This is a genomic window from Clostridium muellerianum (assembly GCF_012926525.1).
Classification (GTDB): domain Bacteria; phylum Bacillota; class Clostridia; order Clostridiales; family Clostridiaceae; genus Clostridium_AM; species Clostridium_AM muellerianum.
In genome coordinates, this window is record NZ_JABBNI010000001.1 from 115,343 (window position 1) to 173,013 (window position 57,671).

At 29.4% G+C, this 57,671-nt stretch carries 49 protein-coding genes and 2 pseudogenes (2 of these 51 running past the window's edge); 49 read left to right on the forward strand and 2 right to left on the reverse strand.

The annotated features are described in order from the left end of the window. The 13 genes from HBE96_RS00525 to aspS form a co-directional block, all read left to right on the forward strand. On the forward strand, nucleotides 1-355 hold the 3' portion of the coding sequence (locus HBE96_RS00525) for a TIGR04086 family membrane protein (RefSeq protein WP_169295820.1). Its footprint begins 20 nt before the window's first position; 355 of the gene's 375 nt are visible here — the last part of the coding sequence; its start codon lies off the left edge, out of view; it ends in the stop codon at nucleotides 353-355. Between the two features lie 74 nt (nucleotides 356-429). Then, nucleotides 430-567, forward strand: a complete 138-nt coding sequence (scfA, locus tag HBE96_RS00530; protein WP_007062455.1) for a six-cysteine ranthipeptide SCIFF — start codon at nucleotides 430-432, stop codon at nucleotides 565-567. A gap of 234 nt (nucleotides 568-801) precedes the next feature. Then, entirely contained in the window at nucleotides 802-2,166 is a 1,365-nt protein-coding gene (gene scfB / locus HBE96_RS00535) for a thioether cross-link-forming SCIFF peptide maturase (protein WP_169295821.1), read from the forward strand. Between the two features lie 114 nt (nucleotides 2,167-2,280). Beyond that, nucleotides 2,281-3,558 carry a protein translocase subunit SecD gene (secD, locus tag HBE96_RS00540; RefSeq protein ID WP_169295822.1) on the forward strand — a complete coding sequence of 426 codons (1,278 nt, stop codon included), beginning with the start codon at nucleotides 2,281-2,283 and terminating at the stop codon, nucleotides 3,556-3,558. After that, nucleotides 3,551-4,426, forward strand: a complete 876-nt coding sequence (secF, locus tag HBE96_RS00545) for a protein translocase subunit SecF (RefSeq protein ID WP_169295823.1) — start codon at nucleotides 3,551-3,553, stop codon at nucleotides 4,424-4,426. The genes secD and secF overlap by 8 nt, the downstream gene beginning before the upstream one ends. A 164-nt stretch (nucleotides 4,427-4,590) precedes the next feature. Further along, nucleotides 4,591-5,463 carry a DHH family phosphoesterase gene (locus tag HBE96_RS00550; protein WP_169295824.1) on the forward strand — a complete coding sequence of 291 codons (873 nt, stop codon included), beginning with the start codon at nucleotides 4,591-4,593 and terminating at the stop codon, nucleotides 5,461-5,463. 113 nt (nucleotides 5,464-5,576) lie between these two features. Beyond that, nucleotides 5,577-6,095 (forward strand): adenine phosphoribosyltransferase, encoded by a 519-nt coding sequence (locus HBE96_RS00555; RefSeq protein ID WP_169295825.1) that lies wholly within the window; start codon nucleotides 5,577-5,579, stop codon nucleotides 6,093-6,095. Between the two features lie 92 nt (nucleotides 6,096-6,187). Next, a complete protein-coding gene (locus HBE96_RS00560; RefSeq protein ID WP_169295826.1) occupies nucleotides 6,188-8,362 on the forward strand; it encodes a RelA/SpoT family protein in 2,175 nt (724 codons plus the stop codon). Between the two features lie 28 nt (nucleotides 8,363-8,390). After that, a complete protein-coding gene (gene dtd / locus HBE96_RS00565) occupies nucleotides 8,391-8,840 on the forward strand; it encodes a D-aminoacyl-tRNA deacylase (protein ID WP_169295827.1) in 450 nt (149 codons plus the stop codon). Nucleotides 8,841-8,885: 45 nt separating this feature from the next. Next, a complete protein-coding gene (locus HBE96_RS00570) occupies nucleotides 8,886-9,485 on the forward strand; it encodes an MBL fold metallo-hydrolase (protein ID WP_206154776.1) in 600 nt (199 codons plus the stop codon). Nucleotides 9,486-9,543: 58 nt separating this feature from the next. Continuing rightward, nucleotides 9,544-10,971, forward strand: coding sequence for a coproporphyrinogen III oxidase (locus tag HBE96_RS00575; RefSeq protein ID WP_169295829.1), 1,428 nt, complete (start codon nucleotides 9,544-9,546; stop codon nucleotides 10,969-10,971). Between the two features lie 117 nt (nucleotides 10,972-11,088). Continuing rightward, the gene (gene hisS, locus HBE96_RS00580) at nucleotides 11,089-12,336 is read left to right on the forward strand and encodes a histidine--tRNA ligase (protein ID WP_169295830.1); all 1,248 of its coding nucleotides are present in this window, start codon (nucleotides 11,089-11,091) and stop codon (nucleotides 12,334-12,336) included. Nucleotides 12,337-12,412: 76 nt separating this feature from the next. After that, nucleotides 12,413-14,185: an aspartate--tRNA ligase gene (gene aspS, locus HBE96_RS00585; protein WP_169295831.1), complete on the forward strand. Its 1,773-nt coding sequence runs from the start codon at nucleotides 12,413-12,415 to the stop codon at nucleotides 14,183-14,185. A gap of 204 nt (nucleotides 14,186-14,389) precedes the next feature. On the opposite strand, the gene HBE96_RS00590 is transcribed toward aspS, so the two are convergent. Continuing rightward, the gene (locus HBE96_RS00590) at nucleotides 14,390-15,049 is read right to left on the reverse strand and encodes a DUF6483 family protein (protein WP_169295832.1); all 660 of its coding nucleotides are present in this window, start codon (nucleotides 15,047-15,049) and stop codon (nucleotides 14,390-14,392) included. Between the two features lie 279 nt (nucleotides 15,050-15,328). On the opposite strand from HBE96_RS00590, the gene HBE96_RS26575 reads away from it, so the two are divergent. The 31 genes from HBE96_RS26575 to HBE96_RS00730 all read left to right on the forward strand — a co-directional run bounded on the left by HBE96_RS26575 (nucleotide 15,329) and on the right by HBE96_RS00730 (nucleotide 49,405). Then, the gene (locus HBE96_RS26575) at nucleotides 15,329-15,457 is read left to right on the forward strand and encodes a CPC_1213 family protein (protein WP_281064316.1); all 129 of its coding nucleotides are present in this window, start codon (nucleotides 15,329-15,331) and stop codon (nucleotides 15,455-15,457) included. A gap of 26 nt (nucleotides 15,458-15,483) precedes the next feature. Continuing rightward, the gene (locus HBE96_RS26580) at nucleotides 15,484-15,618 is read left to right on the forward strand and encodes a hypothetical protein (protein ID WP_281064317.1); all 135 of its coding nucleotides are present in this window, start codon (nucleotides 15,484-15,486) and stop codon (nucleotides 15,616-15,618) included. 15 nt (nucleotides 15,619-15,633) lie between these two features. Further along, complete coding sequence (locus HBE96_RS00595) at nucleotides 15,634-15,828, forward strand: hypothetical protein (RefSeq protein WP_169295833.1); 195 nt, start codon at nucleotides 15,634-15,636, stop codon at nucleotides 15,826-15,828. Between the two features lie 119 nt (nucleotides 15,829-15,947). Then, nucleotides 15,948-16,157 (forward strand): hypothetical protein, encoded by a 210-nt coding sequence (locus HBE96_RS00600; protein ID WP_169295834.1) that lies wholly within the window; start codon nucleotides 15,948-15,950, stop codon nucleotides 16,155-16,157. 121 nt (nucleotides 16,158-16,278) lie between these two features. Further along, the gene (locus tag HBE96_RS00605) at nucleotides 16,279-16,479 is read left to right on the forward strand and encodes a small, acid-soluble spore protein, H family (RefSeq protein WP_169295835.1); all 201 of its coding nucleotides are present in this window, start codon (nucleotides 16,279-16,281) and stop codon (nucleotides 16,477-16,479) included. Nucleotides 16,480-16,491: 12 nt separating this feature from the next. Next, on the forward strand, nucleotides 16,492-16,650 hold the full coding sequence (locus HBE96_RS00610; RefSeq protein ID WP_169295836.1) for a hypothetical protein: 159 nt from the start codon (nucleotides 16,492-16,494) through the stop codon (nucleotides 16,648-16,650). Between the two features lie 15 nt (nucleotides 16,651-16,665). Beyond that, nucleotides 16,666-16,809: a hypothetical protein gene (locus tag HBE96_RS00615; protein ID WP_169295837.1), complete on the forward strand. Its 144-nt coding sequence runs from the start codon at nucleotides 16,666-16,668 to the stop codon at nucleotides 16,807-16,809. Nucleotides 16,810-16,852: 43 nt separating this feature from the next. Next, nucleotides 16,853-16,987, forward strand: a complete 135-nt coding sequence (locus HBE96_RS26585) for a hypothetical protein (protein WP_281064318.1) — start codon at nucleotides 16,853-16,855, stop codon at nucleotides 16,985-16,987. 168 nt (nucleotides 16,988-17,155) lie between these two features. Continuing rightward, the gene (locus HBE96_RS00620) at nucleotides 17,156-17,815 is read left to right on the forward strand and encodes a PilZ domain-containing protein (RefSeq protein WP_169295838.1); all 660 of its coding nucleotides are present in this window, start codon (nucleotides 17,156-17,158) and stop codon (nucleotides 17,813-17,815) included. 625 nt (nucleotides 17,816-18,440) lie between these two features. Further along, a complete protein-coding gene (locus tag HBE96_RS00625) occupies nucleotides 18,441-18,824 on the forward strand; it encodes a response regulator (protein ID WP_169295839.1) in 384 nt (127 codons plus the stop codon). 572 nt (nucleotides 18,825-19,396) lie between these two features. After that, complete coding sequence (locus HBE96_RS00630; protein ID WP_169295840.1) at nucleotides 19,397-22,126, forward strand: molybdopterin-dependent aldehyde oxidoreductase; 2,730 nt, start codon at nucleotides 19,397-19,399, stop codon at nucleotides 22,124-22,126. A gap of 283 nt (nucleotides 22,127-22,409) precedes the next feature. Next, nucleotides 22,410-24,683: a pyridine nucleotide-disulfide oxidoreductase/dicluster-binding protein gene (locus tag HBE96_RS00635; RefSeq protein ID WP_169295841.1), complete on the forward strand. Its 2,274-nt coding sequence runs from the start codon at nucleotides 22,410-22,412 to the stop codon at nucleotides 24,681-24,683. A gap of 2 nt (nucleotides 24,684-24,685) precedes the next feature. Then, nucleotides 24,686-24,892 carry a DVU_1557 family redox protein gene (locus tag HBE96_RS00640; RefSeq protein WP_007062578.1) on the forward strand — a complete coding sequence of 69 codons (207 nt, stop codon included), beginning with the start codon at nucleotides 24,686-24,688 and terminating at the stop codon, nucleotides 24,890-24,892. Next, on the forward strand, nucleotides 24,889-25,626 hold the full coding sequence (gene trsM / locus HBE96_RS00645; protein WP_169295842.1) for a DVU_1556 family methyltransferase: 738 nt from the start codon (nucleotides 24,889-24,891) through the stop codon (nucleotides 25,624-25,626). The genes HBE96_RS00640 and trsM overlap by 4 nt, the downstream gene beginning before the upstream one ends. After that, the gene (locus HBE96_RS00650) at nucleotides 25,619-26,077 is read left to right on the forward strand and encodes a DVU_1555 family C-GCAxxG-C-C protein (protein WP_169295843.1); all 459 of its coding nucleotides are present in this window, start codon (nucleotides 25,619-25,621) and stop codon (nucleotides 26,075-26,077) included. Before trsM ends, HBE96_RS00650 begins: the two co-directional genes overlap by 8 nt. Then, nucleotides 26,074-27,441: a radical SAM (seleno)protein TrsS gene (gene trsS / locus HBE96_RS00655; RefSeq protein WP_169295844.1), complete on the forward strand. Its 1,368-nt coding sequence runs from the start codon at nucleotides 26,074-26,076 to the stop codon at nucleotides 27,439-27,441. Before HBE96_RS00650 ends, trsS begins: the two co-directional genes overlap by 4 nt. Nucleotides 27,442-27,443: 2 nt before the next feature. Further along, nucleotides 27,444-28,787, forward strand: a complete 1,344-nt coding sequence (locus tag HBE96_RS00660; protein ID WP_169295845.1) for a DVU_1553 family AMP-dependent CoA ligase — start codon at nucleotides 27,444-27,446, stop codon at nucleotides 28,785-28,787. After that, nucleotides 28,759-29,805, forward strand: coding sequence for an XdhC family aldehyde oxidoreductase maturation factor (locus tag HBE96_RS00665; protein WP_169295846.1), 1,047 nt, complete (start codon nucleotides 28,759-28,761; stop codon nucleotides 29,803-29,805). The genes HBE96_RS00660 and HBE96_RS00665 overlap by 29 nt, the downstream gene beginning before the upstream one ends. Beyond that, complete coding sequence (locus HBE96_RS00670) at nucleotides 29,792-30,913, forward strand: DVU_1551 family NTP transferase (protein ID WP_169295847.1); 1,122 nt, start codon at nucleotides 29,792-29,794, stop codon at nucleotides 30,911-30,913. The genes HBE96_RS00665 and HBE96_RS00670 overlap by 14 nt, the downstream gene beginning before the upstream one ends. Before the next feature lies 1 nt (nucleotide 30,914). Continuing rightward, nucleotides 30,915-31,508 (forward strand): alpha-ribazole phosphatase, encoded by a 594-nt coding sequence (cobC, locus tag HBE96_RS00675; protein ID WP_169295848.1) that lies wholly within the window; start codon nucleotides 30,915-30,917, stop codon nucleotides 31,506-31,508. A 7-nt stretch (nucleotides 31,509-31,515) separates the two neighbouring features. Beyond that, nucleotides 31,516-33,396 carry a sigma-54-dependent Fis family transcriptional regulator gene (locus HBE96_RS00680; RefSeq protein ID WP_425350695.1) on the forward strand — a complete coding sequence of 627 codons (1,881 nt, stop codon included), beginning with the start codon at nucleotides 31,516-31,518 and terminating at the stop codon, nucleotides 33,394-33,396. Nucleotides 33,397-33,668: 272 nt separating this feature from the next. Continuing rightward, nucleotides 33,669-35,630 carry a DNA gyrase/topoisomerase IV subunit B gene (locus tag HBE96_RS00685; RefSeq protein ID WP_169295850.1) on the forward strand — a complete coding sequence of 654 codons (1,962 nt, stop codon included), beginning with the start codon at nucleotides 33,669-33,671 and terminating at the stop codon, nucleotides 35,628-35,630. Between the two features lie 33 nt (nucleotides 35,631-35,663). After that, complete coding sequence (locus HBE96_RS00690) at nucleotides 35,664-38,558, forward strand: DNA topoisomerase IV subunit A (RefSeq protein WP_169295851.1); 2,895 nt, start codon at nucleotides 35,664-35,666, stop codon at nucleotides 38,556-38,558. 353 nt (nucleotides 38,559-38,911) lie between these two features. Next, on the forward strand, nucleotides 38,912-39,616 hold the full coding sequence (locus HBE96_RS00695; RefSeq protein WP_169295852.1) for an MIP/aquaporin family protein: 705 nt from the start codon (nucleotides 38,912-38,914) through the stop codon (nucleotides 39,614-39,616). A gap of 109 nt (nucleotides 39,617-39,725) precedes the next feature. Next, complete coding sequence (locus tag HBE96_RS00700) at nucleotides 39,726-40,286, forward strand: glycerol-3-phosphate responsive antiterminator (protein WP_169295853.1); 561 nt, start codon at nucleotides 39,726-39,728, stop codon at nucleotides 40,284-40,286. Between the two features lie 82 nt (nucleotides 40,287-40,368). Further along, nucleotides 40,369-42,087, forward strand: coding sequence for an FGGY family carbohydrate kinase (locus tag HBE96_RS00705; protein WP_206154777.1), 1,719 nt, complete (start codon nucleotides 40,369-40,371; stop codon nucleotides 42,085-42,087). A gap of 85 nt (nucleotides 42,088-42,172) precedes the next feature. Then, on the forward strand, nucleotides 42,173-44,065 hold the full coding sequence (gene phnD, locus HBE96_RS00710) for a phosphate/phosphite/phosphonate ABC transporter substrate-binding protein (protein WP_243186788.1): 1,893 nt from the start codon (nucleotides 42,173-42,175) through the stop codon (nucleotides 44,063-44,065). Nucleotides 44,066-44,151: 86 nt separating this feature from the next. Then, complete coding sequence (locus tag HBE96_RS00715) at nucleotides 44,152-44,730, forward strand: DJ-1 family glyoxalase III (protein WP_169295904.1); 579 nt, start codon at nucleotides 44,152-44,154, stop codon at nucleotides 44,728-44,730. Between the two features lie 604 nt (nucleotides 44,731-45,334). Beyond that, nucleotides 45,335-47,176, forward strand: coding sequence for an APC family permease (locus HBE96_RS00720; RefSeq protein WP_169295854.1), 1,842 nt, complete (start codon nucleotides 45,335-45,337; stop codon nucleotides 47,174-47,176). Between the two features lie 148 nt (nucleotides 47,177-47,324). Beyond that, entirely contained in the window at nucleotides 47,325-48,548 is a 1,224-nt protein-coding gene (locus HBE96_RS00725; RefSeq protein ID WP_169295855.1) for a M16 family metallopeptidase, read from the forward strand. 107 nt (nucleotides 48,549-48,655) lie between these two features. Continuing rightward, the gene (locus HBE96_RS00730) at nucleotides 48,656-49,405 is read left to right on the forward strand and encodes a SagB/ThcOx family dehydrogenase (RefSeq protein WP_169295856.1); all 750 of its coding nucleotides are present in this window, start codon (nucleotides 48,656-48,658) and stop codon (nucleotides 49,403-49,405) included. A 77-nt stretch (nucleotides 49,406-49,482) separates the two neighbouring features. Here HBE96_RS00730 and HBE96_RS00735 read toward each other — a convergent pair whose 3' ends face one another. Next, complete coding sequence (locus tag HBE96_RS00735; protein WP_169295857.1) at nucleotides 49,483-49,704, reverse strand: heavy-metal-associated domain-containing protein; 222 nt, start codon at nucleotides 49,702-49,704, stop codon at nucleotides 49,483-49,485. A 168-nt stretch (nucleotides 49,705-49,872) separates the two neighbouring features. On the opposite strand from HBE96_RS00735, the pseudogene recJ reads away from it, so the two are divergent. From recJ to nifJ, 5 genes and pseudogenes are all read left to right on the forward strand, one after another. Further along, nucleotides 49,873-51,652, forward strand: a pseudogene (recJ, locus tag HBE96_RS00740) (single-stranded-DNA-specific exonuclease RecJ). Between the two features lie 75 nt (nucleotides 51,653-51,727). Continuing rightward, nucleotides 51,728-52,927: a PAS domain-containing protein gene (locus HBE96_RS26080; RefSeq protein WP_243186789.1), complete on the forward strand. Its 1,200-nt coding sequence runs from the start codon at nucleotides 51,728-51,730 to the stop codon at nucleotides 52,925-52,927. Between the two features lie 158 nt (nucleotides 52,928-53,085). Then, nucleotides 53,086-53,853: a sensor histidine kinase gene (locus HBE96_RS26085; protein WP_243186790.1), complete on the forward strand. Its 768-nt coding sequence runs from the start codon at nucleotides 53,086-53,088 to the stop codon at nucleotides 53,851-53,853. Between the two features lie 944 nt (nucleotides 53,854-54,797). Next, entirely contained in the window at nucleotides 54,798-55,862 is a 1,065-nt protein-coding gene (locus HBE96_RS00750; RefSeq protein WP_169295858.1) for an undecaprenyldiphospho-muramoylpentapeptide beta-N-acetylglucosaminyltransferase, read from the forward strand. Between the two features lie 440 nt (nucleotides 55,863-56,302). Continuing rightward, nucleotides 56,303-57,671: pseudogene (gene nifJ / locus HBE96_RS00755) on the forward strand (pyruvate:ferredoxin (flavodoxin) oxidoreductase) (it continues 2,135 nt past the right edge of the window).

The window sequence follows — 57,671 nt, forward strand, 5'->3', positions numbered from 1 at the left end:
AAGCTATGTTGTAGCGGCAGAAGGAGTATTAAGGGGATTCATTATAACAGTAGTATTACTTCTTATATTTGCAGTTATAATGACCTTTACAGAGATAAGCGAAACGACAAGTTCTATATTTTATTTAGTTACTACGCTTTTAAGTATAATGTATGGTACCATTTACGCAGTAAAAAAAGTACAAAGAAGAGGATTTTTAATTGGAATTATGGTGACTGTTTTGTACTTAATGGTGATTTATGTAGTTTCTGTTATATCAGGGAATTCTGCTGTTATAGGTTATAATCGGGCAGCTAGATTTTCATTAGCTTTGTTAGTAGGTGCATTATCTGGTATAATTGCAAGAAATCTTTAATCCATTATTAACTTTATTTTATTTATAGTTTATGTTATAATCAAACGGAAAAGTGTATGAATGGAGGAGTTCAAATGAAACATATAAGAACAGTAAACAAATCAAATATAAAAGACAGCTTAAAGAAGCCAGGATGTAAAGAATGTGCTAATTCATGTCAATCAGCATGTAAAACTTCTTGCACAGTTGCTAATTTAGCTTGTGAAAATTAACATAAATTTGGGCAGTAACATTATGTTACTGCTTTAAATTTACACACGTATTTTATTAAACATTTAATCAAGTGAAAACTGATTTAGTTAGTTAATAATAACTATACTGAATTTTAGTTGAACTTATCCATTATGTAGCATTTGTGTAATTAATTTATATAAGATTAATACCTCAAGTGATATTTATTGGGTAAAGTTTAATTTTTTTGAGATTATTTTTAGGAGGAATAGAAGTTGGCGAATATTCACAAGTTTATTCAGGATGGAGAGCATTATGTAATAGATGTAAATTCTGGATCAGTACATATAGTAGATAAATTAGTTTATGACATTTTAAATGATGAAAAATTAGAAGAAAAACAAATTGTTGTAGATAGATTAAAAAATGATTATAAAAAAGAACAAATAGAAGAAGCTTATGATGAGATAAAAGCACTTATAGATGAAGAAATATTATATTCTAAAGATTTATATGAAGATATAGCATTAAAATCTGATAAGGCACCATCTTATATAAAAGCTTTATGTTTAAATGTAGCTCATGATTGTAATTTAAGATGCAAATATTGTTTCGCAGATGAAGGAGATTATAAAGGCTGCAGAGAATTAATGCCTACTGAAATTGCTAAAAAAGCTATTGATTTTGTTATTAAGAAATCAGGACCAAGAAAAAATATAGAAGTAGACTGGTTTGGTGGAGAACCACTAATGGCATTTAATACTATAAAAGAAGTTATGGAATATACAAAAGAGCAAGAGAAAATTCATAATAAAAATATAAGATTTACCATGACAACTAATGCTACATTACTAAATGATGAAATAATGGATTATTTAGATAAGAACATGGGAAATATAATCTTAAGTATAGATGGAAGAAAAGAAGTAAATGATAAAGTTAGAGTAAGAGTGGATGGAACTGGTTCTTATGACAGCATATTACCTAAGATAAAAAAGATGGTCGAAATAAGAGATAAGTCAAAACAGTATTATGCAAGAGGAACTTTTACAAGATGGAATACAGACTTTTTTGAAGATATAAAATTTATGGCAGATCAGGGATTTGATGAAATATCAATAGAACCTGTAGTACTTCCAGAGAATCACCCGCTTTCTCTTAGAGAAGAAGATCTACCTACTATATTTGAACAGTATGATAAATTATATTCTGAAATGCTTAAGCGTCATAAAGAAGGCAAGCCATTCAGATTTTATCATTTTAATATAGATTTGCAGGGAGGACCTTGTGTATACAAGAGAATATCAGGTTGCGGAGCAGGACATGAATATGTGGCTATAACTCCAGAAGGTGATATATATCCTTGTCATCAATTTATTGGAAATGAAGACTTTAAATTAGGAAATTTATCAGATGCTGAAGAATTAAATACAGATATAATAGACAAGTTTAAAGATGCTCATATATATACTAAACCTGAATGTAAACAGTGTTGGGCTAGATTTTATTGCAGTGGAGGATGTCAAGCTAATAATTATAATTTTAATGGTGACATGCATATTCCATATTCATTAGGATGTAAGATGCAGAAAAAGAGAATTGAATGTGCTATTGCATTAAAAACAAAGATGATGGAATAGTTTTTTAAAAGTTTACATTTATAAATATTGACGGTATATTTTTTAAGTAATATAATTGCTATTGTAAATAGATGTAAATTTGAAAAAGTTAATTATTAACAAAGGAGGATAAAAATGAAAAATAAAGCAAAAAGCACTGTGCTGTTTGTTATATGCGTACTTCTTATAGGTTTTTTTGCTTATTCCGGTGCCTATGGGGTTACAATTGGCGACTATAGACTTAAGTCATTTAATGAAGTTATAAATAGAGGTCTTGACCTCCAAGGTGGAGTTTCAGTACTAGAAGAAATTCAAGCTAGTAAAGTTGATCAAGCAACCTTTGATAAAACTGTAGAACTTTTATCTATGAGAGTTAACAAAATGGGTGTTAGCGAAACAGTCGTAACCAGAGAAGGACAAAAAAGAATAAGAATAGAGGTGCCAGGAAAGTATGATGCGAAATCTGTAATAGATGGTATAGCTAAAACTGGTGAACTTAAGTTTGTAGGACCAGATAAACAAACTATACTTACAGGTAAAGATGTTAAGAATGCTTCACCTGGTATAGGTTCAGAAAGTCAAAAACCAGTAATTAACCTTGAACTTAATGATGCAGGAACTAAAAAATTTGCAGATGCTACTCAAAAGTTTTTAGGACAAAAAATATCAATTTATTTGGATGATCAGTTGCTTACAGATCCAACAGTTAGTGTTGTGATAAATAATGGTAGAGCAGAAGTTTCAGGAAGTAGAAGCATGGATGAAGCTAAAAGAAAGGCTAATTTAATTAATTCTGGTGCATTACCTGTTACTGTTAAAGCTGTTGAATCTAAAGTTGTAGGAGCATCTCTTGGAGCAAATGCTCTTCCTTTGAGTATATTAGCGGGTGAAGTTGGTATAGGTATAGTAATATTATTCATGATTTTATACTATAGAGTACCAGGAGTTATTGCAGGATTGGCATTAATAGTATATGTATATTTATTACTTCTTGCTTTCGCTACTGTAAATGTAACGCTGACATTATCAGGTATAGCAGGTTTCTTGCTTACGGTAGGTATGGCAGTAGATGCCAATGTGCTTATATTTGAAAGAATGAAGGAAGAACTAAAAGGTGGAAGATCAATAAAGGCATCTATAGATGCAGGTTTCCATAGAGCAATGACTTCAGTAATAGATTCTCATGTAACTACTATTGTTGCAGGAATAGTTCTTTATGGATTAGGATCTGGTACAGTAAAAGGATTTGCTTTAACTTTAGTTATAGGTGTTGCATTAAGCTTATTTACAGCAACAACTGTAACAAGAACTTTAATAAAACTTGCAGCGGGTATGGGATGGTTTTACCATAAGTGGACTATAGGAACCTTTGGAGTGCATGACTTCAGAAGGGGGGCAAAACAACATGCTTAAAATTATAGAAAAGACTAAAATATGGTTTGGAATATCCCTTATTATAATATGTATAGGAATTTTTACAGCTGCTACTAAAGGTTTGGACTTCGGATTGGATTTTAAAGGTGGTACTGTTCTTGAAATAAATATAGGAAAAACTTTTGATAAAGCGGACATAGATAGTATAGTAAAAAAGTATGATTCAGAGTTTCAATCTAATAAGGTTAATAATACTTCTATTGAAATAAAAAGTGCCAAATTAACCAATGATAATATAAATGATATTGTTAAGGCAGTTAAAGCTAAATATAAAAACAGCAGTGTTACAAATCAAGAAAATATAGGTGCTTCAATAGGTGCTGAAACTAGGATGAAGGCTTACCAGGCTATTGCTTTATCAGTAGTAGCAATGCTTGCGTATGTAGCATTTAGATTTGAATTTAAGTTTGGATTGGCTGCAATTCTTTCACTTATTCATGACGTTTTAATTATGTTTTCATTTTATGCAGTATTTAGAATACCAATAGATTCAATGTTTGTAGCTGCTATGTTAACAGTTATAGGTTACTCAATAAATGATACCATAGTTGTTTTTGATAGAATAAGAGAAAATCATAAATATATGAGAGGATCAGATGTAGTAGAACTTAGTAACGCTAGTATAACACAAACTTTAGCGAGATCTATAAATACAGTTTTAACAGTTTTAATAACTTTAGTAGCTATTTATGTGTTTGTTCCTAGTATAAGAAACTTCTCAAAACCACTTTTAGTAGGTATTACATCAGGATGTTATTCATCAATATTTATAGCAACTCCTTTCTGGGTATTATTAAAAAAACATCTAGGTAAAAAGAGTAATAGAAGGTTGAATACAGCAAAATAAAGAAATTTGTTTAAAATATTACTTTGTTATGATAAAATAAAAAATCTAGAGTATATGAAGCTCTAGATTTTTTTATTGTTAATAATCTCTTTATAAAGTATTTGTAAAAAGCGACAATATCAATTATAATATATATGCTTTCGATAAATTTGGAGGATTTTATTATGGAGATACAAGAAAGAAAGATGCAGTATTCTAGATTTTCAGGTGCACAGAATCCTTTTGCATTAAAGGGTATGAAAGAAGCATTAGAAAGAATTATAAAGGCAGTGAATGAAAGAGAAAAAATAGTGATTTATGGCTACTATGACTTAGATGGCATAACAGCTGTTTCTTTGTTGTTGCTAGTTTTAAAATATTTAAATGCAGACGTAGAATATGTTGTTCCTGAAGACATGGATGAGGATTTTGCTATAAATGCTAATATCATAAAAAACCATGTAAAATTTCTAGGGGCAAAACTTATTATTACAGTGGGATGTGGAGTGAATTCTGTTTCTCAGGTTGAACTATGCAAGGAGTTAGGTATAGATGTAATAATAACAGATTATCATAAGTGCGCTGAAGTATTACCTGAAACTGTTATTGTAAATCCAAATCAAGTGGATTGCGAATATACTTTTAAAGATTTAACAGCAGTAGGTATAGCATTTAAAATAGCACAAGCTATATCTATGTATTATCAAATGAAGTGTATAAGCAAGTATTTAGATTTAGTTATGATAGGTACACTTTCCAGGAATATAAATTTAACTGGTGAAAATAAAGTTATGATAAGTCAAGGAATGTACCATTTAAATTATACTAATAATTATGGTCTTAAAGCTTTAATTAAAATCCATAAAATTGTAAATATAAATAAAGAAAGCATATATAAATTAGCATATAATATTATACCATCATCAAAAAGTAAAAGAACTGTAGATAATGCAAGAATAGCTGTAGAATTGTTTACTACTTCTAATATGGATAGAGCTGAACAAATAGCTAAATATTTAAAAAATGAAATTAAAGGAAATGAATTGTGCATTTCTTAAAATGTACTTTTAAAAATTTAATATATGTTAATAATTAATGACAATATATAAGTTTAGAAAATTTTAATTTTATTAAAATAGATTATTGCAATTATAAATGAGGGGGAATATATATGAACTTAAAGGAAAAAGTAAGAATAATAGATGGTTTTCCAAAAGAAGGAATAAGCTTTAAAGATGTAACCACTTTACTACAAGACAAGGATGCATTTAAATACACTGTAGATAAAATAGTAGAATATCTAAAGGATAAGGAAATTGATGTTGTAATAGGACCTGAGGCTAGAGGATTCTTATTTGGAGCACCAGTAGCATATGCTTTAGGAGCAGGATTTGTGCCTGTGAGAAAGAAAGGAAAATTGCCTTATGAGACTATAAGTGTAAATTACGATTTAGAATATGGCAGTGATGAGTTAGAAATACATAAAGATAGCATAAAGAAAGGTCAAAGAATTGCTATAGTAGACGACTTGTTAGCTACAGGAGGAACTATAGACTCTGTTGCTAAATTAGTAGAACAGCTAGGTGGAGAAGTTGTAACTGTAGATTTCGTTATGGAATTAACTGATTTAAAGGGAAGAGAAAAATTAGAAAAATATGATGTAATGTCTTTAATTAAATACAATGTGTAAATAAATTGCAAGTTTCTACAGTATATAATATAATATTAGTAAAAAATAATGGCTGGTTTTTGACCAGCCATTGGTTTTAGAGGAGTAGTAGCATGCTGAAAAAATTAATAGAGAAAATAGATAAAAATTGTAGTAATGTAGATAAAGATATGGTGACAAAAGCATATAATTTAGCATATGAGGCGCATAAAGAACAAAAAAGAGAATCTGGAGAGCCCTATATAATACATCCTGTAGAAGTAGCATGCATATTAGCTGAAATGGGTATGGACACTAGTACTATAACAGCAGGACTACTCCATGATGTAATAGAAGATACGGAATATACTTATGATGATATATCTAGAGAATTTAGTGTTGAAGTTGCAAATTTAGTAGAGGGTGTAACTAAACTTGGCAAAATACAGTATAAAACTAAAGAGGAACAGCAGGCAGATAATGTTAGAAAAATGCTGCTTGCTATGGCAAAAGATATAAGAGTTATATTGATAAAATTAGCAGATAGAATTCATAATATGAGAACTTTAAGGTATATGTCTGTAGAAAAGCAAAAAGAAAAAGCTAAAGAAACTTTCGATATATATGCACCTCTTGCCCATAGATTAGGTATGTCAAAAATAAAGTGGGAGCTTGAGGATTTAGCATTTAGATATATAAATCCCAATGAATATTATTTTATAGTTAGAAAAATTTCAGAAAAGAGAGAAGAAAGAGAACAGTATATAGGTGAAGTAATAAAGCAACTTCAAGAAAATTTGGATAGGGCTGGAATACCATCGGATATGGATGGAAGGCCGAAACATTTTTACAGTATATATAGAAAAATGGTTAATAAAAATAAAACTATAGATCAAATTTTTGATTTAACAGCAGTTAGAATACTTGTAGAGACTGTAAAGGATTGTTATGCAGTGCTAGGAATAGTTCATACTATATATAAACCCATACCAGGTAGGTTCAAAGATTATATTGCTATGCCTAAACCTAATATGTATCAATCTCTTCATTCCACAGTTATAGGACCTCAGGGAAAACCCTTTGAAATACAAATTAGAACTTTTGCAATGCACAAAACTGCTGAATATGGTATAGCTGCTCATTGGAAATATAAAGAGGGAGTAGAAACAGCAGATGATATAGATAAAAAACTTACATGGCTTAGAGAAATATTAGAATGGCAAAGAGAAACTTCAGATGCAGAAGAGTTTATGGAAGGCTTTAAAATAGATTTATTTTCTGATGAAGTTTTTGTATTTACACCCAAAGGTGCTGTAATTAATTTGCCATATGAGGCGACACCAATAGATTTTGCTTATAAAATTCACACAGATATAGGGAATAGATGTACAGGTGCAAAGGTAAATGGAAAAATGGTTCCTCTTGATTATCATTTGAAAACAGGAGAAATTATTGAGGTATTAGCATCAACTATACCAAAAGGGCCCAGTATAGATTGGCTTAGTATGGTTAAAAGTAACCAAGCGAAAAGTAAAATAAGAGCTTGGTTTAAAAAAGCAAAAAGAGAAGAAAATATAATAAAAGGTAAAGATTTGCTTGAAAAGGAGACCAAGAAACAAGGATACAATTTTGGAGAATTTGCTAAGGGAGAAATATTAGAAAACACACTTAAAAGATATAATATGAATTCTGTAGATGATTTATATGCTGCAGTAGGAGTTGGAGCTATTATCTCATCTAATGTGGTTTCAAGGCTAAAAGAACTTTATTTAAAAAATGCAAAACATGATGTGGATGATTGGAAAGCAGTAGAAGAACAATTAAATAAGAGTAATAAACAAAATAAGCCAAAACAAAATCAACCAGGTATAATAGTAAAAGGTGAAAGTAATTTACTTGTAAGGTTTGCAAAGTGCTGTAATCCTGTCCCGGGGGATGAAATAGTAGGGTATATAACAAAAGGTAGAGGTGTTTCAATTCATAGAAAAGATTGTAAAAATGTAGACTTTTTATTGAAAAACGAGGATAATAAGTTAGTAGAAGTAAGCTGGGGAAAACCTAAAGGAGCTGAGTATATAGCTGAAATTCAAATTAGTGCGGAAGACAGGGAAGGAATATTAGCAGAAGCAATGGCAATTATAAGTGAGAGTAACACATATTTATATGCTATAAATGCTCAGCCTGCTAAAAATGGAATTGCTACTATAAATATAAAATTAAAAATATCCAGTATAGATGATTTAAAGGTTGTTATGAAAAAAATAAAAAGAATTAATAATGTTATTGATGTTTATAGAACTAAAAATTAGTTATTAAAAATTTAAGGGGTGATTTTTAATGCGTGCGGTAGTGCAAAGAGTTAAGTACTCAAAAGTAGAAATAGGTGGGGAAGTAGTTGGTGAAATAAATAAAGGACTAAATGTTTTACTTGGAATATCTAAAGATGATACAGCTGAACACATAACTTATTTAAAAGATAAAATTTTAAATTTAAGAATATTTGAAGATGAAAACGGAAAATTAAATAAGTCACTTATAGATGTTGGAGGAGACTTACTAATAGTATCACAGTTTACTTTATATGGAGACTGTAGAAAAGGAAGAAGACCTAGCTTTATAGAAGCTCTAGGAGGAGAGGATGCAGAAAAAATGTATGAGGAATTTGTGAGACAGTGTAGAGCGGCTATACCAAAGGTTGAAACAGGAAGATTTGGTGCTGATATGCTAGTAACAATAGAAAATGATGGTCCTGTTACTTTAATGATAGATAGCAACAAAACTTTTTAATTAGTTAATAGGTAAATACTTTTAATTGTTAAGGAGGGTATGTTTATGAAAATGAAGAGAATTCCAGCAGGGGTTTATGCTGCTAACTGCTATATAATAATAGATGAGCAAACAAAAGATTGTGTTGTAATGGATCCAGGTGGGGATGCAGAAATTTTAATAAAAGCCGTAAAGGAAGAAGATGTTGAAGTTAAATATATATTACTTACTCACGGGCATGCAGATCATACTGGAGCTGCATTAAGTTTAAAAAAAGAGTTTAATGCTCCTTTATGTATTAGTGCCGAGGATTACGAAATGATAGAAAAGGGTAAGTTTATGTATGGAGACATTGCCGGAAACGTAGATAAATATATAAAAGAAGGTGATGTTTTCAAAGTAGGAAATATGGATATAAAATGTACTCGTACTCCTGGACATACACCAGGAGGTGTTTGTTTTTTAATTGAAGATGCAGTATTTACAGGAGATACATTATTTGCAGGTTCCATAGGAAGAACAGATTTTGAGGGTGGAAATTTTGATGAAATAATAAAGAGTATTAAAGAAAAACTTATGATATTAAGTGATGAAGTTAAAGTTTTCCCAGGACACGGACCAGAAAGTACTATAGGAAAAGAAAGAGTACACAATCCATTTTTATAGGTGTTACATGGTGGAGAATTTTTTAATTCTCCATTTTTAAAGAGGAGAATATGTAATAATGAAAATCAAAATAAAATTAAATAACATGAAATATAGATATGATGTATATCATATGATAAGCATGTTTTATAAATTTTCAGATATAGATTTTGTAGAAGATAATTGGGATATTTCCATAGAAATTTGTGAAGATAGAATTAATATTTCACAAAAGGATGAAATAGAAACATTTCAATTTTCAAATGAAGAATTAGAAAAACAAGAAATTAAAAAGGCAATTTTTAAGTATTTACATAAAAAGACTGGAAAAGAAATGCCCTGGGGTACATTAATAGGTATAAGACCTAGTAAAATAGCTTTAGAGTTAATAAACGAAGGAAAAGATGAGGAGTATATAATTAACTACTTTAGTGAACACTCCCTTGTAAAGCGAAATAAGGCGGAACTTTGCATAAATGTAGCTAAAGTAGAAAAAAGCTTAGTTAATACAGATAAGAATACAATTAGTGTGTATATAGGTATGCCATTTTGTCCAACAAGATGTTTATATTGCTCATTTACGTCTAATCCTATTGACGGATGTAAAAATATAGTGGAACCTTATTTAAAGAGTTTATATTATGAAATAAAAAAAACAGCAGAGTATATAAGAGAAAAGGGACTTAAAATTCAGTGTGTATATTTTGGAGGGGGTACTCCTACTTCAATTAATGATAACCAATTTGAAAAAATTATGGAACATATATATAATAGTTTTATATGTGAAAATAATATAGAGGAATTTACAGTAGAATGTGGAAGACCAGATAGTATAACTTTAAGTAAGTTAAGTACTATGAAAAAGTATAATGTGCATAGAATTAGCATAAATCCTCAAACAATGAATGATGATACATTGAAACTTATAGGCAGACATCATACTGTGAAGGATGTAATAGAAAAATTTAAAATGGCAAGGGAATTTGGGTTTAAACACGTAAATATGGATATCATAGTAGGACTTCCAGGTGAAGAATTAAATCATGTAAAGAAGACTTGTGAAGAAATACTAAAGCTATATCCAGATAGTGTAACAGTACATGGAATGTCTGTAAAAAGAGCATCTAAGCTTCATGAAAGCATAATTAATAATATAAAGTTTTCTATACCAGAACAAAGGGAATTGAACTTAATGTATGAAGAAACAGTAAAATTAGCTAAAGATCTTAATTTTAAACCGTATTATATGTATAGGCAGAAAAATATGGTTGGTAATATGGAGAACGTTGGATATTGTAAAACTTCAAAAGAAGGTAAATATAACATTCAGATTATTGAAGAGGTTCAAACTATTATAGCCTGTGGAGCGGATGCAGCTACTAAAGTAGTATTTTTAGATGAAAATAGAATAGAAAGACATGCGAATGTTAAGGATGTAAGAGAGTATATAAAAAGAACAGATGAAATGGTAAATAAGAAAATTAAACTTTTAAATACAAGATATTAATAAGTTGACAATTGGCAATAGACAGTTGACAGTTAATGATGTTTTAAACATAAAAAACATCGTTAACTGTCCATTGTCAACTGTGGACTGTTCACTGAAATAGAGGGAGGTATTAGCATGAATATACAAGCGCCAAAGGGTACTAAGGATATGTTACCAAAGGATTCTTATAAGTGGCATTACGTTGAAAATAAGTTTAGAGAGATTTCAGAGCAGTATGGTATAAAAGAAATAAGAACTCCTATGTTTGAGAATACAGATTTATTTACAAGAGGAGTAGGTGAAACTACTGATGTTGTCCAAAAAGAAATGTATACATTTGAAGATAAGGGTGGAAGAAGTATTACTTTAAAACCAGAAGGAACAGCACCATCAGTAAGAGCATTTATTGAAAGCAGTCTTTATAATGAAGCACAGCCAACAAAGCTTTACTATTTTATTCCTGCTTTCAGATATGAAAATGTTCAAAAAGGCAGATTAAGACAATTTCATCAATTTGGAGTAGAAATATTTGGTTCACAAGAAGCCTCAATAGATGCTGAAGGTATAAGTATAGCAATGAGAGCATTAGATGAATTAGGACTTAAAAATTTAAGTTTAAATATAAATAGTTTAGGATGCCCAGATTGCAGAAAGAAATTTAATGAGGCACTAAAAAACTTTTTAAAAGAAAATTATGATGGACTTTGTAACACTTGCAAATCAAGATTTGAAAGAAATCCAATGAGAATACTTGATTGTAAAGAGGAAAAGTGCAAAAAGATAACTAAAAATGCACCAACTATATTGGATTATATATGTGATGATTGTAAAGATCACTTTGAAGAATTAAAGAAATATCTAGATGCTATTGGAATTAAGTATACTATCGATCCTTATATAGTAAGAGGATTAGATTATTATACAAAGACTGTTTTTGAAATAATATATAAAGATTTAACAGTTTGTGGTGGCGGAAGATATGATAAACTTATTGAAGAATTAGGTGGACCTGATATGCCTGCCTTTGGATTTGCTGCAGGACTTGAAAGACTTATTATGACATTAGAATCAGAAGGCATAGAAATACCTAGATCTGACTATATAGATTTATATTTAGGTGCTATGGGTGATGATGCTAAAATAGAAGCTTTTAAAATAGTAAATAATTTAAGGGCAAAAGGATTGAAGTGTGATTGTGATCATATGAACAGAAGTGTTAAAGCTTCCATGAAGTATGCAAATAAAATGGGAGTTAGATTTACAGCCATACTTGGAGAAAATGAACTTCAATCGGGTAAGGTAAAGCTTAAGAGAATGGAAGATGGAGAACAATTTGAAATTAATCTAAATAATTTACAAAGCATTGTTGATTTAGTGAAATAGGTTAATTTTTTAATTTAATAAAAAAATATTCATTGATATTTGCAAAAATATGAAGAAGTTTGCTGGAGGAGAAAAAATGGGAGAAGCATTAAACGGACTTAAAAGAACCATTATGTGTGGAGAATTAAGAGAAACTCATGTAGGTAATAAGTATACTGTTATGGGATGGGTTCAAAGAAGAAGAAACTTAGGAGGCCTTGAATTTGTTGATTTAAGGGATAGAACAGGAATACTCCAAGTAGTTTTTGGAGAAGAAATAAATAAAGATGCTTTTGAAAAAGCAAATACTGTTAGATCAGAGTATTGTATAGCTGTAACAGGAACTTTAGTTAAAAGAGAAGCTGCAAATAAAGACATTCCTACAGGCATGGTTGAATTAAAAGGAGAAAGTATTAAGATTCTATCAGAATCAGAAACACCACCTATATACATAAAGGAAAACTTAGATGCAGCTGAAAATATAAGATTAAAATATAGATATCTTGATCTTAGAAGACCTGATATGCAAAAAATATTCATGATAAGACACAAAACAGCTAAAGTAGTTAGAGACTTCTTAGATCAAAATGGATTTCTTGAAATGGAAACACCAATATTAGGAAAAAGTACACCAGAAGGAGCTAGAGATTATCTTGTTCCAAGTAGAAATTATGAAGGTAAATTTTATGCATTGCCTCAATCACCACAACTTTTTAAACAACTTTTAATGATTTCAGGTTATGATAGATACTTCCAAATAGCAAAATGTTTTAGAGATGAAGATTTAAGAGCAAATAGACAGCCAGAATTTACTCAGATAGATATGGAACTATCTTTTGTAGAAGAAGACGATGTTATGGAACTAAATGAAAGATTAGTCCAAAAGGTATTTAAGGAAGTTGCAGGAGTTGATGTTAAGCTTCCAATAGAAAGAATGCCTTATAAAGTAGCTATGGAGAAATACGGAAGTGACAAACCAGATTTAAGATTTGGTATGGAAATAAATGATATAAGCGAAATTGTAAAGGATGTGGACTTTAAAGTATTCCAGGATGCACTAGCAAATGGTGGATCAGTAAGAGCTATAAAAGCTGGAAATTGTGCTACTATGGGAAGAAAACAAATTGATAAGTTAGTTGAATTTGTAAAAACTTATGGTGCTAAAGGATTAGTTTGGATAGCATATAAAGAAGATGGAATAAAATCTTCTGTAGCTAAATTTATGAATGAAGAACAGACTAAAGCTGTACTTGATAAAATTAATGCTGAAGTTGGGGATTTAGTACTTATAGCAGCTGATAAGAACAGTGTTGTGTTCCAAAGCTTAGGAGCTTTAAGACTTCATATGGCAAAGGAAACAGGAATACTAGAAAATAATAATGAGTATAGATTTGTTTGGGTAACTGAGTTCCCATTATTCTCATACAATGAAGAAGAACAAAGATTCCAAGCAGAGCATCATCCATTTACATCACCTATGGATGAAGATATTCAATATTTAGAAAGCGATCCAGGCAGAGTTAGAGCTAAGGCTTATGACATTGTATTAAACGGAGAAGAATTAGGTGGAGGAAGTATAAGAATACATGATATAAAACTACAAGAAAGAATGCTCAAAATTTTAGGATTTACTGAAGAGCGTGCCTGGGATAGTTTTGGATTCCTACTTGAAGCATTTAAATTTGGAGCACCACCACACGGAGGACTTGCATACGGATTTGATAGAATGATTATGTTCCTTGCAGGTACAGAAAATATAAAGGATGTAATTACATTCCCTAAAAATCAAAATGCATTCTGTCCTTTGACAGAGGCTCCAAATGTAGTTGATGAAACACAGTTGAATGAACTTGGTATAAGTATAAAATAATAAATCTTAATAAACGTAATTTAATTTAAAATGAATGCATACTAAATTGCTATAAGTGTAATTTAGAATAGTAAAAAGTGGGGATGTTACACTAAGAAAACATTACAATATATTGCATTTGTCATTTATTTGCAAAGCAATATATAAAATTCTTAATGTAGTATCCCCATTTTTTATATAAAAGTGCAACATTACAATTGTAGTTTATAATTTGCTTTTTAAAAAGCATAAAGATTCTTTTATTTCTTCACGGGGAAGATTACTTTCAATTAAGTCTTTATCATCTTTAACAAGAAGAGCCTCATAAAAGTTGATGCCTTTTTCTATGATATTTTTGTCTGAATTATCATGTTCTAGCATATCGTATAATATATCTTCAGCTTTATCATATCTATTTGTTTTAACATAATAATCCATAACTTTATTTTGTAAGGAAAGAGATATTTTATATTCCTGTACTTTTTCTATGATAGGTTGTATATCAGAAAAGTAATTTTGTAAGTCACAATTATTATCTTTATTTACATAAGCTTCTAGAAATAAGTTCAAAGATTTTAAATTCATATAAAAAGCGTCATCTAAATTATTTTCATCTTCAAAAATAAGAGCTTCTTCTTCTAAAAGTTTTGCCATCATGATACATTTATCTGCATTTATGGTACCATCTGTTTTTATCATATCTAATAAGTTTTCATCAGAGAAAGAATTGAAAAATTTCAAACTAAGTCTAAATATTTCTTTAAAAGCATCATCAATTGCATTTAGGGCCTCTTTATTTTTACCTTCTTTTTTGTACTCTAATATTTTATCCATAAATTCCTTGAATTTTGCTACTAATTCTGATGTTAAGTTTCTTTTTAACATTTTAATTTCTCCTTTATATATTGTAATTATACCGAAACAATTAAAGAATACTTTAATTATTTTATCCACAGTATGATATGTTAATTGTAGTTCCTTAAAGGAAGCATTTTTTAAACGGTAGAGGTTATGAATAGATATATTATATCAAAAATATAAATTTAATGCTAACACTGTAAATGAAGTACATATGTTATTTTCTTTCAGATGTCTTATAAAGATTTTACTTAGCATAAAAACTATGTGCAAGGAAAAACTATTTTATAGAAAGGAGAGATTTTAATGGACAATAAGATGAAAACTACTAACAATAATAAAAAAGAAGATAATAAGTTTAAGAAAAAAAATATAAAGCACAGTCCTAAAGATGAAAGTTCAAGAGCTAAATTTGGATTAGATGAAAACTTATAAAAAAATAGAAAGGAAGGAGAATACATATGGAAAATAAAAATAATCCGCCTAAAAAGTGGTCTAAGGATCCTAATAGTGCAAAATATCATTCAAGAAGTGCTGAATTTAAAGCAAACGAAAAATCTAATAAAAATGGTAAGGAGAGATTTAGCAAAGATTAAGGAGGTAAGTTTAATATGAATTTGGATGTTAGAGATATTATAAAGAAAAGACTTTTAGATGCACAGGAAAGTGTAAGAGATTATCAAATGTTTTCACACAGAGTAGATGATCCTGAAGTTACATCAACTTTTAAAGAATTTGCAGAAGAGTCAGCTATGCAGGCTAGAAAGCTTCAACAACTTTTATCAAAATATGAAGATATAAAATAAGTAGGATTATAACTCATTTTTTATCCTAAATCTTCGCAATTAAACAATTGATATTTTATTACTTATATCATATTATATATTATGAGAATTCAATATAATTTTGAGGTAGGTATACAATCATGAAAGTTACTATTATTTGTTTTGTAGGAGATTATGCTATATGTAAAAATCAGGATGGATATATTTTTAATGTTTTAAAAGAAAAGGTTGATGATTTTAACATCGGGGACATAATAGATATGACTGAAGATGGAGAAATAGTGGAAAAAGAAGAGGAAGAAGAAAAGTACTATGTATGTGATGACGTAGTTATATTTTATAATGATTAATTTAAATAATTCAATGTAAGCAGCTGACATATAGGCTGCTTATTTTTTTAGTATAAATTTTTATGAGCTACTTAAAATATATATGTAAATACGTACAATTATATAAAAAGTGGAGGTAGTTATGGAAATTGAAAAGTTAAAAGAATTAATAGATTCACCAGCAAATGTAGAAGTATTATATAGAAGTCATCCTGTGTGGATAGATGCAATAGATACAGGAGCACAACTGGCTAAAATAAAAATACTAGAGACAAAGGAAAAAAAATATGTCCCTATAGAAGATTTGATAGATACAGGGAAAGTTATTAATATAAAAAGATAAGGGGGACTCATTATGACAAGATCTAGAAATAAAGGAATACATGAGAAGTCTATGGAACAAGCAAAGGATTTATTAGATAAAGGCATAGGAATGACAGAAATAAAAAATAGAACACAACTTAGTGAAGAAGATGTTATGAAGGCAAAGGATAAAATGCAAGGAAAAAGATAGGAAGGAGATAAATCTATGAGAGGTGAACTTCAACATGCTAAGGAAAGAGCAAAACAGATGATGATAAAAGGAATAGATTGGGACGAAATAAGACTTGAAACTAGACTTAGACAAAAGGATTTAAAAAGAATACAGAAGGATATAACCAATAAATTTTAAATAATATCTACTATATAAAAATAAAAGGATAAGGTGAATTTAAATGAGCATAAAAGAAAAGTTAACAAATAAACAAACATCAGCCTTAGGTATTAAGAGAGAAGATAATGGTGAAAATTTATATGAGGAAAAGAGAAGAAAAAGTCAAAAAAAAAATGATAATGTAAAACCACATTAAATATTTAGGTAAAGGCGGGGTACCGCCTTTATTTTTTTATTGATAATAGGATTAACTTCTATTATTATATTAAATAGGAAATCAAATTTCTATAATATTATTTAAAGTAAATTATGTAAAAATAGTTAAGGATTTAATTAGTCAAATAGAAAAAAGTGAGGGAATTAAATGGACAGGCTAGCATTAAAAAATTTGAGTTTATTCGAACAAATGCAGTTTATTATTAATAATGAATTATATGACGGAAAAATATTAAAAAAATATGATGAATGTTTAGCAATAAAAGTTCACATTTTGCAAAATAATTATACTCCGTTTCAAGTAAATGATAACGCAAAATACATTTTAGTTAGCGAAAGTGAAGCATTAAGATGTAATTCAAGAGTACTTGGAAGTAAAATAGAGGGTAATTATAATATAGTGTTATTAGAAACACCAGAAATAATAAATAAGATAGAAAGAAGACAAAGTCCAAGAATTAAAATAGTTAAGGATATAGAATATTATTTTTTACCTAGTAAAGCAGAAATTAAAAGTATTAGTGAAATTTCAAGTACATATTACTCAAAGTTAAAAAAATCCTTTACTATTGATTTAAGTATAGGGGGAGTTTCATTAGTTACTTATGAAAGTAACTTAGATTCAAGAAATGCCATTATAACACTACATTTAGATGAAGATATAAATGCTTTATGCAATGTTATTAGGGTTGAACAAAATACAAATAACTGCAATTATAAAACAGCTCTTCAATTTAAGGAAATTGATAATAGTAAACTAAGGTTAATTAATGACTTTGTTAATAGAAAACTTAGGTTGAAAAAGTAAATTTTGTAAACACTTTAAAATAAAAAAGTAAAACCTATAAAAAATACAATAGTAAGATAGAGATATTTACATGTATTTTCTATAGATTTTATTATAATTTGATAAATATGAAATAAATGTAAAAATACGAATTTGTAATATGAACACAATAATTGTCATATATTAGTGGAAAGATTTTTTAAAAACTAATTTTTAATACATAATATAGACATAAAGATTTAATATATGATTTTTATATTTACCTATTATATATATTGCGGTAATACTTTGGATGAATATGTATAAAAATATTGAAATTTACAGTTATTAGTGTTATAGTGATATTATAAAAAAAAATCCGTACTAGTATATTAAGTGCGGATAAATTTATTTGTAATAAAAATTAATTTAGATAATTAAGATTAAATTGAATCAAGTTTCGATGTAGTATAATTTTTTAATTAATATTTACTTTAAGAATCATAAATTTTAAATACTATTTTAAATGCTTGATATAATATCCTTAGATGAACTGAATAGTATTAAAAACATAGAGTGATTATTATGTTTTTCTCTAGTGAATGATGTTTCATTAGAATTATATTTATGTTTATATTATAAGTTTAAAGAGGGAGGTTAAAAAATAATGGATGATGATAAAAAGAATATACTAGTAGTTGATGATTCTGCAACTATTAGAAATTTTATAAGGCTTATTTTAGAAGAAGCAAATTATAAAGTGTATGAAGCGTGTGATGGGGAAGAAGGAATTGAGGTATATAAAAAGTTAGGTAATATTGATTTAATAGTTACAGATATATACATGCCTAAAAAAAGTGGACTAGAACTTGTTATAGAATTAAATAAAATATATGAAGGTATGAAAATAATTGTTCTTTCAGATGGTGGTAAGGATAATTTTTCTAATGAGTTAGGTGTTTGTGAAGCTCTTGGTGCTACTTATTTTATAAAAAAGGATTTAATTAAAGATGAATTGATTAAATTAGTAGAAAAAGTGTTTTCAGAATAACTTATACATAAAAATCTTACATTTATCAGTGTTATTTATTATTGGAGATTTTAATAATATTTAATAAAAGGTTAGAAGTAATATTCTAGCCTTTTTATTAAATTAGTATATATAATTAAATAATATACTTTTCAATAGAGGTTTACGATTTTTAAATGTTTAAATATAAGTTTGCAGTAATTAAGGATATTCAATATGAAAAATTGAATATCCTTTTCTATAAGAAAAGTTTTTAGGGTACATTAAAATAGGGATGATTTCACTAAAAGTTATTTTTAATATGTTATAGACTCAATAGTTTAATTTTATGAAAATTCGAATGGATAAATGAACTCTATTGATCTAATTTAGCAATAAATATTACTATGCAGAATATGATCAAAAAATGAACAGTGTTCAAAAAACGAACAAGGTTTTTCTCGTGTTTTGTGTAAAAAACGAACAAAAAAATAATAAATTGAGTGAAAAGTCAGTAAATTGCCTGGGCTTAATTTATGGCATGGATATTGCTAATATAATTAACAAGTAAGTAAAAATTTTTTATTGTTAAATAAAAATTGGGGAGGTACAGTATGTTAAAAAAGACTTTATTTGTTAATGGAGTTAAGAGAACTATTATAGCAAATCCAGAGGCATCTTTATCAGATGTTATAAGAAAACAAGTACTTCTTACTGGAACTAAGGTTGGATGTGGAAAAGGTGAATGCGGAGCCTGTTCTGTAATCTTAGATGGCAAGGTTGTAAGATCGTGTATAACTAGAATAAAAAGAGTTCGTGATGAAGCAGAAATTATAACTATAGAAGGAGTTGGAGATCATAACCATCTTCATCCATTACAGTTAGCATGGATGATACATGGTGCAGCACAATGTGGATTCTGTACTCCAGGATTTATAGTTTCAGCTAAAGTTTTACTTGAACATAATAGTAATCCAACAAGAGAAGATGTAAGAGCTTGGTTCCAAAAAAATAGGAATGTATGTAGATGTACAGGATATAAACCATTAGTTGATGCAGTTATGGAAGCAGCAAGATTAATGCGTGGTGAAGTAACAAAAGAAGAATTATGGTACAAACTTCCAAAGGGGGAAAGTCTTTTAGGTTCAAACGCTATACGTCCTTCTGCACTCGCAAAAGTAACAGGAACTTGGGACTTTGGAGCAGATTTAGGATTAAAGCTTCCAGAGGATACACTACACATTAAACTAGTACAGGCTACAGTATCTCATGCGAATATATTATCTATAGATACTTCGGAAGCAGAAAAAATGCCTGGAGTTTTTAAGGTTATAACATATAAAGATGTACCTGGTACAAATAGAATAAATGGATTGGCCTTCCCTACAAATAAGGGTGATGGATTGGAAAGACCTATATTATGTGATAAAAAGATTTTCCAATTTGGTGATGCAATAGCTATGGTACTTGCAGATACACCATGTCAAGCAGAAGAAGCAGCAGCAAAAGTAAAAGTTGAAATAGAAGAACTTCCAGCGTACATGAGTGCACCAGCAGCTATGGCTGAAGATGCAATGGAAATTCATCCTGGAACACCAAATATTTATTTTGAATGTGGTACTATAAAAGGAGAAGATACAGTATCTTTAATGGAATCACTAGAATATGTAGTTGAAGATGATTCATATGTAGGAAGACAACCTCACCTTCCATTAGAACCAGACGTTGGATTTGCATACATTAATGAAAATGGAAAATTAATTGTGCATTCAAAAAGTATAGGTTTACACCTCCATGCTGCAATGGTAGCAGATGGTATTGGTGTTAAGCTTGATGACTTAAAGATAGTTCAAAATCCTACTGGAGGTACTTTTGGATATAAATTCAGTCCGACTATGGAAGGACTTCTAGGAGTAGCTGCATTGTTAACAAAGAGAGTTGTATACTTAGAATTTAACATGTATCAACAAATTACTTATACTGGAAAGAGATCGCCTTTCTTTATGCATCTTAAATTAGGTGCTGATAAGGATGGTAAATTTAAAGCATTAGAAACTGATTGGTCTGTTGATCATGGTCCATATTGTGAATTTGGTGACCTTGTAACTACAAGAGGCTCACAATTCATGGGTGCAGGATATAACATTGAAAATATAAGAGGAGAAGGAAGAACAGTTGCTACAAACCATGCTTGGGGTTCAGCATTCAGAGGATATGGTTCACCTCAAAGCTTATTTGCTTCAGAAGTTTTAGTGGATAAATTAGCTAAGAAAATGGGTGTAGATCCTCTTGAATTAAGGTATAAGAATGTTTATAGAGAAGGAGACAAGACTCCTACTGGTTGTGATCCAGATGTAATAGCACTTCCAGGTTTGATTGAAAAAATAAGACCTTACTATAAAACTGCCAAAGAAAAAGCTGCAGAAAAGAATGCTAAGGGCGGAAATATGAAATATGGAGTAGGAACTTCCTTATTGATTTATGGCTGCGGTCTTGATGGTCCAGATACTTCAAATGCATGGGCAGAATTAACTAAAGAAGGAGTTACTATAGGAAACTCCTGGCAAGATCACGGTCAGGGAGCTGACATGGGAACTTTAACTTTAGCACATGAAACCTTAAGGCCAATAGGAATAGCTCCAGGACAAATCAAGCTAATTATGAATGATATGGAGTTTACCCCAGACAGTGGTCCTTCAGGCGGAAGCCGTTCTAACGTTTTAACAGGAAATGCTACTAGAGTTGCTTGTGAAAACTTATTAGCAGCTATGAAAAAGTCTGATGGTACTTACATGACTTATGACGAAATGGTAGCTGCAGGTAAAGAATTAAAATATGATGGAAAATGGACAGCACCTTGTACAGCTCCAGATCCAGCAACTGGCCAAGGAAATCCATTCCCAACTTACATGTATGGTGTACTTTTATCAGAAGTAGAAGTTGATACTACTACAGGAAAAGTTAAAGTAGAAAAATTAACTATAGCTGCTGATATAGGAACTATAGTAAATAAATTAGTATGTGATGGACAAATATATGGTGGATTAGCTCAAGGTATAGGACTTGCTTTAAGCGAAGATTTTGAAGACTTAAAGAAACATACTACACTTACAGGTTGTGGAATACCACAAGTAAAAGATGTACCTGATCATATAGAAATAATTTATCAAGAAACTCCAAGACCACTTGGCCCATATGGTGCTTCAGGTAGCGGAGAAATGCCGTTATCAGCTCCTCATGCTTCCATAGTTAATGCAATTTATGATGCTACTGGAGCTCAAATAACAAAATTACCTGCACGTCCAGAAAAAGTTTTAGCAGCACTTGAAGAATTAAAAAAGTAGCTGATTTTAAATTAGTTTAGATTATTTCTATAAAGGAATCAGAAATAGTGATTTTTAAATTGTAAAGTTTACTATCTAAAAATTTCTGATTCCTTTTTTAATCTATCAAGTGAGTTTTATAAGAACTTGTATGGGGATGTATCAGTAGTCATTTACAACCTAAATAGGATGGAGTATTTTGGATGGTAGCCATTTGGTAAAAGGTTATAAATTAAAAAATATAGATAACTTAATAAATGGATTCATTAAATGGATTTTTTTATTTAAGGAGTGAAGAAATTATATGGATTTAAATAAATTATTAAGTAAACAGGATTTATGTATTGAAGATAGACCTTCAGCTTGTATAGCAGCTTGCCCTTTGCACATGGATGTGAAAACCTTTATAGAGGAAATAGAAAAATCAGATTTAAAAAAAGCCTATAAGGTTATGGCTAAAAAGGTTCCTTTCATAAGAATAATAGGAAGTATATGTGATCATCCTTGTGAAAATGCTTGTGTAAGGAACAAGTTAGGTGGATCTATAAATATACATGAACTTGAAAAAGCCGTAGTGAAACTAGGCTTTTCTTCTAATAAGAGAGTTATTCCAATTCCTAAGAATGGGAAAAGGGTTGCAGTAGTAGGAGCAGGTATAAGTGGTATTACAGCTGCTTTTGATTTAGATAGAAAAGGTTATGAAGTAACTATATATGAAAAAAGTGATAAGATAGGTGGAAGACTTTGGAGTTTTCAAGGAGAGCAACTTTCAAAAGAAGCCATAGAAGAAGAACTACAGGTAATGAATAAAGGAAATATAAAAATAAATTTAAATCATCCAGTAGATTCAATAGAAATAGATAAAATATTAAGTATGTATGATGCAGTTTATATAGGAACTGGTTATTGGGAAAAAGATTTAAAGATAGATATGGAGACTTTTCAAGTAGAAGATACGCCTCTATTTGCAGGTGGCAGAATTGCAAATAAAAACGATTCAGTTATATTTTCTATAAGTTCTGGAAGAAGAGCTGTAGTATCCATTGATAGATATATACAAAAAATTTCTCTTACAGTATCAAGGGAAAATGAAGGTGCTTATGAAACCTCCTTGAGACTTAAATTAGATGATATAGAAAGTGCAGAAGCAATTAAAAAAACTTCTTTAGAATATAATGAACAGGAAGCCGTTAAAGAAGCAGGTAGATGTATAAAATGCCAATGTAAAGAGTGTATGAAAGCTTGTACTCATTTACAAAAATATGATATTAAGCCTAAAAGTTATATAAGGGTTATAAATCATAATGAATCTATAATATTGGGTGATCACTATGCCAATAAAATGATAAATTCCTGTACTCTTTGTGGACTTTGTAAAGAAGCTTGCCCTTCAAGTTTAAATGTAAAAGATATAATACATGAGACTAGACAAAGCATGGTACAAAGAGAAAAAATGCCTGTATCTGCTCATGATTTTGCATTAAAGGATATGGAGTTTAGTAACAGCAATTATTTTTCTATGGTAAAAAATCAGCCAGGGTATGAAAAGGTAAAATATATGTTTTATCCAGGATGTCAGCTTCCTGCCTCATCTCCTGAGTACATTGATAAAATATATAAATATCTTATGAGCAATATAAAAGAAGGCGTTGGCATTATGTTAGGCTGCTGTGGTGCACCAGCTGATTGGGCAGGAAGACAGGATTTAATGCAGAAAAATATAGAAGACATAAGAGAAAAGTGGAATAGCATGGGTAAACCAACTTTTATTTTGGCTTGCTCCAGCTGTTGTAGTATATTTGAAAAATATATGCCAGATATGAGTTTTATTTCTTTATGGGAAGTTATGCAGGAAAAAGGAATTCCAATTGATAACAAAGAAAAAGAAAATTTAGTATTAAATGTTCACGATGCATGTACTACTAGATATAATAAAAAAATTCAAGACAGCATAAGAAATATAGCAGATTCCTTAGGGTATAAAATAGAAGAATTAAAATTTTCAAAGGAAAAGACTAAATGTTGTGGTTATGGCGGACTTGTATACTTTGCTAATAAAGAACAAGCTAAAGAATTTGCTAAAGATAGAATAGAAGAGGGAAATTTAGATTACTTAGTTTATTGTTCTATGTGTAAAGATTTATTTATAGATGAAGGTAAGAGAACTTTTCATATTTTAGATTTAATTTATAGTGATGATTTAGAAAAAGCTGCTTTAAGAAAAATGCCAACTCTTTCAAACAGACATGAAAATAGAATGTTTGTAAAAAGAAAGCTTTTGAAAGAAATATGGAATGAAGAAGTAAATGATTTAACAAAAGACTATAATTTAAAATTAACTATACCTGAACATGTGCAAAATGAAATGGAAGATAGATTGATTTTAATTGAGGATGTAAAAAAAGCAGTAGACAATGCTGAAAAAAATAAGGAAAGATTTTTTAATCCACAGAATTCACATTATTTATGCAGATTTAGAGTTATTAATGTGACTTATTGGGTAGAATATGAAAAGAATGAAGATGAAATTTTAGTTAAAAGTGTTTATAGTCACAGAATGGAAGTAGTGGAGGAATAATTATGAAGATTAATAAAGACGAAAAAACTCCATGGATTTGTGATAAGTGCAATAAGGAATTAGAACTTAAACAAGTAAAGGTTCGCTATCTTGGAGGAAATTTTGAAGTGGAGCTTATGCAGTGTCCTGAATGCAAAATGGTAATTATAAATGAAGATTTAGCCTTAGGAAAAATGCTTGAAGTTGAAAAGGGGCTGGAGGATAAATGACAAATTGCTGCAATGCTTATGAAAGTGAACATATGAGGAATATTACAGGTGCAACTTTAAGGCCAGGTGGATTTACGCTTACAGATAAAGCAGTAGAATTTTGCAAATTTTCTACAGAGGATTTCATAATGGACTTAGGCTGCGGCATGGGAGCTACATTAAATCACCTTTATGAAAAATATAATATAAAGGCTGTAGGTATAGATCCTTCCGAAAAGTTAATAGAAATAGGAAGAAAAAATTATGATCATTTAAATTTTCTAAAAGGGAGAGGAGAAGAAATTCCTTTTGAAAATGAAAAGTTTCATGGAGTTTTTGCAGAATGTACACTTTCCCTTATGGAAAATCTGAATGGTGTTATAAGTGAAGTGTTTAGAATATTATCGCCTGGAGGATGGTTTATTGCCACAGATGTATATGCTAAAAAACCTGAATTCATTGATGAACTTCAAGGAATTTCAGTTAACAGCTGTATGAGAAGTTTGCATAATTTAAAATTACTTAGAGAGAAGATAGAAAAAGCTGGATTCGAAATAATGCTTTTGGAAGATTGTAGTGAAATGTTAAAAGCACTTATGGTTAAAACTATATTTTCCTACGGTTCCATGAGTATTTTCTGGAATAAGGCTGCTCAGTGTTCTATAGATGGTAAGCAATTTCAAAGTTTATTAAGGAATTGTAAACCAGGATATTTTATAATGATATCAAGAAAGGTGGACAAATGTTATGAATGATACTGCTTTTCGTATATATAAATTGGCTTCTAGCGGATTTTGCTGCACTCAAATAATGATTAAATTAGCACTAGAAGATGAAGAAAAAGAAAATCTAGATTTAATAAGAGCTTTAAATGGTCTTTGTGGAGGCATAGGAGCTGATAAAAAAACCTGTGGTGTTTTAACTGGAGCTATAGCTGTTATAGGACTTTATGCTGGAAAAGGTGAGGCTACAGAATATCGCAAAGAAAATTTTCAAACTATGTTAAGTGAATATATAAATTGGTTTGAAGAGGAATTTGAAAGTACAGAATGTAGGGATATAATAGGAATACAAAAAATAACTGATGACAGCGGAAACATAAGTTATCCTGTAAAATGTGGGGACATATTAATGAAAAGTTATGAAAAAGTTCAACAGATAATATCTAAATATGGCTATGAATTTGGGGATCGTGAGGATATATGAAAAATATAATTTCTAGAACAGAAAGTTTATGTCCCATTTGCTTAAAAAAAATAGAAGCAGAAAAAGTTTTGGAGGATAACAAAGTTTACATGGAAAAAAGCTGTCCAGACCATGGCGATTTTAAGACAATTTTGTGGAAGGAAAATGTTCCACTTAAAAGTTGGGTTAGAAATAAAGAGAGAGCTTATATAAAAAAGCCTTATACTAATGTTGAAAAGGGATGTCCTTTTGACTGTGGTCTTTGTAGTGAACATAGACAGCATACTTGTACAGCTTTAATAGAGGTAACTGAAAGATGTAATTTAAAATGCAAGTTTTGCTTTGCAGATTCTTATTCAGATAAGGAAGAAGATATTTCTATAGAAAAAATAAAATATATGTATGAAAGGGTATTAGAGTCGTCTGGTACATGTAATATACAACTATCAGGTGGTGAACCTACATTAAGAAATGATTTGCCTAACATAATAAAGTTAGGCATGAATTTAGGTTTTAAATTTATACAAGTAAATACTAATGGTATACGTATAGCGCAGGATGAAGAATATGTTAAAAAGTTAAAAGAATCAGGGCTTAGCTCGATTTTTTTGCAGTTCGATGGAACAAATGATTTAATATATAAAAAATTAAGAGGAATAGAATTACTGGATGTTAAAAAGAAGGCGATAGGAAACTGTAAGAAATATGATATAGGGGTAGTGTTAGTACCTACTATAGTTCCAGATGTGAATGTAGATAATATAGGAGAAATTATAAATTTTGCTTTGGATAACATATCTACAATAAGAGGAGTTCATTTTCAACCTGTAAGCTATTTTGGAAGGGTACCTTATATTCCTAAAGATGAACAAAGAATTACACTTCCTGAAATTATGGAGAATATAGAAAAGCAAACACAAGGAAAAGTTAAAATAAATAGCTTGAAGCCACCAGGATGTGAAAATGAACTATGTTCTTTTCATGGTAATTATATATATAAAAATAAAAAAGAATTAATAAATGTTACAAATAATGCAAGTAGCTGCTGCTGTAAAAGTGAAAAAGCCGAAGAGGGTGCAAAAAAGGCAAAAGAATTTGTTTCAAGAAACTGGTCTTTTAGAAAATCAGGTAATTTAAATGTAAAATTAAAATCCAATAGAGTAAGCGGTTGGGACGAAATATTATATAATATAAGAAACTATTCTTTTAGCATATCTGCTATGGCTTTTCAAGATATTTGGAATGTAGACTTAGAAAGAATTAAAGATTGTTGTATTCATGTAGTAAATGAAGAAGGAAAGCTTATACCATTTTGTATTTATAATATTACAGATGCAAAAGGAAAGTATATCTATAGAAAATGCAAAGTTAAAATGGAGGACTAAAAATGAAGCTAACGCCCCTTGAAGCGTGGATAGTAAATAAAACAGGAATAAGAGAAAAAAATAGAGAGGCTTTAGAAAATTATCAACTGAATAAAATAAAAGAGGTTATAAAGTATGTAAGAGAGCATAGTGAATTTTATGGTGAATACTTAAAAAATATTAATGAAAATAATATAAAGTCATTTAAAGATTTTGAAAGAATTCCGTTTACGACAACTGAGCATATAAAAAAAGATTCAAGAAAATTTTTATGTGTATCTCAAAACGAAATTTCTAGAATAGTAACATTAAAAAGTTCTGGAACAAGTGGAGAAGAGAAAAGAATATATTTTACTGAAAATGATTTAAATCTTACAGTTGAATTTTTTAAATATGGCATGAGTTGTTTAGTAAGCAAAGGTGACAGGGTACTGGTACTTTTACCGGGTAACAGCTATGGTAGTATAGGAGACTTACTGAAAAAGGCGTTAAAGGAAGTAAATATAGAATGTTATGTACAGGGGATGCTTTCAAATTTAAAAGATACTACAGATATTATAAAGGATAAACATATAAATTGTATTGTAGGAGTTCCAATACAGATTCTTCATTTTTCTAGGATGGAAAGTGAAGTATTTAAAAATAACATAAAAAAGATTCTTTTGAGTACAGATTATGTACCAGAAGCTTTAATAAGAGAAATTACAAATAAATTTCAGTGTAAGGTTTTTACTCATTACGGTATGACAGAAATGGGGTACGGTGGAGGTGTAGAGTGTGAAGTTTTAAATGGGTACCATATGAGGGAAAATGATTTGCATTTTGAAGTAATAAATCCATGTACAGGTAAATTAGTTGAGGATGGAGCATACGGTGAGATAGTATTTACAACACTTACAAGGGAAGGGATGCCTTTAGTAAGATATAAAACTGGAGACATAGGATGTTTTAATTTAAATTACTGTAATTGTGGCACTTTTTTAAAGACTATGAGTAGGGTACTTGGAAGAATGGAGAATAGAATTAAAATAGGCCAAAATAAATATATATATATGAAGGATTTAGATGAAATAATTTTATCCTTTGAAGAAGTAATAAATTATAAAGCCAGCGTAGAAAAAGAAAATTTAATATGTATAGATATTGTTGTAAAACAGGAAGAAGATTTTCATAAAATAGAAAAATATGTTGAACATGATATAAAAAGAATTCCATTAGTAAATGAAGAATTAAGTAAGGGAAACTTAAATATTGTCCTTAGATATTTAGATAAAAATATAGAAGTAAAAAACAGTATGGTAAAACGAAAAATATATGATTATAGGGGGAAAGGGGAATATGCAAGATATATACGAAACAGTGAATGAATTTTTAGATAGAAAACAAGAATTTGTATTAGCAACTATTTTAGAAAAATCAGAATCTACACCTAGAGAAGAAGGTGTAAAGATGATTATAAAAAAAGACCTTTCAATTGTGGGTACTATAGGTGGAGGGATATTTGAGGCTATGGCTGTAAAGCTATCTTTAAAGGTATTTGAAAATAAGGCATCTATAGTTAAAAAATTTTCTCTAAATGATGAAAGCGCGAGAACATGTGGGGGAGATATTAAATTACTGTTAGAGTATATAAGTTATGATGAAAATAAAATCATAGATTTGTATAAGAATATATTAGAATTGAGAAAAAAAGGTGTTAAATTTGCAATTGTAACTAAGATACCTGAAGAAGAAATCTATGTAAAAGTATTAAATAGATGGATTTGTGGTGAATCATTATTTTATGGAGAAGAAGATGATACAGTTCAATTAATATTTAGAAAGATAAGAGAAAATTTTAAAAATGTTGCTATAGAAAATATTACATTAGAAAAAGAATTATATTTAATAGAACCTATTTTAAATTGTGAAACTTTGTATATAGTAGGTGCAGGACACGTGGCTCAAAAAATTACACAGATAACTAATATGCTGGATTTCAAAACTATTATTGTAGATGACAGAGAGGATTTTGCTAACAAACAAAGATTTAAAGGTGTTGAAGATATAAAAGTAATTCCTTCATTTGAAGAGGTTCTTAAATATATAAATGTAGATAACAGCAGCTATATTATAATAGTTACGAGAGGGCATGCTTATGATAGAGAGGTTTTATCACAAATATTAAAAACTGATGCAAAATATATAGGAATGATAGGAAGCAGAAAAAAAAGAGAATTTATTTATAATTGTCTTTTAAGTGAAGGTTATACTTTAGAGGATTTACAAAGGGTACATAGTCCTATAGGTATGTCTATATTTGCTAAAACTCCTGAAGAAATAGCAGTGAGTATTGTTGCAGAGTTAATCAAAGTTAAAAGGGAGCCGTTTAATGAAAAAAAGTAATTTAGGTGCTGTGGTTATATCAGCAGGATATTCTTCAAGAATGAAGGAGCTTAAACCTCTTTTAAAATTTGGTGAATATACTGCAATAGAAACTGTTATTAACACTTTTAGAACTTCAGGAATTGATAATATTATAGTAGTAGTAGGATATAGGGATAATGAAATAATAGAAGTGCTAAAAAATTCAGGAGTTAAATGTGTAAAAAATGAAGATTATTCAAAAGGCATGTATTCTTCCATAGTAAGTGGAATGGAGGCGTTAGATGATAAAATCAGCGGCTTTTTTATGTTACCTGTTGATATACCTCTTGTAAAATCTCAAACAATAAAAATATTAAAAAGTAAATATTTACAATGTGATAAAGGAATTATATATCCTAGTTTTAATGGAGAGATAGGGCATCCACCTATTATAGATTGCAAATATAAGCCTATAATAGTAAGTAGTGACAGAAGTGGAGGATTAAAAAAAGTACTAGAAAAGTATAATGAAGATTCCGCGAAAGTTCCAGTTTTTGATAAGAGTATATTAATGGATATGGATACTCAAGAAGATTACAAAAATTTGACAGAATATTTTAATTTTAGTGCACCAACTGTAGAAGAATGTTATTGCATTTTAGATTTATATGGTGTACCTTATAATATAATAAGACATTGCGTGGAAGTATCAAAGGTATCTCTGAAAATTTTATACAAATTAAATGAAAATGGGTATAATTTCAATAAAAATGTCATACAGGCATCAGCTCTTTTGCATGATTTAGCTAGAAGTAAAAAAAATCATGCAGAAGCAGGTGCCAAAATATTAGAAGAATTAGGTTATAAACATGTAGGAAAAGTAATATCCACACATATGGATATTGAAGTAGATGAGAATGGACTTATTACAGAAAATGAAATATTATATTTAGCAGATAAGCTTGTGAAAGAAGATAAGTACGTAGAGCTTTATCATAGGTTTTCTGAATATTCATTAAAGTTTGATAGTAATATTGAAGCTTTAAAAAAAATGCAAAAGAGATTCAAAGAAGCTGAAAAAATTGAAAAAAAAATAAGAAATGTAGTAGGAGAGATTTTACCTGATATTATAGAAAGATTTAATTAATATGAATAGAAAGATTTATTTAATAAGGCATGGAAAAATAAATGTAGGTAGTGAAAAATGTTATATAGGAACTACAGATATACCATTAAATGAAGAAGGAATTAAACAGGGAAAAAAACTTAAAGAGTTTTTTTCTACTATTAATATACAGAAGGCATATTTAAGTCCGTTAACAAGATGTGTTGAAACAGCAGATATAATTTTAGAAAATAGAAATGTACAAAAATTTTTAGTTAAGGAATTAATGGAAATAAGTATGGGAGATTGGGAAGGAAAGACCTTTAATTATATAAAAAGTTATTATCCAAAACAATTTAAGGAAAGAGGAGAAAATATAGATAGTTTTATACCAAAGGGAGGGGAAAGTTTTAATAACCTTAAAGAAAGAGTTAAACCTGCTTTTGAATCCATCATAAAAAATACTCAAGGTAACATACTTATAATTGCTCATGCTGGAGTAAACAGAGTTATAATAAGCACGGTTTTATCATTACCACTAACAGACATATTTAAGATAGATCAACATTATGGCTGTGTAAATGAATTTTCGTGGAATGTAGAAAATAAAAAGTGGAAGTGGAAATTGTTATTATAATGGGGGGATTAAGTTGAATATACTTACTTGCAAATCGGATATAGAGCTTTCTCACGAAAGATGTCAAAGTTTTGATATAGATTTAGATCAAGTTTATAGTAAGAAAATTATAAGTGATGGAGAATTACAAAAAAGATTTGCGGCTAATAGGAATTTAATAGTAACTGCAGCGCCTTATATGGAGCAGCTAATTAATTTTGTAAAAGGATTTAACTTTTTTATGTTACTCACAGATGGAGAAGGTTGTATATTAAATGCTATAGGTGATGAAAAAATACTTTCAAAAGCATTTTCTTTAAAAATGGTACCAGGAGCTTTTATGGATGAAGAAAGTATTGGAACTAATGCTATGAGTATGGTTGTAAAAAGTAAAGTGCCAGTTCAAGTTTCAGGAGAAGACCATTTTATAAAAGCGTATCATAAGTGGACTTGTTCAGCAGCCCCTATAAAAGATCATCATGGAAAACTTATAGGAGTTTTAAACCTTACTGGATATATTAAGCATGTACATTCACATACACTAGGTATGGTTATAGCTGCATCTAATGCTATAGAAGAGATGTTAAAAGTAAAAGAATATAACAAAATTCAAAGTATAAATGATAAGCATATAAAAAATATATTTAATTCTATTCCAGTTGCTATAATAACATCTGATATAAATGGAAAAATAAAAGTTTGTAATAGGAAAGCATTAGATATGTTTGGCAGCGCTAATAATAAATTAAAAACAGATCAAATGAATAACATTGTGGAAGATTGGGATAAAATAAAAACGTATATATATATAGGCGAAAGTTTTTCACAAGAGGTAAATATAAGAACGTTAAGAAATAATTTCAGATGCAGAGTAACTATTAGTTCAATATATAATTGTGAAGAAGATAATATTGAAATAGTATATGTTTTTGAAGAAGTTAAAAAGCCAAAGAAAAAGAATGATGGTCAGGCTTATTATACTTTTGACAAAATAATTGGGCAGGATGAGAATTTTGTAAAGGTAGTAGAATATGCAAAGAAGATTTCAGACAGTAAATCAACTATACTTATAATGGGTGAAAGTGGAACTGGAAAGGAAGTATTTGCACAATCTATTCATAATTATAGCGGCAGAGTGGATGGACCATTTGTAGCTTTAAATTGTGGTGCTATTCCAAAACAGCTTATAGAATCAGAACTTTTTGGATATGAAGAAGGAGCATTTACAGGAGCTAAAAAAGGCGGCAACCGTGGAAAGTTTGAATTGGCAGACGGTGGAACTATAATGTTAGATGAAATAGGAGAAATGCCACTTGATATGCAAACAAAGCTTTTAAGAGTTGTACAAGAAGGAGTAATAACCAGGATTGGAAGCTCAAAATCTATACCTGTGGATGTAAGAATTATAGCTGCTACTAATAGAGATTTAAAAAAAGAAGTTGAACTTGGAAGATTTAGAAAAGACTTGTATTATAGGCTTAATGTATTACCATTATTTTTACCTCCGTTAAGAGAAAGAAAAGGGGATATCCCACTTATTATTGAATATTTAATTAAAAACATATCAAAAAAATTAGAAAAAAAAGAACCATCCATATCAGATGAATATTTAAAAGAAATTATTAATTATAATTGGCCAGGTAATGTAAGGGAGCTGGAAAATGTAGTTGAATTAATTATAAACACTGAATCAATACCGGCGGGTTATTTCCAAAATGGAAGTAATCATAATGAAATGTTGATAAATGTTAGTAAGGATTCTTTGGAGTTAGACTTTGTAGAGAGAGAACATTTAATTAAAGTATTAAAAAGGTTTAAAGGAAATATTACTCATTCAGCAGAGGCATTGGGCATAAGAAGAAATACTTTATATAGTAAAATTAAAAAATATAATATAGAAATAAAATAATTGAATGATGTTTATATTAAGAGTATAATGAATCGGATACCCTCTGAGTAGATGGTATCCTTTATTATGTAAAAATAATATATTGTGCAGAAGTCTACGTGATAATTATGCAAATAATGGTAAATGGTGTATCGTAAATATTGTTTAAATAAAAATGCTGTTGTATAATAAGTCAATGTATAAGGTTTTACAGTAATGAATAAGAACATTTGTTTTTATTTTTGGTTTTTGATAAAATAAGAACTATAATAATAAAATTATGGAGGACACGAATGGAACAAAGAGAGGAAAAAGTACAGGTGTATGATGTTACTGCATTGACTTCTCTAGAAAAGTTAGAGCCAGTTAGAATTAGACCAGGTATGTACATAGGCTCTACGGGAAGTAAGGGGCTTCATCATTGCATATGGGAAATTTTAGATAATTCTATAGATGAAATATCCAATGGTTTTGGTGACAGGGCAGTTGTAATTTTAAATAAAGATAAAAGTGCAACTATTATAGATAATGGTAGAGGAATACCTACAGGAATACATCCGCTTAAGAAAAAGTCTGGTGTGGAAATGGTGTTTACTGAACTTCATACTGGTGGTAAATTTAATAACGATGTTTATAAAACTTCTGGAGGACTTCACGGCGTTGGTGCTGCAGTAGTTAATGCACTTTCAAAATGGGTAGTAGTGGAAATAAAACAGAATGGACATATATATAGTCAAAGATTCGAATATGCCTATGATAAGTCTTTAAAGAGAGATATGCCGGGTACTCCAGTTACCACATTAAAAATAGTAGGCAATACAAAAGAGACAGGAACAAAGGTAACTTTTTTACCGGATAAGGATGTATTTTCTGCTACGGAATTTAAGTTTGATGTAATAGATGAAAGACTTCAGGAATTAGCATTTCAAAATAAAGGAATAACGCTAAAGATTATTGATAAAAGAGAAGATGAAGTAATAGAAAAGGAATATCATTCAGAAAGAGGTCTCTTAGATTTTATAGAATATTTGAATGAGAGTAAGACAGCGCTGCATAGTCCACCAATACTTTTTGAAGGAGAAAGAGAAGTAAATGGTATAAGCATGTATAGCGAAGTTTGTATTCAGTTTACAGACTCTACAACGGAATATATAGCAAGTTATGTTAATAATATTCCAACTACAGAATCAGGAACTCATGAAAGTGGATTTAAGGCAGGTATGACAAGAGCTTTCAAGGAATGGGCTAAAAAATTAAATTTATTAAAAGAAAAAGATAAAGAATTTGAAGGCGATGATTTAAGAGAGGGAATGACTGCAATAGTAAGGATAAAAATAACAAATCCTATATTTGAGGGCCAAACCAAAACAAAGTTAGGTAATACTGAAGCATATACAATGATGAATGATTTATCTTATACTAGATTTTCTGAATGGATAGAAGATAATAAGGATACAGCGGTGTCTATTATAAATAATGCTATAGATGCAGCTGCTAGACGTGAAAAAATAAAAAAAATAAACGATGCAGAAAAGAAGAAAATAGGTAAAGGAACTGCTCCTTTAGCTGGGAAAATAGCGGTTTGTACATTAAAGGACTCTTCTTTTTGCGAATTCATAGTTGTGGAAGGAGATTCAGCTGGTGGATCTGCTAAACAAGCTAGGGATAGAAGGTTTCAAACTATAATGCCTTCTAAGGGCAAAATAATGAATACTGAAAAACAAAAATTAGAAAATGTATTAGGCAGTGAAGAACTTAAGATATTTAATACTGCTATAGGTACAGGAGTTTTGGAAAACTATAAAGAACAAGATCTTAAGTATCACAAAATAATAATAATGTCAGATGCAGATGTAGATGGGTATCATATAAGAACTTTATGGATGACTTACATATACAGATATATGAGACAGATAATATCCAATGGTCATCTTTATATAGCTTTACCACCTCTTTATAAAGTGTATAGACAAAATAAAAATAAAGAGATAGTAAAATATGCTTATAGTGACGAAGAATTAGAAAAAACAAAGAAAGAAGTAGGAAAAGGTGCTTTAATACAGCGGTACAAAGGACTAGGAGAAATGAACCCAGATCAGCTTTGGGAAACTACACTGAATCCTGAAACTAGAACTCTTCAGCAGATTACTATAGAGGATGCTGCGAAAGCGGAAAAGATGGTATCATTGCTTATGGGTGATGTAGTTGCCCCTAGGAAAAACTATATGTACAAGTATGCTGTATTTAACGACTAAACTACATTAAAAGCTCACATTAGGAGGTAATTAATGTCTAAGAAAACAATAATCCCAGTAGATAATAATATAATAAAAGTTTCTATAGAAGAAGCTATGCCGGAAAACTACCTTCCTTATGCAGTAGAAGTAGCTAAGGATAGAGCTCTTCCTGATGTACGTGATGGACTTAAACCTGTACATAGAAGAATATTATATGGTGCATATATGCTTAAAGCTTTTCCAGATAAGCCATATTACAAGTCAGCTAGAATAGTAGGAGATATACTTGGTAAATATCACCCACATGGTGATACATCTGTATATGATGCTATGGTAATATTAGCTCAAAGTTTTACTACAAGAAAACCACTTATAGATGGTCACGGTAATTGGGGAAGTCAGGATGGAGATAGTGCAGCAGCCATGCGTTATACTGAAGCAAGACTTACTCCAATTGCCATGGAAATAATAAGGGATATAGATAAAGGTGTAGTAAATATGGTGGATAACTATTCTGCTTCTGAAAAAGAACCAGAAGTACTTCCAGCTAGATATCCTAATCTTTTAGTAAATGGAGCATTTGGAATAGCTGTAGGACTTGCTACAAATATACCACCGCACAATTTAAGAGAAGTAATAAGTGCAGCTATTGCATATATTGACAAATCAGGTATAGATACTAGAGAACTTATGGAATACATAAAGGGACCAGATTTACCTACGGGTGGAATTATAATAGGAAAAAAATCTTTGTTAGCTGCATATGAAACAGGGGAAGGCAGAGTTACATTAAGAGCTAAGACTGCTATAGAAAAATTAGAGAATGGAAGATTAGGTATTGTTGTAACAGAATTTCCTTATAGAAGAAGCAAAGCAAAACTGCTTCAAACCATATCCGAAATGACAGCAGATAAAAAGCACGCAAAGGCACTGGAATCTATTTCAGACATAAGAGATGAGTCAGATAGAACAGGAGTTAGAGCTGTAATAGAATTCAAAAAATCTTCAGATGAAGAAACTGTGGATAAAGTACTAAAATATCTTTTTAAGAAAACAGATATGCAGTGTAATATTTCTTTTAATATGGTAGCTTTAGCAAAAGGAAAACCTCAAACTATGGGGCTAAAAACAATACTTTATCACTATATACAACATCAAAAAGACGTAGTTAAAAGAAGAACTGAAAGAGAACTTGAAATAGCATCTAAAAGATTTCATATAGTAGAAGGATTTATAAAAGCCATAGGAATAATGGATGAAATTATAAAAGTCATAAGGAGTTCTAAATCTAAAAAGGATGCAGAAAGAAACTTAATAGAAGGCTTCGGATTTACAGAAGCTCAATCAGAAGCTATATTAGAACTTATGTTATATAGGCTTACAGGACTTGAAATTGTAGCTTTTGAAAAAGAACATAAAGAGCTTGAAAAACAAATAAAAAAGTTAAATAAAATACTTTCTAATGAAAGTGAACTTCTGAAGGTAATAAAAAAAGAACTTTTGGAAATAAGAGAAAAGTATGGTGATGACAGAAAAACTACAATAGTTGAAAATGATGAAGAAGCTAAAATAAATTTAGAAGAACTTATAGTAGAAGAAGATATAGTGATAACTATGTCTAATGAGGGATTTATAAAAAGAATACCTTTAAGAACTTACAATCGCTGTAATGCTGATACATCGGATATAGAGTATAGAGAAGGAGATTTTAATAAGTTTATATTAAATTCAAATACTAAGAGTACTTTAATGTTTTTTACTGATAAAGGAAATATGTATCAAACTAAAGGTATAAATATTCCAGAATTCAAATGGAAGGATAAAGGAGAAAGAATAGAAGATATTATAAAAACATTAGATGTAAGTGAAGAAAATGTTACAGCAGTTTATTCTTTAGATAATTTTAATGATATGCAGGATTTAATTTTCTTTACTGATAAGGGTACTGTAAAGAAAACAGGTATAGATAAATTTAATACTAATTACACTAAAATTATGGCATTAAAATTAAAGAATGAAGAAAAAGTTATAAAAGTGATTATGGTACCCAAACATAAAAAAGAGAGCTTCATAAGTGTAGAAACCGAAAAAGGACTTAGATTTACTGTTGTGGAACCTAAAATAGAAGAGGCTGATAGGAATATATTAGGTACACAATTATTTAATTTGTGCTCCAGGGATAAGGTACTAAGTATAGACTTTACTGAGGAATTTGTATTTAAAAAATTTAATTTAAATATAAATAAATTTGGAGTTATTAAAACTGATGATAAAAATAAAACAAGTATAAGTTTGAAAAATAGTAAGCCATTAAGTGTTAGTACAGATTCTAATAGTAAAATTTTAGTTTTTTCTAAAGATGGTAGTGTATTTTCTACACCAGCATTTATTATGCAGAATGTTGGAGATGGTGGATTAAATATAAACGATATATGGGATGATATAAATAAGGACAATATTATAAGAGTTATATCTGTAAGTGATTTTCAAAATGGCAATGTATACTTTTTTACAAGAAAAGGTATGGTTAAGAAAACATCTTTAAAGGAATTTGAAGGAGATTATTTTTCTACTACAGCCTATAAGTTTAAAAATGATAAGGATACATTGATAAATGTTAAGTTATCAAAAAATGATGAAGATGAAATAGTTATTATAACCAAAAATGCTATGTGCATAAGATTTGAAGGAAATAGTATAAATTTAATGGGGAAAGTGGCTTCTGGTGTTACAGGTATAAGTTTAAAGGAGGACGATGAAGTAGTTTACTCTGAAATTGTAAATTATGAAGAATGTTTAACTAATAAATTTACATTAAAATCTTCACAAAGTATTACAACTAACTTGAATATTAATGATATTAAACTTCAAAATAGAGCAGGCAGAGGAAAATGTAGTTTAGCATTAAAAATGGGGGACTATATAAAAGAAGTAAAAACACAATAAGGTTTGTTTTAAGTATTATTATGGGAAAATATGATAGATAAAGTAATAAAATGTGCAAGAAGCTAGTGAAAAGAATGTCAATATATAGATAAATTCATCTAATTTGAACTTTTAAAAAGAATTGATATATTCAGACATATGTGTTATTATTAATATAAGCTATTTTATAAAATAATGATTGTGGCAGAGATTGAGAGAGCCGCTTTAGAAGAAGTCTATGTTAGACTTGTTTTAGAGTCGGCTCTTTTTGTTTCTATATGCATTGGTATTTATTTTATAAAATGAATCTTTTATTCAAGCTAGTTTGTAACCGGTTACAACTTGATCAAAAAATTTATAGGGGGTAGGATGTTATGTCACATGTAATGGCTGAATTTTTAGGAACAATGATTCTAATTATTCTAGGAGGCGGTGTATGTGCAAACTGTACATTAGCCAAGAGTAAAGGACAAAATGGAGGGTGGTTACTTATAACAGCTGGATGGGCTTTTGCAGTTGGACTACCTGCATATATTTTTGGAGGTATCAGTGGAGCTCATTTTAATCCAGCAGTAACAATAGGATTAGCTATTGCAGGAAAATTTCCAGTAGGAGAAATAGGTGGATATATTGTAGCACAAATGTTAGGTGCCATAGTTGGAGCTGCTATAGTTTGGTTAGCTTATTTACCACACTGGGCAGAAACAGAAGATAAGGCTGGAAAATTAGGTGTATTCGCTACAGCTCCTGCAATAAGAAATTTACCAGCTAATGTTTTAACAGAGGCAATTGCTACATTTGTACTTGTATTTGTAATTTTAGGAATGGGTACAGTAAAAGCAGCAGATGGTATTGGAACAATTATTGTAACTGCATTGATCTGGGGCTTAGGTGCATCACTTGGCGGACCAACAGGATATGCTATGAACCCAGCAAGAGATCTAGGACCAAGAATAGCACATGCTATACTACCTATAGCAGGTAAAGGTGATTCAGATTGGTCATATTCATGGGTTCCAGTTGTAGGACCAATAATTGGAGGAATTGTAGCAGCAATACTATTTAAAATGGTATTTTAAATAGTAAAACTTTAGGATTTTTAAATTTTCTAACTTGCAAGAAATGCTGAAAGTGATAGAATTAAAATATACAAAAAATAGAAAATAAGCAAAGGAGTCCTAAAGTTATATGAGATTAAAAGAGATATTAATTGAAAACCCAATAATAGTAGCAATAAGAAATGATCATGATTTAAAAAAGGCTTTATTAAGCAAAGCTTCCATTGTATTTGTACTATATGGAGATATTTTAACTATAACTAATATATGTTCTCAATTAAAAGAAAAAAATAAAATAGTTTTTGTGCATGTAGATTTAATTGAAGGCCCTAGAGGAGATTCTGCTGGAATAAGGTATATAAAGGAAAATGTGAATCCTCAGGGTATTATAAGTACAAAAACGTCAAATATAAAATATGGTAACCAACTGGGTCTATATACAATATTGAGAGTGTTTATAATGGATTCACTTTCTATAAAAACGGGTATAAAAAATATTCATGAAAATAAACCAAATGCAGTAGAGGTTATGCCTGGGGTTGCAAGTAAAATAATAAGTGTTATACAACAAGAAGCTAATAGTTGTATAATAGCAGGCGGACTTATAAAAACTAAAAAAGATGTTATGGAATCATTATCTGCAGGTGCAGTAGCTATATCAACTACTGCATCGCAGTTATGGAATTTGTGATGTGTTAAAAATTTCATATTATTAAATAGGAAAGTTGTAAAAAAAATGTAGAATTTTATATAAATTTGAGGAGGAATAGATTATGGCAAAGTATGTAATGGCATTAGATCAAGGAACTACAAGTTCAAGGTGTATATTATTTAATGAAAAGGGCTTAATTGTAAGTGTGTCTCAAAAAGAATTTAAACAAATATATCCAGAAGCAGGATGGGTTGAACATGATCCAATGGAAATATGGGCTACTCAGTTTAGTGTAGCAACAGAAGCTTTATTAAAAGCTAATATAAGTGCAAATGATGTAGCTGCTATAGGTATCACAAATCAAAGAGAAACTACAGTAGTATGGGATAAGAGAACTGGATTACCTATATATAATGCAATAGTTTGGCAATGCAGAAGAACTTCTTCATATTGTGATGAATTAAAAGCTAAAGGTGTAGATAAAATCATTAAGGAAAAAACAGGTCTTATTTTAGATGCGTATTTTTCAGGAACAAAAGTAAAATGGATACTTGATAATGTACCAGGTGCTAGAAAAGAAGCAGAGGCAGGAAATCTAGCTTTTGGTAATATAGATACTTGGCTTATGTGGAATTTAACAAAAGGTAAAATCCATGTAACCGATTACACAAATGCATCTAGAACTATGTTATTTAACATACATGAATTAAAATGGGACAAAGAATTATTAGAAATTTTAGATATACCAGAATCCATGCTTCCAGAAGTAAAATGGATACTTGATAATGTACCAGGTGCTAGAAAAGAAGCAGAGGCAGGAAATCTAGCTTTTGGTAATATAGATACTTGGCTTATGTGGAATTTAACAAAAGGTAAAATCCATGTAACCGATTACACAAATGCATCTAGAACTATGTTATTTAACATACATGAATTAAAATGGGACAAAGAATTATTAGAAATTTTAGATATACCAGAATCCATGCTTCCAGAAGTAAAACCATCTAGCTGTGTATATGGTGAAACTGATGAAAAATTGTTTGGAGCGCCAATTAAGATAGCAGGTGATGCAGGAGATCAGCAAGCTGCTTTATTTGGACAAACTTGTTTTAAGCCAGGAACGGCTAAAAATACTTATGGTACAGGATGTTTCTTGCTTATGAATACAGGAGAAAAAGCTGTTGAGTCTAAAAATGGATTATTGACAACTATAGCAGTTGGTATAGATGGAAAGGTTGAATATGCTTTAGAAGGAAGTATATTTATAGGAGGAGCTGCTATACAATGGCTTAGGGATGAGCTTAGAATGATTAAATCTGCTCCAGAATCAGAAAAATATTGTACAGCAGTAGAAGATACTAATGGAGTATACTTAGTTCCTGCTTTTGTAGGAATAGGTGCACCATATTGGGATCAATATGCTAGAGGTACAATAGTTGGATTAACTAGAGGTGCTAAAAAGGAACATTTTATAAGAGCTACAGTAGAATCTCTTGCATATCAAACATATGATGTACTTAAAGCTATGCAAGAAGATTCAGGTATAGAACTTAAAGCATTGAAAGTAGATGGAGGAGCATGTGCTAACAATTTCTTAATGCAATTCCAGTCAGACATATTAGGTGTACAAGTTGATAGACCTGAAGTAATTGAAACTACAGCACTTGGAGCTGCTTACCTTGCTGGTATTGCTGTAGGATATTGGAAAAATAGAGATGATGTAGTTCAAAATTGGGCTCTATCAAAAAGCTTTGAACCTAACATGGAAGAGGACAAGAAAGGAAAGCTATTAGAAGGATGGCATGAAGCTGTAAAAAGATCTATGGGATGGGCTAAATAACAACTTTTAGAATTAAGACCTGCTAAGGTTCCTTTAGGAAGCCTTAGCAGGTCTTTGTTTTCAGAATGAGTAAGAGGTGATGATATTGAGAAATGCGTGGATAGTAAGTATTTTTATTGGAATAGCTATTACTTTTTTTAATTTAATTGTATGTTTTTTAGTAAATTTAGAATTTAAATATATTATTTTGATAACAGTAGTTGATATACTAATTGTGATGTTAATGATTAATATTATTGATATAGAAAAAAAATCAGCAGAAACATCATTAAAAAAAGAAGAGGATAATACTGAAATTCAATGTTTAGAAGAATTATTTTCTTGTTGGCAAACTTTGGGGTTTGATATACATCAATTGCTATGGCTATGCAAGAATAGTGTAGATACTCTGCTTAAGGTAGTTAATGATTCTCATGAAATTCAAAAATATAGTGAACAAAATAGTGCTAGTACTGAAGAAATAAATGTTGGAATTAACGAGTTTGTAAATATATCAGGAAAACTTAATAATGATATTATAGTAATAGAACAAAATTCAAAAAAGTCTTTTAGTGCGCTAGAAAATAATAAAGGAAATGTTAAAAATATAGGAAACTATTTAACAAAGTTAGTGAAAGGTATTGAGAATTTATCAAAAAATAATTTGAAATTTCAGGAGTCTTCAAAAAAAATAAATAATTTTGTAAGCTATATAAGGCGGATATCAAATCAGACAAATTTATTGGCCTTAAATGCGTCAATTGAAGCAGCTAGAGCAGGAGAATCTGGAAAAGGGTTTGCAGTAGTTGCTGATGAAATAAGAAAATTATCTGATGAAACAGAAAAGGCAGTTGTAAATATAGATGAGATTGTAAAGGAAATAGTGAAGGATATGCATCAATCCGACACTTCTATGAATGAATTTAAAGATGAAATAAGTGGTCTTCAAGACGTTGCTATGAATTCATTTCAATTAATATCTAAAGTACAAGATATAGTAAATGAAAATGTAGAATCTATAATAAATTTAAAACATATGTCTACAGAACAAATGAATACTTCAAATAGTATACAAACGTCAGTTGATATGGTAGCGACAGCTATAGAAAAAACCTATTTTTCAACCTGTGATTCTATAGAAATGATAGATACACAAGAAAATAAAAGCAAGGAGTTATTAAATTACTGTAATAAGTTAAGTGATACGGCAGACTATATTCAAAGTTTAGCTGCTAAGTTAAAAAAAGATAATGAAATAATTTTTGGAATAAATCCATTTACATCTCCTGAAAATATAAAAACTATGTATATTCCCATACTAGAGAGAGTATGTAAAAATATAGGATATAAAGCTAGAGTTATCATTGCAAAAGACTATGATGCATTAGGGATGGGGATAGAAAATAATACTATAGATGTTGGATGGTTTTCCCCTTTTGCATATGTAAATGCTCATAAAAAAAACAATATAATTCCAATAGTTACCCCTAAAATTAATGGAAAAACATCATATAATGGATATATAATAGCTAAAAAGAATAGTGGTATTAAAGCAATTAAAGACTTACAGAATAAGAAATTTGGTTATGTAGATAAAGAAAGTGCATCAGGATATTTATATGCTAAGCATATGTTGAAAATTAATGGGTTAAATCCTAAAGAATTATTTGAAAAAACGAGCTTTATGGGGAGTCATGATAATGTAATAAAAGGAGTTTTGTCAGAGGAAATAGATGCAGGAGCTACATACAGTGAAGCGTTAGATAACTTGAAAAATAATGGTATCAATATAAATAGTATAAATATAATTAGTAAGACAGAGGATATACCAAAGGATGCTATAGCTGTAAATCCTAGATTAGATAAAGATATTGTAGATAAACTAAAAAAATCTTTTATAGAATTTAATGAATTTAGTGGAATTAATTCCAATGTAAATGGATTTGTAAGCAGCAGTGATAACAATTATAATGTTATCAGAGAAGTATTGAAAAGTTAATAGTTGGTATAATGAGCACATTGCGACACAACCTTTTTAGAGGACAATTGAAATTAGAAATTAGTTTAGAAGGGATTGATAGATTTATGAAAAAAGCAATAGTTTTATTAGCAAAAGGATTTGAGGAGGTAGAAGCATTAACAGTAGTTGACGTATTAAGAAGAGGAGGAGTTCACTGTATAACATGTTCTATAGATAATGAAGAAGAAGTACTTGGTTCACATAGTATACATGTAAAAGCTAATAATCTCTTGGAGAAAGTAGATGTGGATAAATATGATGCGCTAGTTATTCCTGGAGGAATGCCAGGAGCTTCAAACTTAAGAGATAACGAAGAAGTTATAGAAATTGTAAAGAAATTTAATAATGAGAATAAGATTGTAGGAGCTATATGTGCAGGACCTATAGTTTTAGGAAAAGCAGATATACTTAAAGGAAAAAATGTTACATCTTATCCAGGCTTTGAAGATCAATTAGGGGAAGTTTTTTATAGTCAAAATATAGTTGAGCAGGATGGAAATATTATAACTAGTAGAGGTCCAGCCACAGCTATATATTTTGCATTTAAAATACTTGAGAATTTATCAGATATGAAAACTGTAGAAGATTTAAAAGAAGCTATGCTTTTAAATTTTGTAGAAAATAATATATCTTGTGAAAAATAATAAGATAAAAATATTCGTTGAGTAGTATAAAAAATCATTATTATAATAGAAAGGTTTTTTATTATATATGAGGTATAAAGAATTGAAATTTTTGTAAATGTTATCATGAAGATTATGTATTAAATGTAATTTATTAAATTTAAAAAAAATTAATAAATTAAAATGTAAGTATGAAAAAAAGAAAATATAGTAATTTTAAAAAAATGAAATTGCATTTTTGTTAAAAATCACGCAAATTAAACTTTGGTTTTTGTGGAATTTAGTATAACTTCACCATTGCTATTATATAACGCTAAATATATAGTTAAGTTTTGTATATTTTGAATTTAAATTTTTAAAATAAAATGATGGAATTTAAAAAAAGTCAGTACAATAAAAGAACAATTATGAATATTGGGATGATTCAAAGTATACGCATATTTATTCTACAGCTAGTATAGATGCAAAAAACAAACCCAATGCAAATTTTACAATAATAAATTGGGGAATTTAAAATAAAATCAAGCTAAAATGTAAGAATAGAGGATATGACAAAAATCTATAATGATATATAATCATTCCATATCTAAAAAATATTAAAATATAACTTTATAGAGGTGTAAAAATGGAGTTGAAGTTAGGTAAATTCCTTATAGGAAAAACTTTAAAAACGGATGAATTAAAAAATGAAAAGTTTAATGTGTTTTGGGGACTGCCTATCTTATCTAGTGATGCTATATCATCTGTAGCATATGCTGGAGAGGCAATTTTGCTTATTTTAATATCGACTATGGGGGCCGCGTCATATAAGTATATGTTTTATGCAACTTTGTGCATAGTAATTCTAATGTTTATACTTGTATTTTCTTATAGACAAACTATAGATAGTTATCCAGATGGTGGAGGATCTTATATAGTTGCTAAAGATAATCTTGGAACTATACCTGGACTTGTAGCAGGTGCAGCATTATCAATTGACTATGTGCTTACTGTTGCAGTTAGTACTTGTGCAGGAACTGCAGCGATAACTTCAGCAGTACCTTCACTAATTCAGCATAAAGTTTTAATAACAATAGCTCTTATAATAATTATGACAATAGGAAACCTTAGAGGAATAAGAGAATCTTCAAGAATTTTTGGAATACCTACATATGTATTCATATTTGCAGTTATTGGGATGATAATTTATGGAATAATTAAAGTCCATGTGCTTGGATATACGCCTACTGCTCAATATGTAATTCCAAAAGGTACAGGCAATATGACTATAGGATTATTCTTAACTGCGTTTGCTTCAGGGTGTACAGCCCTAACAGGTATAGAAGCAGTTAGTAATGGTATTCCTAATTTTAAGGAACCATCGCAAAAAAATGCAAAGATAGTACTTGAATTATTAGCATTGACTATTTTTGTTGTATTTGGAGGGTTATCCTATTTAGCAACACTATATCATGCAGTTCCTAGAGCAGATGTTACTGTATTGGCACAAATAGCTGTCCAGGTTTTCGGAAAAAACTTTTTCTTTTATTTAATTCAAATAACAACAGCAATTATATTAATTATGGCTGCCAATACTGCTTATAGTGGATTACCATTATTACTAGCTCTTATGGCAAAGGACGGATTCATACCAAGACAATTTACAAAGAGAGGGAAAAGATTAGGATTCTCTAATGGTATAATACTAATAGCTGTGTTTGCATGTATTCTTGTAATAGCGTTTAAAGGCGACACTAATTTGTTATTACCTTTATATGCAGTAGGAGTATTTATATCATTTACTTTATCTCAGTCAGGAATGTTTCTTAAATGGGTAAGAAGTAAACAAGGGGCATGGAGGCATAAAGCTTTTATAAATGGATTGGGAGTTATGGTTTCTCTTGGTACAGCATTAATAATTGGTGTAACTAGATTTAAACATGGTGCTTGGATAGTATGTATTGTAGTGCCAGCCCTTGTACTTTTAATGACAAAAATAAAACGTCATTATACATTAGTTGCTAATCAGCTAAAGTTAAATGTAGATCAAAGACCAAAGGAAATAAATTTTGCGGAACAGAAAAGGTATGTAATATTGCCAATTGATACATTAAATAAAGCTTTTTTAAAGGCATTAAATTATGCAAGAACTATATCAGATGAAATAATAGTTTTTCATGTATCTGTAGATGATGCTGCAACAGCGAAACTTATTAAGAGGTGGGAACAATATAATGTAGGTATTCCTATAATTATAAAAAAATCACCTTACAGAAATATAGTGACGCCTTTAGTCAAATTTATAGAATCAGAAGAGTATGCAGCAGGGCCAAGAGATACTGTAACTGTAATAATGCCTCAGTTTGTAGTTCAAAAGTGGTGGGGTAATATACTTCACAATCAAACAGCATTATTTATAAAAACAATGCTTTTAAAAAGAAGAAATATAGCAATGATTACAGTACCATATATAATTGAAGAGCAGTAAAATAAAGAGAGAGGGATACCCTCTCTTTTTTTGAGAGGACAGAGGACAATTGTCCTCTTGAAAGAGTTGTGTCACAGTGTACTTATTATGAAAAACTAGAATAAATAATTAGTATGATTTGAAAAATGCTTAAGAAGGGTGTTTTATTATGAAAAAAGTAACATTGGAAAACGGAATGAAGCTAATATATGAACATAGAGAAGGTGATTTATCATCATTCTGCATTGCGCTCAATGGAGGAGCTTTAGAAGAAATAGGAAAGTTTAAATTAGGCACTGCTCATGCAGTAGAGCATATGATATCTAAAGGCACCAAGTCTAGAAGTGAAGATGAAATAAATAAGGTGTGCAGTGAAATATTTGGATTTGAAAATGCTATGACTAATTTTCCTTATGTAATTTATTATGGAACCTGTCTTTCTGAGAATTTTGAGAAGGGGTTAGAGGTTTATTCGGACATAATTTTAAATCCTATATTTCCTGAAAAAGGGTTTAAAGAGGAAATGAATATTATTTTAGAAGAACTTAAAGAGTGGAAAGATGATGTACATCAGTATTGTGAAGATACTTTGCTTTATAATGCCTTTTCAAGTAAAAGAATAAGAAATAGAATAATAGGAACGGAAGAAGATATAAAGGCTATTACATTAGATGAAATAAAGGAATTTTATAATATCTATTATAATCCACAAAATTGCGCTATAGCTGTTTGTTCTTCTTTTGATTTTGAATATGTGATTAATATAGTAAATAAATTTTTTAGAAACTGGAATAAAAGGTCTTATAAAATTATGGATTTGAGCAAGGAAAAAAATAAGGAAGGGTTATTTGTAGAAAAGCTTACAGATATAGAAGGAGCCAAGATACAGTATCTTTTTTCTATAGATGAATTAAATGAAGAAGAATATAGGGCTTTAACTTTGTTTAATACAGCATTTGGTGAAGGTACTAACAGCATAATATTTGATGAAATAAGGACTAAAAATGGCCTTGCATATGATGTTAAAAGTTATATTAAAAACGAAAGAGGAATAAAAAACTTTACTATAAGTGTAGGAACTTCAATAGAAAATGTGGATAAGGTTATAAGTTTGATTAATAAAAAGATTAAAGATGTAAAAAATAAAAATAACTACTTTAATGAGGAGAAAATAAAAAAACTAAGTAAAAATATAAAGTTAAAAAGACAACTAAAATTGGAAAGAGGTATTCAATTATGTAAAGAATTAAGTACTTATGAAATGATGTATGGAGATGCAAAAAAGCTTTATAAAGAAGTTGATGGCTTGGAAGATGTGAAAGAAGAAAAAGTGATTCAGGTTATGAATAAAGTCTTAAAAAATCCCAGTATTCAGGTCTTAACTAGTAAATGATATATAGTGCTGCTACAGAGATTTTTAACAATGTGCAAGTTTTATGTTATAATAAGTATAATATATTTGAATATTAAGAAAATTTTTAGAAAGGCAGATGGTTTACCATGAATAGAGAAGTATTAAAAAATTTTTTGAAAGCTGATGCGTTTAAAGAATTAGATAATATTGAAACAGATCAAGAAAAGGAATTGCCTCAACCAGCAGTTCAAAAAAGCTGTCCTGCTTCAGTGCCTTTAATTGATTTGATACCTATTAAGGATATAGATTTAGGGGAAACTGGTATTTTAGAAGTGTTGAAACATAGAAAAACAAGAAGAGTTTTTTCTAATGAACCTTTGTCTTTAGAGGAATTATCATTTTTACTTTGGAGTGTTCAGGGGGTTAAGAAAATAGTAAATAAGGGATATGCAACGCTAAGAACAGTACCGTCAGCAGGGGCAAGACATTCATTAGAAACATATATAGCTGTTTTAAAAGTAAAAGGGTTAAAAAGTGGAATTTACAGATATTTACCTCTTGAGCATAAGTTAGTGTTTTTATTTCCGGTTGAGGATTTGCAAGGGAAACTTAATGATGCTGTGTTTAATCAAAGGTTTGTAGGAAAAAGTGCAGTGACGTTTATTTGGACGACAATTCCTTATAGAATGGAATGGAGATATGATGTAGCTTCTGCTAAATTAATAGCTTTAGATGCAGGTCATGTATGTGAAAATCTATATTTATCAGCAGAATGCATAAATGCAGGGGTATGTGCTGTAGCAGCTTATGATCAGGAGAAAATTGATGAACTTATAAATGTAGATGGCAATGAAGAATTTACAATTTATTTAGCTGCAGTTGGTAGGTCAGAATAAAAACTTATAAGCATATTAACAAATATAAATTATATTTTTTTATTAAGCATACTGTGATCCAGTATGCTTAAGGTATTTTAAACAAATACTTTTTCTATTTCAGAAACTTCGAATCCAATATTTGAAATAGTGGATTTGATTTTCTCGGTATCAATAGCTTTTTTGCTTTCTAGAAATACAATTTGAGTTTTTAAATCTATATTTGCAGAAATTACTCCAGGAATACCTATCAAAGCATCATGAACACAGTTAACAGAATGCATACAACTCATTCCTTTGATTGTTAATTTTTTTTTCATATTAAGGTCTCTCCTTCGATTTTATTATAATATACATTTTGTACACTTCAAGAAATTTTATAACAAAATTAAGCAATATATAGAAACTAAGTTATATAGGGTATATTTAAACGTTGAACTTTTAATTTTAAAATATATAATAGTATAGTAAAGAAAGAGGTGGAAAGATTGAAAAGAAAATGGATGCTAAAAAGATGCAAGGGTGATATAAAAACTTTAGCTAAGAGTTCAGGAATAAGTGAAACCTTAGCATGTATTTTAATAAATAGAGGAATAAAAACAGAGAGTGAAATAAGAAAATTTATGAATCCATCTTTAGAATATTTGCATGATCCTATGCTTATGAAGGATATGGATAAGGGAACGGATATTATAAAAGATGTAATACTTAAAGAAAAGCCTATAGTAGTATATGGTGATTATGATGCGGATGGAATTATTAGTACATATATTTTGTATTCTGCTCTTTTATATTGTGGTGCTAAAGTAAAGTATCATATACCAGATAGAATCACAGAGGGTTATGGCATAAATAGTGAAAGTATAAAAACTCTCAAAGAAGAGGGATATGATACTGTAATAACCTGTGATAATGGGATATCTGCACTAGAACAAATAAGTCTTGCAAAAAAAACTTAATATGACTGTAGTAATAACAGATCATCATGACATACCTTTTGTAGATGATGATAATGGAAAGAAAGAATTTGTTATACCAGAAGCAGATGCAATAATAAATCCTAAACAAAAAGATTGTAAATATCCTTTTAAATCGTTATGTGGAGCAGGAGTAGCTCTTAAATTTGTACAGGTACTTTATGAAAAAATGGGAATAGATAAGCAAAAGGCATATGAGTTTATAGAATATGCAGCTGTAGGAACTATATGCGATGTTGTTGATTTATTAGATGAAAATAGGATCATTGCTAAAAATGGTTTGGAGATGATTAATAAAACAGAAAATGTAGGAATAAAGGCGCTTATAAAAGAAACTTCTTTGGATGAAAAGAGAATAAATTCATATCATATAGGTTTTGTTATAGGACCTTGTATAAATGCTACAGGAAGACTAGATAGTGCTACTTTGGCTTTAAAGCTTCTTCTATGTGATGATGAAAATGAAGCTGAAGGTCTAGCAAAAAAACTTCACGACTTAAATGTTCAGCGTCAAGATATGACTACAGATAGTGTGAATGCAATTATAGAAACTATAGAAAATTCGGATATGAAAAATCATAAAGTTTTAGTGGTTTATAAAGAGGATGTACATGAAAGCATAGCTGGTATTGTAGCAGGAAGATTAAAGGAAAGGTATAATGTACCATCTATTGTAATTACCAAAGGAGAAAAAATGCCTAAAGGATCAGCTAGATCTATTGAAGAGTATAATATGTTTGAAGAACTTACAAAGTGTAAAAAGGTGCTAAAAAAGTTTGGAGGACATCCTTTGGCAGCAGGACTATCAATAGAGGAAGAAAATATAGATATATTTAGACAAACTTTAAATGATAATTGTACTCTTACGGAAGATGATATAACACCTAAAATAAGAATAGATAAACAATTAAAATTAAATGAAGTTAATTTTAATTTAGTAAAAGAAATAGAAAAACTAGAGCCATTTGGAAAAAGTAATTCACATCCATATTTTGCTGAAAAAAATATAAATGTATTTAGAGTGTATTTTATGGGAAAAGAAAAAAACATAGTAAAATTTTTTTGCAGAAATGTAAATAGTTTTGAAAAATTAGATGCCATTTGTTTTGATGGAGGAGATAAATTTAAAGAAATTATGGAGGAAAAGTATGGAATTGAAAAACTCAATGAAATATTACAAAGCAATAAAGTCAATTTAGAATTAGATTTTATATTTTCGCCAGAGATAAATGAATTTAATGGAAATAAATCATTGCAGTTAGTTGTGAAGGATTTTAGAATATCTAAATAAATCAAGTTGCAAAAATTAAAATTTTTTACATCATGAAAAATATATCATACTATAAATAGAAAAAGAGGAAATTTTATGTTAAACATAGAATTAATTTATGGGAATATGAATTATGATGGGGGAAATTTATTGATGGATAATTCTATAAGTGATATATTGAATGGTAGTAATTTAACAGAAAAGTTAATGGAAGTATTTCCGCATTTTTTATGTTTAACTAATGAAGGTGGGGACATTGTATACATTAATGAAAAAGGAGTAAATGCTTTACAAAATTACGAGGTAGGTCATTGTAAAAACTTTTTTGATATTTTGTGTAAATATAAAATTTTTACAGAAAACAACGAGGAAGTGAAAAAAGAAGATAATCCGCTGTACAAAGCTATAAATAATGGAGAAGATACAAAAAATAAAATATTTAAATTTAAATTTAATTCTAAATTTAAACATGTGTCAGTAACTTGTTTCCCTTCAATTAAAGAAAATAAAATAATAGGATCAGTTTTGATATTAGTAAGTACTGAAGACGATTATTTATATAATATAAAAATTAAAGATGAACGAAAAAAGTTTTTAGAACTGTCAACGGAATTGAAGACGAAATGTGACATTATAGAAATATTAAGAAATAGGGAAAAGCAGCACCTTATGCATTTGAAGGATGTTATAAATAATATTTCAGAAGGAATTATGGTTTTTGATACTAATGGAAAATTAAGTTTATGTAATAAGGCGGTTTTTAAGATATTGGACTTAAAAGCTATGGAATTGGTAAATCAAACTGCATTTTCACGAAAATATAAGGTAACTTATATTAATGACGATGGTGAAAAAAGTAATAAAACTTTTTATGATTATATTAGAATAAAGAAGGCCATGAAAAATGTGGTGTTTAAAATTAAAGACAGAGTTTCTTTTGAAATAAAGTATTTAGAGTTAAATATATCTCCTATATTAAATAAAAATAATGACATAATTTATACTATACTTACAATAAAAGATGTTACGGAATCAAAGCTTCATCAAATCAATGCAGAAGAACAAGCAGCTTTTATAAAAGATGTAGTAAATACTGTTGATGTGCCTATAGTGGATTATCCCGGAGTAACTTATAGGCTTATAAATAAGAAATATGAAAGTATAATGGGGTATAGTAATCATACAGAATTAGGTGGATCAGTTATTAATTGCGATGAGAACAATCCTAAATATGTAAACCACGATTTATACAAAATATTAGTTAATGTTGGTGAAAAAATAGACCATATGTTATAAGCCCTTATAAAGTAGAGGATATAAAAGGTGAAGAAAGGTTTTATAAAATAAAATTCACACCTTATAAAAATAAGAAATCTAACACAAGAATACATATTCATGGATCTGATATTACAGAGGAAATAAATCATAACATTGAGCTTGAAAAAATAACAAAGTTGAAGGATGAATTTTTTACTATAATTTCTCACGAATTAAGAACTCCATTAACTATAATTTGCTCATCTCTGCAATTAGCGTATGATGTTTATAGTGAAGAGATAACGCCTAACATGGATAAAACTCTTTCCAGAATTGACCAAAATTGCAGCAGATTATTAAAGCTCATTAATAATATATTAGATATATCTAAGGCTGAAGCAGGATTTTTAACTTTAAATAATTCGGATTTTGATATAGTATATGTAAGTGAAACTATTCTAAATTCTTCTAATTCTTATGCTGTAAGTAAAGATATAGAATTAGTTTTTGATACTGATGAAGAAGAAATTAATGTAACTTTAGATAAGGATAAATATGAAAAAATTTTGTTAAATCTTCTCTCAAATGCCATAAAATTTACACCTGGAGGAAGAAAAATTATAGTATCCTTAAGAAGCGAAAAAGAATATTTTTATTTAAGTGTAAAAGATTTTGGTATAGGTATAGATAATGATAAAATAAGTTGTATATTTGATAGATTTTCTCAAATAAACACTTCACTGTCTCGAAGAGCTGAGGGGACTGGTATTGGATTAGCTTTAGTTAAAAAGATTATAGAGCTAATGGAAGGAACTATTAAGGTAATAAGTGAAGTAGGAGAAGGTACAGAGTTTATAGTTAAATTGAGAAAAGTTAATGAAAAAGAAAATCATATAAATAACTACGCCATTTTAACAGATAACATAAATGATAGAATAAATATAGAGTTTTCAGATATAAATTAAAAAACATAGTTATTAGCATAATTAGAAATTCATCGGTTAATAATTTAATTTTTGATATATAAAATTTTAGCTTAATATGAGCAAATTGAGACACAAGTAACCGAAGGAACGTAACTGTATTCCGGCTGATACATGTTGTGCAGGAACACTCACTTCATTAAGAAGTTCTAATTGCTCGAGATAGTGAAAAATACCTACCTCTTCAAATGCGACGTCCTGTCGCTTTCAGAGCTTTTGCCGTCTTGGCAAAAATTACGGTATTTTTCAATATCTCAAGCAAAGAACTTCTAAAATTCGTTCGAATGTTCCTGCACAACATATATCAGCCTTCATACAGCTTAACGTTTATCCTTACTTCAGTCTACATAAATATTATTATACCTATTACCTTAAAAGCGTAGCTTTCATAATAATTATTTTTTATCTATATATTTTAAGTTAGTTATTGTAATCACAACTTAAGGCGTAGCCTGTAAGTAGTAAGTTTATTTCTAGTTTTAGATATATGTGTTATATAATGCATTATTTGACTCTCTTCAATCCTCGCGATTCTATTATACCAAAAGGAATATTTTTTGCTTTATGTGTCTATTCTGAAGGCTTTCGCCTGAATTTTTAAGGGCTAAATTATGAAATTATCAATATTAATATGTACAACTGAAGTTACTAGTTTTGATTTTAAATTTTACGTAGGGATATAGGATAAGCGTTTACTTAACTTTGAGCTTTAGACTAATTGAAAACATTTAGTAGTGAGTAAACGCTTATCCTATATCACGTAGTAAAATTTAAAATCAAAACTTTCACTGCACTTTGATTCGCATTTTTATATTACGAATTATATATAAGCTATAAGATTATGGACTAAATTATATGAAAGTAGTATTATATAAATTGAAAATATTAAATTCTATTATTTGGAATAAGTGTTGGGAGGAAAAGGTTTGAAAAAAATAATAATGACTGGCGGAGGTTCAGCTGGACATGTAACACCAAATCTTGCTTTAGTACCGAAATTAAAAGAATTAGGATATGAAATACAGTACATAGGAACTAAAGATGGAATAGAAAGAAAAATAATTGAACAAGAAGAAATTAAATATCATGTTATATCCAGTGGAAAACTTAGGAGATATTTTGATATAAAAAATTTTACAGATCCTTTTAAAGTATTAAAAGGAATATTTCAAGCAACTTTAATAATGAAAAAGGAAAAGCCTAATATGGTATTTTCTAAAGGTGGATTTGTAGCTGTCCCAGTAGTTATAGCAGCTCATTTGAATAAAATTCCAGTTATTGCTCATGAATCAGATATGACTCCAGGACTTGCCAATAGAATTTCAGCGCCTTACTGCACTAAAGTATGTGTAACTTTTCCTGAGTCTGTAAATAAGATAAAAGATAATAAAGCTGTACTTACTGGAACTCCTATAAGAGGAGAGTTACTACAGGGGAGTAAAATATTAGGACGTAAAATTTGTAAATTTGAACAGGATAAACCTATACTATTAATAATAGGAGGAAGTCTTGGATCAAAATTTATTAATGATGTTATAAGAGACGGCATAGATAAACTTTTAGAAAAGTATAATATTGTTCATATATGTGGAAAAGGAAATTTAGATAAAGAATTAGTAGAAAAAAAGGGATATAAACAATTTGAGTACATAAATGAAGAACTTCCACATATTATGAATGCAGCAGATATAGTTTTATCAAGAGCAGGTGCTAATGTAATATTTGAACTTTTAGCTTTGAAAAAGCCTAATATACTAATTCCGCTTTCAAAGAAATCTAGCAGAGGAGATCAAATTTTAAATGCAGCTTCTTTTGAAAAAAGTGGGTATAGCATTGTAATACAGGAAGAAGAATTAAGTGAAAGTATTTTAATAGAAAGTTTAGAAACATTGTGTAATAATAAAAATAAATATATAAACAGTATGGAAAATAGCACAGCTAAGAATGGAACTGAAGCTATAATAAGCACTATAGAAAAATACGCAAAATAAAAAAGCTGATAAAACAAATTGAACAGTTGGTAAAATATTAGAAAACAGTTTGTTAAAATCTCTGCTAGCTCAATGGTTCAAACAATCAAAACACTAGTACAGTAAAATAAAAATTGTTTAACAGTAAAAAAAGTTTTAAATTAATACTTGAATAAAAGCATGTTTATATAGTAATATGAAATAAGAGATTGATAATGTATAAAAAAGCTATTTAAATGGAGTTTTACAATAAAATGAATTTGTTGTATAGTAAAAATAGGGTTAACAGAAAAGTTTAAATTTAGTTAAATGAACAGGTATCAATTATAGTTTATTAGCTAAATATCAAGTTGGTAAACGATATAATTAAATTTATTAGTGGGGCTATAATTTAATATGCAGTTATTATCTGCATACTCTTTTTATAGATTTAAATATAAGAGAAAGAAGGGAAATTTTTTATGAGAAAAATGAAGACTATGGATGGAAACACAGCTGCAGCTCATATTTCATATGCATTTATTGATGTAGCAGCAATATTCCCTATAACACCATCATCACCAATGGCTGAGCATGTTGATGAATGGGTAGCACAAGGAAGAAAAAATATTTTTGGACAAACTGTAAAAGTTATGGAAATGGAATCAGAAGGTGGCGCAGCAGGCGCTGTTCACGGTTCATTACAAGCTGGTGCATTAACATCTACATATACTGCATCACAAGGTCTTTTACTTATGATACCTAATATGTATAAAATAGCTGGAGAACTTTTACCAGGAGTATTCCATGTATCAGCAAGAGCACTTGCTACAAATTCACTTAACATTTTTGGAGATCATCAAGACGTTATGGCTTGTAGGCAAACTGGTTTTGCAATGCTTGCAGAAAGTTCAGTACAACAAGTTATGGATCTTTCAGCTGTTGCTCACTTAGCAGCAATAAAAGGAAGAGTTCCTTTTTTAAATTTCTTTGATGGATTTAGAACTTCACATGAAGTACAAAAAATTGAAGTTTTAGAATATGATGAGTTAAAGAATTTAGTTGATATGGATGCTATAAGTGCATTTAGAAGAAGAGCATTAAATCCAGATCATCCAGTAACTCGTGGTACTGCTCAAAATGCAGATATATACTTCCAAGAAAGAGAAGTTTCAAATAAATATTATGAAGCAATTCCTGAAATAGTTGAAGGCTACATGGCTGAAATGACTAAATTAACAGGAAGAGAATATCACTTATTCAATTATTATGGAGCTCCAGATGCTGATAGAATAATAATAGCTATGGGTTCAGTATGTGATACAATTGAAGAAACAATAGATTACTTAACAGCTAAGGGAGAAAAAGTTGGTTTATTAACAGTTCATTTATATAGACCATTCTCATTAGATCATTTCTTTAAATATATACCAAAGACTGCAAAGAAAATAGCAGTTCTTGATAGAACTAAGGAACCAGGTTCAATAGGAGAACCTTTATTCTTAGATGTTAAGAATGCATTCTATGGAAAAGAAGAACAACCAGTAATAGTTGGAGGAAGATTTGGATTAGGTTCAAAAGATCCTGTACCAGCTCACATTCTTCCAATATTTGAAAACTTAAAATTAGAAAATCCTAAGAATGGATTTACAATTGGTATAGTTGATGATGTAACTAATACTTCATTACCAGTTGGAGAAGATATAGATACAACACCAGAAGGAACTAAAGCTTGTAAGTTCTGGGGTCTTGGATCAGATGGTACTGTTGGAGCAAACAAGAGTGCTATAAAGATTATCGGAGACAAAACAGACATGTATGCTCAAGGATATTTCTTCTATGACTCAAAGA

Coding starts and splice junctions, on each gene's coding strand:
- scfA (WP_007062455.1), top strand. CDS start 430: ATGAAACATATAAGAACAGTAAACAAATCAAATATAAAAGACAGCTTA.
- secD (WP_169295822.1), top strand. CDS start 2,281: ATGAAAAATAAAGCAAAAAGCACTGTGCTGTTTGTTATATGCGTACTT.
- secF (WP_169295823.1), top strand. CDS start 3,551: ATGCTTAAAATTATAGAAAAGACTAAAATATGGTTTGGAATATCCCTT.
- HBE96_RS00550 (WP_169295824.1), top strand. CDS start 4,591: ATGGAGATACAAGAAAGAAAGATGCAGTATTCTAGATTTTCAGGTGCA.
- HBE96_RS00555 (WP_169295825.1), top strand. CDS start 5,577: ATGAACTTAAAGGAAAAAGTAAGAATAATAGATGGTTTTCCAAAAGAA.
- HBE96_RS00560 (WP_169295826.1), top strand. CDS start 6,188: ATGCTGAAAAAATTAATAGAGAAAATAGATAAAAATTGTAGTAATGTA.
- dtd (WP_169295827.1), top strand. CDS start 8,391: ATGCGTGCGGTAGTGCAAAGAGTTAAGTACTCAAAAGTAGAAATAGGT.
- HBE96_RS00570 (WP_206154776.1), top strand. CDS start 8,886: ATGAAAATGAAGAGAATTCCAGCAGGGGTTTATGCTGCTAACTGCTAT.
- HBE96_RS00575 (WP_169295829.1), top strand. CDS start 9,544: ATGAAAATCAAAATAAAATTAAATAACATGAAATATAGATATGATGTA.
- hisS (WP_169295830.1), top strand. CDS start 11,089: ATGAATATACAAGCGCCAAAGGGTACTAAGGATATGTTACCAAAGGAT.
- aspS (WP_169295831.1), top strand. CDS start 12,413: ATGGGAGAAGCATTAAACGGACTTAAAAGAACCATTATGTGTGGAGAA.
- HBE96_RS00590 (WP_169295832.1), bottom strand. CDS start 15,049: ATGTTAAAAAGAAACTTAACATCAGAATTAGTAGCAAAATTCAAGGAA.
- HBE96_RS26575 (WP_281064316.1), top strand. CDS start 15,329: ATGGACAATAAGATGAAAACTACTAACAATAATAAAAAAGAAGATAAT.
- HBE96_RS26580 (WP_281064317.1), top strand. CDS start 15,484: ATGGAAAATAAAAATAATCCGCCTAAAAAGTGGTCTAAGGATCCTAAT.
- HBE96_RS00595 (WP_169295833.1), top strand. CDS start 15,634: ATGAATTTGGATGTTAGAGATATTATAAAGAAAAGACTTTTAGATGCA.
- HBE96_RS00600 (WP_169295834.1), top strand. CDS start 15,948: ATGAAAGTTACTATTATTTGTTTTGTAGGAGATTATGCTATATGTAAA.
- HBE96_RS00605 (WP_169295835.1), top strand. CDS start 16,279: ATGGAAATTGAAAAGTTAAAAGAATTAATAGATTCACCAGCAAATGTA.
- HBE96_RS00610 (WP_169295836.1), top strand. CDS start 16,492: ATGACAAGATCTAGAAATAAAGGAATACATGAGAAGTCTATGGAACAA.
- HBE96_RS00615 (WP_169295837.1), top strand. CDS start 16,666: ATGAGAGGTGAACTTCAACATGCTAAGGAAAGAGCAAAACAGATGATG.
- HBE96_RS26585 (WP_281064318.1), top strand. CDS start 16,853: ATGAGCATAAAAGAAAAGTTAACAAATAAACAAACATCAGCCTTAGGT.
- HBE96_RS00620 (WP_169295838.1), top strand. CDS start 17,156: ATGGACAGGCTAGCATTAAAAAATTTGAGTTTATTCGAACAAATGCAG.
- HBE96_RS00625 (WP_169295839.1), top strand. CDS start 18,441: ATGGATGATGATAAAAAGAATATACTAGTAGTTGATGATTCTGCAACT.
- HBE96_RS00630 (WP_169295840.1), top strand. CDS start 19,397: ATGTTAAAAAAGACTTTATTTGTTAATGGAGTTAAGAGAACTATTATA.
- HBE96_RS00635 (WP_169295841.1), top strand. CDS start 22,410: ATGGATTTAAATAAATTATTAAGTAAACAGGATTTATGTATTGAAGAT.
- HBE96_RS00640 (WP_007062578.1), top strand. CDS start 24,686: ATGAAGATTAATAAAGACGAAAAAACTCCATGGATTTGTGATAAGTGC.
- trsM (WP_169295842.1), top strand. CDS start 24,889: ATGACAAATTGCTGCAATGCTTATGAAAGTGAACATATGAGGAATATT.
- HBE96_RS00650 (WP_169295843.1), top strand. CDS start 25,619: ATGAATGATACTGCTTTTCGTATATATAAATTGGCTTCTAGCGGATTT.
- trsS (WP_169295844.1), top strand. CDS start 26,074: ATGAAAAATATAATTTCTAGAACAGAAAGTTTATGTCCCATTTGCTTA.
- HBE96_RS00660 (WP_169295845.1), top strand. CDS start 27,444: ATGAAGCTAACGCCCCTTGAAGCGTGGATAGTAAATAAAACAGGAATA.
- HBE96_RS00665 (WP_169295846.1), top strand. CDS start 28,759: ATGCAAGATATATACGAAACAGTGAATGAATTTTTAGATAGAAAACAA.
- HBE96_RS00670 (WP_169295847.1), top strand. CDS start 29,792: ATGAAAAAAAGTAATTTAGGTGCTGTGGTTATATCAGCAGGATATTCT.
- cobC (WP_169295848.1), top strand. CDS start 30,915: ATGAATAGAAAGATTTATTTAATAAGGCATGGAAAAATAAATGTAGGT.
- HBE96_RS00685 (WP_169295850.1), top strand. CDS start 33,669: ATGGAACAAAGAGAGGAAAAAGTACAGGTGTATGATGTTACTGCATTG.
- HBE96_RS00690 (WP_169295851.1), top strand. CDS start 35,664: ATGTCTAAGAAAACAATAATCCCAGTAGATAATAATATAATAAAAGTT.
- HBE96_RS00695 (WP_169295852.1), top strand. CDS start 38,912: ATGTCACATGTAATGGCTGAATTTTTAGGAACAATGATTCTAATTATT.
- HBE96_RS00700 (WP_169295853.1), top strand. CDS start 39,726: ATGAGATTAAAAGAGATATTAATTGAAAACCCAATAATAGTAGCAATA.
- HBE96_RS00705 (WP_206154777.1), top strand. CDS start 40,369: ATGGCAAAGTATGTAATGGCATTAGATCAAGGAACTACAAGTTCAAGG.
- HBE96_RS00715 (WP_169295904.1), top strand. CDS start 44,152: ATGAAAAAAGCAATAGTTTTATTAGCAAAAGGATTTGAGGAGGTAGAA.
- HBE96_RS00720 (WP_169295854.1), top strand. CDS start 45,335: ATGGAGTTGAAGTTAGGTAAATTCCTTATAGGAAAAACTTTAAAAACG.
- HBE96_RS00725 (WP_169295855.1), top strand. CDS start 47,325: ATGAAAAAAGTAACATTGGAAAACGGAATGAAGCTAATATATGAACAT.
- HBE96_RS00730 (WP_169295856.1), top strand. CDS start 48,656: ATGAATAGAGAAGTATTAAAAAATTTTTTGAAAGCTGATGCGTTTAAA.
- HBE96_RS00735 (WP_169295857.1), bottom strand. CDS start 49,704: ATGAAAAAAAAATTAACAATCAAAGGAATGAGTTGTATGCATTCTGTT.
- HBE96_RS26080 (WP_243186789.1), top strand. CDS start 51,728: ATGTTAAACATAGAATTAATTTATGGGAATATGAATTATGATGGGGGA.